General features: G+C 69.8%; 55 protein-coding genes (1 of these 55 only partly in view). 29 read left to right on the top strand and 26 right to left on the bottom strand.

The window, feature by feature from the left end; all coding sequences use genetic code 11:
* Nucleotides 1–1,067 carry the 3' portion of a DUF5682 family protein gene (locus HKK74_RS12135; RefSeq protein WP_187243254.1) on the top strand. Its footprint begins 1,747 nt before the window's first position, so the window shows 1,067 of its 2,814 coding nt (coding positions 1,748–2,814); its start codon lies beyond the left edge, outside the window; it ends in the stop codon at nt 1,065–1,067.
* A gap of 12 nt (nt 1,068–1,079) precedes the next feature.
* Here the strand turns inward: HKK74_RS12135 and HKK74_RS12130 are convergent, their stop codons facing one another.
* On the bottom strand, nt 1,080–3,311 hold the full coding sequence (locus tag HKK74_RS12130) for a xanthine dehydrogenase family protein molybdopterin-binding subunit (protein ID WP_187243253.1): 2,232 nt from the start codon (nt 3,309–3,311) through the stop codon (nt 1,080–1,082).
* A 195-nt stretch (nt 3,312–3,506) separates the two neighbouring features.
* Between HKK74_RS12130 and HKK74_RS12125 the strand changes: the two genes are divergently transcribed.
* Both HKK74_RS12125 and HKK74_RS12120 read left to right on the top strand, forming a co-directional pair.
* Nucleotides 3,507–5,714 carry an MMPL family transporter gene (locus HKK74_RS12125; RefSeq protein WP_187243252.1) on the top strand — a complete coding sequence of 736 codons (2,208 nt, stop codon included), beginning with the start codon at nt 3,507–3,509 and terminating at the stop codon, nt 5,712–5,714.
* A gap of 69 nt (nt 5,715–5,783) precedes the next feature.
* The gene (locus tag HKK74_RS12120; protein ID WP_187243251.1) at nt 5,784–6,422 is read left to right on the top strand and encodes a TetR/AcrR family transcriptional regulator; all 639 of its coding nucleotides are present in this window, start codon (nt 5,784–5,786) and stop codon (nt 6,420–6,422) included.
* Between the two features lie 22 nt (nt 6,423–6,444).
* On the opposite strand, the gene HKK74_RS41360 is transcribed toward HKK74_RS12120, so the two are convergent.
* The gene (locus tag HKK74_RS41360) at nt 6,445–6,981 is read right to left on the bottom strand and encodes a CGNR zinc finger domain-containing protein (protein ID WP_187243250.1); all 537 of its coding nucleotides are present in this window, start codon (nt 6,979–6,981) and stop codon (nt 6,445–6,447) included.
* 25 nt (nt 6,982–7,006) lie between these two features.
* Between HKK74_RS41360 and HKK74_RS12110 the strand changes: the two genes are divergently transcribed.
* Nucleotides 7,007–7,213, top strand: a complete 207-nt coding sequence (locus HKK74_RS12110) for a hypothetical protein (protein WP_187243249.1) — start codon at nt 7,007–7,009, stop codon at nt 7,211–7,213.
* A gap of 123 nt (nt 7,214–7,336) precedes the next feature.
* On the opposite strand, the gene HKK74_RS12105 is transcribed toward HKK74_RS12110, so the two are convergent.
* Both HKK74_RS12105 and HKK74_RS12100 read right to left on the bottom strand, forming a co-directional pair.
* Entirely contained in the window at nt 7,337–8,257 is a 921-nt protein-coding gene (locus HKK74_RS12105) for a 5'-methylthioadenosine/S-adenosylhomocysteine nucleosidase family protein (RefSeq protein WP_187243248.1), read from the bottom strand.
* Nucleotides 8,254–9,603 (bottom strand): AbeC-like domain-containing protein, encoded by a 1,350-nt coding sequence (locus tag HKK74_RS12100; RefSeq protein ID WP_187243247.1) that lies wholly within the window; start codon nt 9,601–9,603, stop codon nt 8,254–8,256. Before HKK74_RS12100 ends, HKK74_RS12105 begins: the two co-directional genes overlap by 4 nt.
* 481 nt (nt 9,604–10,084) lie before the next feature.
* Here HKK74_RS12100 and HKK74_RS12095 point away from each other — a divergent pair, with 481 nt between their 5' ends.
* Nucleotides 10,085–10,834: an NUDIX hydrolase gene (locus tag HKK74_RS12095; RefSeq protein ID WP_187243246.1), complete on the top strand. Its 750-nt coding sequence runs from the start codon at nt 10,085–10,087 to the stop codon at nt 10,832–10,834.
* A 128-nt stretch (nt 10,835–10,962) separates the two neighbouring features.
* Here HKK74_RS12095 and HKK74_RS12090 read toward each other — a convergent pair whose 3' ends face one another.
* Nucleotides 10,963–12,759 (bottom strand): MFS transporter, encoded by a 1,797-nt coding sequence (locus tag HKK74_RS12090; RefSeq protein ID WP_187243245.1) that lies wholly within the window; start codon nt 12,757–12,759, stop codon nt 10,963–10,965.
* A 22-nt stretch (nt 12,760–12,781) separates the two neighbouring features.
* Entirely contained in the window at nt 12,782–13,240 is a 459-nt protein-coding gene (locus HKK74_RS12085; RefSeq protein ID WP_187243244.1) for a MarR family winged helix-turn-helix transcriptional regulator, read from the bottom strand.
* 333 nt (nt 13,241–13,573) lie between these two features.
* On the opposite strand from HKK74_RS12085, the gene HKK74_RS12080 reads away from it, so the two are divergent.
* Both HKK74_RS12080 and HKK74_RS12075 read left to right on the top strand, forming a co-directional pair.
* Nucleotides 13,574–14,503 carry an ABC transporter ATP-binding protein gene (locus HKK74_RS12080; protein WP_187243350.1) on the top strand — a complete coding sequence of 310 codons (930 nt, stop codon included), beginning with the start codon at nt 13,574–13,576 and terminating at the stop codon, nt 14,501–14,503.
* Nucleotides 14,500–15,354 carry an ABC transporter permease gene (locus tag HKK74_RS12075; protein ID WP_187243243.1) on the top strand — a complete coding sequence of 285 codons (855 nt, stop codon included), beginning with the start codon at nt 14,500–14,502 and terminating at the stop codon, nt 15,352–15,354. Before HKK74_RS12080 ends, HKK74_RS12075 begins: the two co-directional genes overlap by 4 nt.
* A gap of 283 nt (nt 15,355–15,637) precedes the next feature.
* On the opposite strand, the gene HKK74_RS12070 is transcribed toward HKK74_RS12075, so the two are convergent.
* Complete coding sequence (locus HKK74_RS12070) at nt 15,638–16,861, bottom strand: hypothetical protein (RefSeq protein ID WP_187243242.1); 1,224 nt, start codon at nt 16,859–16,861, stop codon at nt 15,638–15,640.
* A 566-nt stretch (nt 16,862–17,427) separates the two neighbouring features.
* On the opposite strand from HKK74_RS12070, the gene HKK74_RS12065 reads away from it, so the two are divergent.
* The 5 genes from HKK74_RS12065 to HKK74_RS12045 all read left to right on the top strand — a co-directional run bounded on the left by HKK74_RS12065 (nt 17,428) and on the right by HKK74_RS12045 (nt 22,807).
* Nucleotides 17,428–17,922, top strand: a complete 495-nt coding sequence (locus HKK74_RS12065) for a (2Fe-2S)-binding protein (protein WP_222722197.1) — start codon at nt 17,428–17,430, stop codon at nt 17,920–17,922.
* An 11-nt stretch (nt 17,923–17,933) separates the two neighbouring features.
* Nucleotides 17,934–18,905, top strand: a complete 972-nt coding sequence (locus HKK74_RS12060; protein WP_187243241.1) for an FAD binding domain-containing protein — start codon at nt 17,934–17,936, stop codon at nt 18,903–18,905.
* A 2-nt stretch (nt 18,906–18,907) separates the two neighbouring features.
* Nucleotides 18,908–21,142, top strand: a complete 2,235-nt coding sequence (locus tag HKK74_RS12055) for a xanthine dehydrogenase family protein molybdopterin-binding subunit (RefSeq protein ID WP_187243240.1) — start codon at nt 18,908–18,910, stop codon at nt 21,140–21,142.
* Between the two features lie 76 nt (nt 21,143–21,218).
* A complete protein-coding gene (locus HKK74_RS12050; protein ID WP_187243239.1) occupies nt 21,219–21,791 on the top strand; it encodes a TetR/AcrR family transcriptional regulator in 573 nt (190 codons plus the stop codon).
* A gap of 377 nt (nt 21,792–22,168) precedes the next feature.
* The gene (locus HKK74_RS12045; RefSeq protein WP_222722168.1) at nt 22,169–22,807 is read left to right on the top strand and encodes a hypothetical protein; all 639 of its coding nucleotides are present in this window, start codon (nt 22,169–22,171) and stop codon (nt 22,805–22,807) included.
* Between the two features lie 141 nt (nt 22,808–22,948).
* Here the strand turns inward: HKK74_RS12045 and HKK74_RS12040 are convergent, their stop codons facing one another.
* Nucleotides 22,949–23,338, bottom strand: coding sequence for a VOC family protein (locus HKK74_RS12040; protein ID WP_187243238.1), 390 nt, complete (start codon nt 23,336–23,338; stop codon nt 22,949–22,951).
* A 455-nt stretch (nt 23,339–23,793) separates the two neighbouring features.
* Here HKK74_RS12040 and HKK74_RS12035 point away from each other — a divergent pair, with 455 nt between their 5' ends.
* On the top strand, nt 23,794–25,155 hold the full coding sequence (locus HKK74_RS12035) for an MptA/MptB family glycosyltransferase (protein WP_187243237.1): 1,362 nt from the start codon (nt 23,794–23,796) through the stop codon (nt 25,153–25,155).
* A 158-nt stretch (nt 25,156–25,313) separates the two neighbouring features.
* The gene (locus HKK74_RS12030; protein ID WP_187243236.1) at nt 25,314–26,465 is read left to right on the top strand and encodes a glycosyltransferase; all 1,152 of its coding nucleotides are present in this window, start codon (nt 25,314–25,316) and stop codon (nt 26,463–26,465) included.
* On the opposite strand, the gene HKK74_RS12025 is transcribed toward HKK74_RS12030, so the two are convergent.
* The 6 genes from HKK74_RS12025 to HKK74_RS12000 form a co-directional block, all read right to left on the bottom strand.
* Nucleotides 26,462–27,085 (bottom strand): TetR/AcrR family transcriptional regulator, encoded by a 624-nt coding sequence (locus HKK74_RS12025; protein WP_187243235.1) that lies wholly within the window; start codon nt 27,083–27,085, stop codon nt 26,462–26,464. The two genes, HKK74_RS12030 and HKK74_RS12025, sit on opposite strands and share 4 nt — an antisense overlap.
* Nucleotides 27,085–28,080, bottom strand: coding sequence for a saccharopine dehydrogenase family protein (locus tag HKK74_RS12020; RefSeq protein WP_187243234.1), 996 nt, complete (start codon nt 28,078–28,080; stop codon nt 27,085–27,087). The genes HKK74_RS12025 and HKK74_RS12020 overlap by 1 nt, the downstream gene beginning before the upstream one ends.
* Complete coding sequence (locus tag HKK74_RS12015) at nt 28,080–28,925, bottom strand: class I SAM-dependent methyltransferase (protein WP_187243233.1); 846 nt, start codon at nt 28,923–28,925, stop codon at nt 28,080–28,082. The genes HKK74_RS12020 and HKK74_RS12015 overlap by 1 nt, the downstream gene beginning before the upstream one ends.
* Before the next feature lie 241 nt (nt 28,926–29,166).
* Nucleotides 29,167–30,780, bottom strand: a complete 1,614-nt coding sequence (locus tag HKK74_RS12010; RefSeq protein WP_187243232.1) for an alpha/beta fold hydrolase — start codon at nt 30,778–30,780, stop codon at nt 29,167–29,169.
* 256 nt (nt 30,781–31,036) lie between these two features.
* Nucleotides 31,037–32,137 carry a sensor histidine kinase gene (locus tag HKK74_RS12005; RefSeq protein WP_187243231.1) on the bottom strand — a complete coding sequence of 367 codons (1,101 nt, stop codon included), beginning with the start codon at nt 32,135–32,137 and terminating at the stop codon, nt 31,037–31,039.
* A complete protein-coding gene (locus HKK74_RS12000) occupies nt 32,134–32,790 on the bottom strand; it encodes a response regulator transcription factor (protein WP_187243230.1) in 657 nt (218 codons plus the stop codon). Before HKK74_RS12000 ends, HKK74_RS12005 begins: the two co-directional genes overlap by 4 nt.
* Before the next feature lie 191 nt (nt 32,791–32,981).
* Here HKK74_RS12000 and HKK74_RS11995 point away from each other — a divergent pair, with 191 nt between their 5' ends.
* Complete coding sequence (locus HKK74_RS11995; RefSeq protein WP_187243229.1) at nt 32,982–34,556, top strand: hypothetical protein; 1,575 nt, start codon at nt 32,982–32,984, stop codon at nt 34,554–34,556.
* Here HKK74_RS11995 and HKK74_RS11990 read toward each other — a convergent pair.
* Nucleotides 34,507–35,088: a TetR/AcrR family transcriptional regulator gene (locus HKK74_RS11990; protein WP_187243228.1), complete on the bottom strand. Its 582-nt coding sequence runs from the start codon at nt 35,086–35,088 to the stop codon at nt 34,507–34,509. The two genes, HKK74_RS11995 and HKK74_RS11990, sit on opposite strands and share 50 nt — an antisense overlap.
* Nucleotides 35,089–35,149: 61 nt before the next feature.
* Entirely contained in the window at nt 35,150–35,752 is a 603-nt protein-coding gene (locus tag HKK74_RS11985) for a DUF1349 domain-containing protein (protein ID WP_187243227.1), read from the bottom strand.
* Between the two features lie 216 nt (nt 35,753–35,968).
* Between HKK74_RS11985 and HKK74_RS11980 the strand changes: the two genes are divergently transcribed.
* Together HKK74_RS11980 and HKK74_RS11975 are read left to right on the top strand one after the other, a co-directional pair.
* The gene (locus tag HKK74_RS11980) at nt 35,969–36,838 is read left to right on the top strand and encodes an SDR family NAD(P)-dependent oxidoreductase (RefSeq protein WP_187243226.1); all 870 of its coding nucleotides are present in this window, start codon (nt 35,969–35,971) and stop codon (nt 36,836–36,838) included.
* A 122-nt stretch (nt 36,839–36,960) separates the two neighbouring features.
* Nucleotides 36,961–37,209: a hypothetical protein gene (locus tag HKK74_RS11975; protein ID WP_187243225.1), complete on the top strand. Its 249-nt coding sequence runs from the start codon at nt 36,961–36,963 to the stop codon at nt 37,207–37,209.
* Nucleotides 37,210–37,249: 40 nt separating this feature from the next.
* Here HKK74_RS11975 and HKK74_RS11970 read toward each other — a convergent pair whose 3' ends face one another.
* Nucleotides 37,250–38,191, bottom strand: a complete 942-nt coding sequence (locus HKK74_RS11970) for a DUF6454 family protein (protein ID WP_187243224.1) — start codon at nt 38,189–38,191, stop codon at nt 37,250–37,252.
* A 199-nt stretch (nt 38,192–38,390) separates the two neighbouring features.
* Here HKK74_RS11970 and HKK74_RS11965 point away from each other — a divergent pair, with 199 nt between their 5' ends.
* The 4 genes from HKK74_RS11965 to HKK74_RS11950 all read left to right on the top strand — a co-directional run bounded on the left by HKK74_RS11965 (nt 38,391) and on the right by HKK74_RS11950 (nt 42,906).
* Nucleotides 38,391–38,993 (top strand): ArsR/SmtB family transcription factor, encoded by a 603-nt coding sequence (locus HKK74_RS11965; RefSeq protein WP_222722167.1) that lies wholly within the window; start codon nt 38,391–38,393, stop codon nt 38,991–38,993.
* 110 nt (nt 38,994–39,103) lie between these two features.
* A complete protein-coding gene (locus tag HKK74_RS11960) occupies nt 39,104–39,877 on the top strand; it encodes an ABC transporter ATP-binding protein (protein ID WP_187243223.1) in 774 nt (257 codons plus the stop codon).
* Complete coding sequence (locus HKK74_RS11955; RefSeq protein ID WP_187243222.1) at nt 39,877–42,333, top strand: FtsX-like permease family protein; 2,457 nt, start codon at nt 39,877–39,879, stop codon at nt 42,331–42,333. Before HKK74_RS11960 ends, HKK74_RS11955 begins: the two co-directional genes overlap by 1 nt.
* Nucleotides 42,334–42,483: 150 nt before the next feature.
* Nucleotides 42,484–42,906 (top strand): DUF4259 domain-containing protein, encoded by a 423-nt coding sequence (locus HKK74_RS11950; RefSeq protein ID WP_187243221.1) that lies wholly within the window; start codon nt 42,484–42,486, stop codon nt 42,904–42,906.
* A 47-nt stretch (nt 42,907–42,953) separates the two neighbouring features.
* Here HKK74_RS11950 and HKK74_RS11945 read toward each other — a convergent pair whose 3' ends face one another.
* Nucleotides 42,954–43,571, bottom strand: a complete 618-nt coding sequence (locus HKK74_RS11945; RefSeq protein WP_187243220.1) for a dihydrofolate reductase family protein — start codon at nt 43,569–43,571, stop codon at nt 42,954–42,956.
* A 422-nt stretch (nt 43,572–43,993) separates the two neighbouring features.
* Between HKK74_RS11945 and HKK74_RS11940 the strand changes: the two genes are divergently transcribed.
* Together HKK74_RS11940 and HKK74_RS11935 are read left to right on the top strand one after the other, a co-directional pair.
* The gene (locus HKK74_RS11940; RefSeq protein ID WP_187243219.1) at nt 43,994–45,217 is read left to right on the top strand and encodes a lysylphosphatidylglycerol synthase transmembrane domain-containing protein; all 1,224 of its coding nucleotides are present in this window, start codon (nt 43,994–43,996) and stop codon (nt 45,215–45,217) included.
* 79 nt (nt 45,218–45,296) lie between these two features.
* Nucleotides 45,297–45,683: a RidA family protein gene (locus HKK74_RS11935; RefSeq protein ID WP_187243218.1), complete on the top strand. Its 387-nt coding sequence runs from the start codon at nt 45,297–45,299 to the stop codon at nt 45,681–45,683.
* A gap of 324 nt (nt 45,684–46,007) precedes the next feature.
* Here the strand turns inward: HKK74_RS11935 and HKK74_RS41830 are convergent, their stop codons facing one another.
* Nucleotides 46,008–46,229, bottom strand: coding sequence for a hypothetical protein (locus tag HKK74_RS41830; RefSeq protein WP_344398167.1), 222 nt, complete (start codon nt 46,227–46,229; stop codon nt 46,008–46,010).
* Between HKK74_RS41830 and HKK74_RS11930 the strand changes: the two genes are divergently transcribed.
* Together HKK74_RS11930 and HKK74_RS11925 are read left to right on the top strand one after the other, a co-directional pair.
* Nucleotides 46,208–47,095: an LLM class flavin-dependent oxidoreductase gene (locus tag HKK74_RS11930; RefSeq protein ID WP_187243217.1), complete on the top strand. Its 888-nt coding sequence runs from the start codon at nt 46,208–46,210 to the stop codon at nt 47,093–47,095. The two genes, HKK74_RS41830 and HKK74_RS11930, sit on opposite strands and share 22 nt — an antisense overlap.
* 168 nt (nt 47,096–47,263) lie before the next feature.
* Nucleotides 47,264–47,785, top strand: coding sequence for a hypothetical protein (locus HKK74_RS11925; RefSeq protein ID WP_312881429.1), 522 nt, complete (start codon nt 47,264–47,266; stop codon nt 47,783–47,785).
* A gap of 54 nt (nt 47,786–47,839) precedes the next feature.
* On the opposite strand, the gene HKK74_RS11920 is transcribed toward HKK74_RS11925, so the two are convergent.
* Genes HKK74_RS11920 through HKK74_RS11910 form a run of 3 tightly spaced genes read right to left on the bottom strand, consistent with a single transcriptional unit; the run spans nt 47,840 to nt 50,146 of the window.
* Nucleotides 47,840–48,328: an NUDIX hydrolase gene (locus HKK74_RS11920; protein WP_187243216.1), complete on the bottom strand. Its 489-nt coding sequence runs from the start codon at nt 48,326–48,328 to the stop codon at nt 47,840–47,842.
* A 44-nt stretch (nt 48,329–48,372) separates the two neighbouring features.
* The gene (locus HKK74_RS11915; RefSeq protein WP_187243215.1) at nt 48,373–49,263 is read right to left on the bottom strand and encodes an alpha/beta hydrolase; all 891 of its coding nucleotides are present in this window, start codon (nt 49,261–49,263) and stop codon (nt 48,373–48,375) included.
* Between the two features lie 46 nt (nt 49,264–49,309).
* Nucleotides 49,310–50,146, bottom strand: a complete 837-nt coding sequence (locus tag HKK74_RS11910; RefSeq protein ID WP_187243214.1) for an MBL fold metallo-hydrolase — start codon at nt 50,144–50,146, stop codon at nt 49,310–49,312.
* A gap of 128 nt (nt 50,147–50,274) precedes the next feature.
* Between HKK74_RS11910 and HKK74_RS11905 the strand changes: the two genes are divergently transcribed.
* On the top strand, nt 50,275–50,604 hold the full coding sequence (locus HKK74_RS11905; protein WP_187243213.1) for a winged helix-turn-helix transcriptional regulator: 330 nt from the start codon (nt 50,275–50,277) through the stop codon (nt 50,602–50,604).
* 18 nt (nt 50,605–50,622) lie between these two features.
* On the opposite strand, the gene HKK74_RS11900 is transcribed toward HKK74_RS11905, so the two are convergent.
* Nucleotides 50,623–50,847, bottom strand: a complete 225-nt coding sequence (locus tag HKK74_RS11900; RefSeq protein WP_187243212.1) for a hypothetical protein — start codon at nt 50,845–50,847, stop codon at nt 50,623–50,625.
* Between the two features lie 124 nt (nt 50,848–50,971).
* Here HKK74_RS11900 and HKK74_RS11895 point away from each other — a divergent pair, with 124 nt between their 5' ends.
* The 3 genes from HKK74_RS11895 (at nt 50,972) to HKK74_RS11885 (ending at nt 52,407) form a co-directional block, all read left to right on the top strand.
* Complete coding sequence (locus HKK74_RS11895; protein ID WP_187243211.1) at nt 50,972–51,604, top strand: pentapeptide repeat-containing protein; 633 nt, start codon at nt 50,972–50,974, stop codon at nt 51,602–51,604.
* A 195-nt stretch (nt 51,605–51,799) separates the two neighbouring features.
* On the top strand, nt 51,800–51,946 hold the full coding sequence (locus HKK74_RS11890) for a DegT/DnrJ/EryC1/StrS family aminotransferase (protein WP_187243345.1): 147 nt from the start codon (nt 51,800–51,802) through the stop codon (nt 51,944–51,946).
* Nucleotides 51,946–52,407, top strand: coding sequence for an arsenate reductase/protein-tyrosine-phosphatase family protein (locus tag HKK74_RS11885; protein ID WP_187243210.1), 462 nt, complete (start codon nt 51,946–51,948; stop codon nt 52,405–52,407). Before HKK74_RS11890 ends, HKK74_RS11885 begins: the two co-directional genes overlap by 1 nt.
* A gap of 11 nt (nt 52,408–52,418) precedes the next feature.
* Here HKK74_RS11885 and HKK74_RS11880 read toward each other — a convergent pair whose 3' ends face one another.
* The 3 genes from HKK74_RS11880 to HKK74_RS11870 form a co-directional block, all read right to left on the bottom strand.
* Nucleotides 52,419–53,618 carry a UDP-N-acetylglucosamine--N-acetylmuramyl-(pentapeptide) pyrophosphoryl-undecaprenol N-acetylglucosamine transferase gene (locus HKK74_RS11880; RefSeq protein ID WP_187243209.1) on the bottom strand — a complete coding sequence of 400 codons (1,200 nt, stop codon included), beginning with the start codon at nt 53,616–53,618 and terminating at the stop codon, nt 52,419–52,421.
* Nucleotides 53,619–54,001: 383 nt separating this feature from the next.
* Complete coding sequence (locus HKK74_RS11875; protein WP_187243208.1) at nt 54,002–54,802, bottom strand: inositol monophosphatase family protein; 801 nt, start codon at nt 54,800–54,802, stop codon at nt 54,002–54,004.
* On the bottom strand, nt 54,799–55,074 hold the full coding sequence (locus HKK74_RS11870) for a DUF5919 domain-containing protein (RefSeq protein WP_187243207.1): 276 nt from the start codon (nt 55,072–55,074) through the stop codon (nt 54,799–54,801). The genes HKK74_RS11875 and HKK74_RS11870 overlap by 4 nt, the downstream gene beginning before the upstream one ends.
* Between the last annotated feature and the right edge of the window lie 448 nt (nt 55,075–55,522).

Raw genomic sequence — 55,522 nt, 5'->3', positions numbered from 1 at the left:
TCACCGTCGAGCAGGTACTGGAACGGCGGCTGCGCCGTACCGTGTGGGGGTCGCAGGCCACGGCCGCCATCGCGCTGGAGGCCGTCGAGGACTCCATCCTCTACCTGGGCGGCCGGCGGTTCACCGACGAGCTCGGGGCACGGGCGGTGGAGCTACTGGCCGCCGAGCGCACCGTCGACGGCGCGCCCGAGGTGCTGCGCCGGATCCGCCGGCTGCTCAGCCACTACCGCGCCACGGAGCCGGAGCTGCCGAAGTGGTGCGGGGCGTTCGTCACCGAGGGCTACTCGCACTACTGCACGCTGCTGCCGACCGCCTTCGTGGACGAGGACTCCGGTGTCCGGCAGGTCGCCGCGATGCTCGGATTCCTCTTCGGCATGGAGAGCCTCGCGCTGTCCCTCGGCTGCGACCACGCCCAGCTCGAACTGGCCGTACGGCAGTCGCATCCCGAGTCGCCCGCCAAGGTGGCGCTCCTGTGGGCCGCCCAGACCCAGCTCGGCATGCTGCCGATCGCCGAGCTGCGGTCGAAATGCGACGAGTTGCTGGCCAACCCGCTCGTCGTCCCGGCGTTCCCGCAGTACATGAGCGGGTTCGTCCAGGCGCTCGAACCGGCGCCGACGCTGGCGCCGCTCGTGGTCGAGGTGATGTCGAAGGCGTTCGGGCGGCTGCCCGACGCCGTCCTGCTCCCCTGGCTGCCGAAGCTGATCACGACGCTGCGCGACCACGCGAACGAGATGGTGCCCGTGCTCATCCGTGAGGCGGGCCGTACGTTCCCGGCCGGCCTGGCCGCCGTCGACACGTGGACACCGCCCTGGAAGGCCCAGCCGGTGCGGCCGGAAACCTCGCGACCGGCGCTCGCACCGGCCGGGCCGGTGGCGGATCTGCTGGCCGCCCACCCGCGATCGTGCGACGCCGTGGCCGCTCTGCTCGGATACGAGATCGAGTGGCGGCCGGTCGGTCACGTCACCGGCGGACCCGATCACCACGAGGTCGGCGAACTGCTGGCCCGGCACGCCGAGACGGCCGACGCCGTCGCCGGGCTGCTCGCCCGCGGGCCTGCCCGGACGTGAGGCGGCGACGGTTCAGCCGAGGAGCTTGTCGCAGGTGATCGGGAGGTCGCGGATCCGCTTGCCGGTGGCGTTGTAGATCGCGTTGGCGACGGCGGCCGCCGCTCCGATCGTGCCGAGTTCACCGAGGCCCCGCGCGCCGATGGAGCTGATCTTGGTGTCGGGGTGGTCGAGGAAGTGCACGTCCATTGCGGGGACGTCGGCGTTGACGGGCAGCAGGTAGTCGGCGAGGTTGGCGTTGGCCATGCGGCCGGTCGCGGGCTCGAACGTCGTGTCTTCGAGCAGGGCCTGCCCGAGGCCGAAGATGACACCTCCGGTGATCTGGCTCGCGGCGGTCTTGGCGTTGATGATGGTGCCCGCGTCGACGACGGTCGTAAACCGGGACACGCGCGGTTCGCGGGTCCATCTGTTGACCCTGACCTCGCAGAAGTGCGCGGCGAACGAGGCGAACGCGTACTGCTGCTGCTCCGGTCCGGGCGCGGTGACCTCGGTGACGCCCTCATGAGGTGTACGGGTGAGAGTCAGCAGCCTGCCGAAGGGCACTGTGAGGTTGCGGGCGCGCAGGACACCGCCTTCGTACCGCACCTCACCGGGGTCCATGCCGTGGAAAGGGGACCGCTGCTCCTCTGTCGCATGCCGGATCAGTGCCCGTTGGGCGGCCCGCGCCGCGTCCTGCACCGCCGGGGCGTTGTTGAAGGTCGAGCCGGACCCGACCGCGCCGTAGCCGGAGTAGGGGCCGGGAACGACGGGGAGGGTGGAGTCGCCGACGGCGACCCGGATCCGTTCGACCGGTAGCCCGAGACCATCGGCGGCGACGGCGGCCAGCACCGTGCGCATTCCGGTGCCGAGATCGGCGGTGGCGGCGGCCACGGACGCGGTGCCGTTGGCGTGGAACCGCACCCGCATCGCGGTGGGGCCTGCCCCGGAGGCGGCCTGGAGAACTCCCATCGACATGCCCATCCCGACGAGCCACTCGCCGTCACGGACCGCGCCGGGGTTCGCCTTGCGCCGGGACCAGCCGAATCGGGCCGCTCCGACTCGATAGCACTCGTCGAGATGCTTGCTCGAGAACGGTTTGCCGTTCTCGAGCGAAACGCTGAGGTCGTTCCTTCTCCGCAGGTCGATCGGGTCCATGCCGAGCCGGTACGCCAGCTCGTCCATGGCGGACTCCAGCGCGAACGATCCCGGTTCGTCGGCCGGAGCCCGCATGATCGTCGCGGTCGGGATGTCGAGCGGAACGGCCCGGTGACTCACGTGGATGTTGAGGGACTGGTAGAACTTCAGCGTCACCCGGCCGGGGAGCTCCAGGCCGGTTCCCGAGTTCGACCGGCTCGAGACGGCCTCGTGCTTGACGGCCGTCAAGGCGCCGTCCCGGCCGGCTCCGAGGACGACCTTCTGCGACACCGCCGGGCGGTGCCCGGTCACCGTGTAGAGCTGCTCACGGGTGACCACGAGCTTCACCGGGCGCTTGCACGCCCGCGCCGCGGCGGCGGCCAGCATCGTGGGCGCCCAGGTCGTCGCCTTGCCGCCGAAGCCGCCGCCGACATGCGGGTTGACCACGTGAACATCGGTCTCGTCCACACCCAACGCGGTCGCCATCTCCAAGGCGTGGGCGGCCGGCCCCTGTGTGCCGCTGTAGAGCGTCAGCTTGCCGCGTTGCCAGACGGCGACGGCGGCGTGGGGTTCCATGGCATTGGGGTGCTTGGGCGGCTGGCTGTATGTGCCGCCCGCCGTGACCGGGCTGTTCTCGATCGCCTCGTCGATGGACCGCACCCCGTCGGCCAGGATGTCCACCGGCGGAAATTCCGGTACGGGCCGCGCGTCGGCGATGCCGTCCGCGAAGGAGGCGTCCGGCCGGCGTGCGTCGTAGCCGACGTCAATCAGTGTCGCCGCATGGCGGGCCTGCTCGAACGTCCGGGCGATGACCAGGCCGATGATCTGGCCGTGGTAGCGCACCTCGCGGTCCTGGAGCGGCAGGCGGTTCTCGCCGAGTACGGGGGCCAGCCCCGGCAGCGGGCCGTGCAGCGCCGGCCTGTCGAAGGGCGTGAAGACCGCGATCGTGCCCGGTGCCCGGCGGGCGGCGGCGACGTCCATCGAGCGGATCGTTCCCGCGCCGATCGTGCTGAGCACCAGATGGCCGTACGCGAGGTCGGTGAAGTCGTGGTCGGCCGCGTAACGGGCGGCGCCGGTCACCTTCACCGGGCCGTCGACCCGGCTGATCGAGCGGTGGGGCTGCTGGCGGGTCATGGCCGGCGTGCTCCTCACGAGTGTTGATGTAAGTGCATTTTACAATGTGAAAATCTTTATCATGAGATCGCGCTCTGTCAATAGACGGCAGGTCGGAACAGGCGGCAGAGCGCGCTTGACAGGACGTCCCCAGCGCATCAATGCTGTGGGCGTCCAGATGTAAAAAGCTTTTACATACTCTCAGGGAGCCCGAACATGCGTGCCGTCGCCACCTGGTGCGTCCGACATCGACTTCTCGTCGTGGCCGGATGGCTGGTCACCCTCGCACTCTGCACCGGGGCCGCACGCGCCGCGGGCAGCGACTACGTCAGCTCGTTCACCCTCCCGGGCACCGACTCGGCCCGTGCCGGCGAGCTGCTCGAGACCGCGGCGTCCAACGCGTCCGGCGACACCGAGCAGATCGTGGTGGAGAGCCGGGCGGCGGGCCAGATCACCGACCCCGCCGCGAGGGCCCGCGTCGAGGCGTTGCTCGCCAGGGTCGCCGAGCTCCCGCGGGTGACCCGGGTCGTCTCTCCGTACGCACCGGAAGGCGCAGCGCAGATCAGCCGGGATCGGCGCGTCGCGTTCGCCACCGTCACCTTCGACGGCGGCGCCGAGGAACTTCCCGCCACGCTGGGCAAGCGGTTCGTCGAAACCGTCAAGTCCGGCGCCGGCCCCGAGCTGAAGACCGCGGTGACGGGGCAGCTCGCCGAGGCGGCCGGCCGTCCGGCGCCCGTCGGAGCGGCGTTCGGCATACTCGCGGCCGCGCTGGTGCTGCTGCTCGTCTTCGGCTCGGTCACGGCCATGCTGCTGCCCGTCATCTCGGCGGTCGCCTCGCTCGGAACCGCCATGGCGCTCGTCGAGCTGCTCACCCACGTGATGAACATCGCCGACAACTCGGCCGAGCTCATCCTGCTCGTCGGGCTCGGCGTCGGCATCGACTACGCGCTGTTCATCGTCACGCGCCACCGGCAGGGACTCGCCGCGGGACGCGACGTCGAATCGTCGATCGTGGACGCCGTGCGGACGTCCGGACGCGCCGTCCTGTTCGCCGGATGCATCGTCTGCATCTCCATCCTGGGCATGTTCGCCCTGGGCGTCGACTTCTTCTACGGGATGGCCGTCGCCACGTCGATCGGCGTGGCACTGACCATGATCGCGGCACTCACGCTGCTGCCCGCGCTGCTCGGCCTGCTCGGCCCACGGGTGCTGTCGCGCCGCCAACGCGCCCGAGCCGCGGCGGCGTCCACCGAGGGGGCCGAGACCGGCTCGGGCTTCTGGGACCGCTGGTCAGGGTGGATCGCCCGCCGGCCGATCGTGCCGGCGGTCGTCGCGCTGGGCATGATCGTCGTCATCTCCCTGCCGCTGCTCTCGCTGCGGCTCGGCTCCTCCGACCAGGGGAACCATCCACCGCAGGCCACCACCCGGCAGGCGTACGACATGCTCTCCCGCGGCTTCGGCCCGGGTTTCAACGGCCCCTTCTACCTGACCGCCGCGGTGAACGGCCCGGATCAACGCGCGGCGCTGGACCAGGTGGCCGGCGCCGTCAGCCGCGAGGCGGGGGTCGCCCGGATCGCACCGCCGCAATTCATGCCCGCCGTCGGGGGCGGGGTCGCGCTGATCACCGTCTACCCCGCCACCGCACCCCAGGACGCCGCCACCACGGCGCTCCTAGACCGCCTGCGCGAAACCGTCATTCCGCGGGCGCACGACGGATCCGATCTACGCGTCCACGTCGGCGGCACCACGGCCGTGTTCGCCGACTTCGCCGACGTGCTCTCGGCCAAGCTGCCGCTGTTCCTCGGGGCCATCGTGGGCCTGTCGTTCCTGGTGCTCCTCGTCGTCTTCCGCAGCCTGGTCGTGCCCCTCACCGCCGCCGTGATGAACCTGCTCTCCATCGGTGCCGCGTTCGGCGTGCTCGTCGCCGTCTTCCAGTGGGGCCGGCTGGCGGAGGTCATCGGTGTGACCCGCGCCGGGCCGATCGAGTCGTACATGCCGGCCATGATGTTCGCCATCGTCTTCGGCCTGTCGATGGACTACCAGGTGTTCCTGCTCACCCGCGTCCACGAGGAGTGGGTCCGTACCGGCGACAACAGGATCGCGGTCCGCCGGGGGATCGCCGCCACCGGGCGTACCATCACCGCCGCCGCCCTGATCATGATCTTGGTGTTCGCGGCGTTCATGCTGGGCGACGACCGCATCATCAAGGAGTTCGGCCTCGGCCTGGCCGTGGCGGTCTTCATCGACGCCGTCGTCATCCGCAGCGCCCTCGTCCCCGCGGTGATGCAGCTGCTCGGACGGGCCAACTGGTGGCTGCCCGGGTGGCTGAGCCGCGTCCTTCCCCGGATCACCCTCGAAGAGGAGGTCGACGCGTCCCAGGCCACGCCGCCCTCCCGCACGCTGTCGGCGAGCGAGATCAGGTGAGCCGCCGGGCGACCGTGAGCACCGCCTGGGAGGCGGCGGCGTCGTACCACTACGACTACTGTCATGGCCGTGCCCAAGACTTCTGACCGAGGCCGCTACCACCACGGCGACCTCAAAGAGGCCGTGCTCGACACCGCCGTCGAGGTGATCGCCGAGCACGGCCTGTCCGGCTTCTCGCTGGCCGAGGCGAGCCGGCGGCTGGGCGTGACCGTCGCCGCGCCCTACCGCCACTTCGCCGACCGCGACGAGGTCCTGGTGGCACTCGCCCTGCGCGCGGTCGATCGACTGTCCGCCGCCCTCGAAGCCGAGACCGGCGAGGCGGGCGAGCCGGCCGGGGCCGGCAAGACGTCTGCCGAACGGCTCGCCGACTGTGCCCGAGGCTACGTACGTTTCGCCGCCGCCAACCGGTCCCTCTACCTGGTGCTGCTGAACTCCACCCTGGACAAATCCCGATACGCCGAACTGCAGGCCGCGGGCCGCCGAATCGGCGGCGTCTTCCTCGAACCGGCCCTCGAACTCTGCGACAAGGACCCGGCGGCGGCCCAGCGACTGGTCATCGCCGTGATCGCCACCACGCAGGGTTATGCGGCGATGGTTCTGGACGGGACCTTCGGACAGGGCTCGGACGCCGTCGACGCCGCCACCACCCAGGCGGCCGACGCCATCTTCGCTCTCGTACGGGGCCGCGCCGCTCTCGGCCGGCCATGAGCCGCGCGGCGATCTCCCGCTCTCAGAACCCATCGGCACCGCCCTTCCGCCGGTTCCGGTGGTCGGCGACGTGCGTACGGTTCGCGCAGCGCGCGGAGCAGAAGCGCCTGCGGCCGTTGCGCGAGGTGTCGATGTACACGACGTCGCAATGTGATCGGGCGCAGAGACCGATCCGGTGGGTGTCTTCGCACAGCGCGTGAGCGAGGCCGGCCGCCGTAGAGGCCTTGATCCGGTCGACCAGTGGCGCATCGTCGTCGGCATAGTGAAAGTGCGGCGCTCGACCGTCGTGCTGGGAGATGCGGGGCGGGGCGGCGACGGTCGCGAGTAGTTCGTTGACCAGCAGTACGCGGCGCTCAACGGCCGGCTCGGAGAAGACCTCGCGAAGGCGGCCGGCCCACCGGGTGAGCTCGCGCGCCTCGACCGGGTCGACCTCGCAGGACGGCCGGTAGTCATAGGCCCTGATGATGTTCTCGAAGCTCTCGGGACCCGCGTCGGGTCCGGCGTTCACGATGGCGACGGCGAGTTGGGCGGCCACCCCACCGTAAGGGTTGAACTGCACCGAACCATTACATCAGGCTTGTTCCATGACCACCGGCTCATTGTGCGCATCCTGCGGATTCGACCTCGCCGAGGTGCCCTTCACCTCGATCCGGCACAGCTCCGAGGGGCCGGTCGCTTACCTGCGATGCGTGTGCGGCCAGTGGGTGATCGCCCTTGCCGGACAGGTGATCGGCGTGGCCGGCGACTCGGACTTCTCCGAACGCGCGGTGCCGAACGCCGCCGAGCGGTGACGCGCCGCCCGCCGACGCCGGACCCGGCTGAACCACGACAAGTCCGCACGCCGCCTCGGCGTCTGCGGCGCCCGTGGTGTCCTCAGGACACGACCTGGGCGTTGAACGTGAGCGTGAACTTCCTTAACGCGTGCTCGAGTGGACGCGCAGGTAGGGCAGCAGCTTGCGGAGAGCCGTCGCCGCATGCCATGACGCGACCCGATGATGGCCGTCGTTCTTGTCCGAACCGGCGTTGTCGGAGATGCCGCGGATGACGGCCCAGCCCTGCGGCCGCCCGGACCCGGCCGACTGTTCGTGGCATGCCTGGCTGAGGCCGCCGGCTTCCATGTCGACAGCGAGGATCTTGTCGTTGAACCCCGCCAGGTACTCGAGGATCTCGGCATCGCGGTCGGCGATCACCGCATCGCCCGATCCGATGGGACCGTTCCTCATCCGCATGAGACGCGTGGTTCCACCGGGGTCCTCGACAGAGAACTCGGCGGAATCGTGGTCGGTGAAGAAGGAGTTCACGGCGTGGCCCACCTCGGCTGGCGACTCACGCTCCTCTCCCCGGTGCCGCGTACCACTGGGCGTCTCCTTACGGAGGTCGTAATAGACCACGCGGGTGGCCACGACGACGTCGCCGACCTGGACGTCGTGGTGAATGCCGCCGCCGATCCCGGTCAGCACGATCACCTTCGGGTCATAGTGCCGGCGCAGGTTGTCGTACGCCGCCATCGTCGAACGTTGCCCCTGCCCGAGGGCTCGGATCGCGGCCACCTTGATGGGCGTGCCGTCCGCGTCGACATCGCCTTCGTAGAAGTGGAGCCCCCCAACCTGCTTCTTCGCCAAGCCCAGGGCGAGAAGAACTGCCCGGGTTTCCACACTGAGGATCGTGATGACTCCCACGTCCCAAAGCTCGCCGCTCTCCTCACCGGCTTCGGGCCGGTGCTCAGTGCTTGGCGCCGTCAGGTTCAGCACCGGATTGTGGCCGACGGCCGACGAGTCGACGTTCGTAGTGCCGCCGTAGTTGAGGATGCCGCTGACGTTCGGGTGCTCATTCACCGCTGAGCTCCTTCAGTGGAGGTTCCGGGAGCAGTGCCGTGTGCGGCACCGTGATTGACCTGCGCGTTGGGCCCTACCGCGGAGTTGTTGATATCGACCCGCCCGCCCATATTGAGCACGCTCGCATTAATGATCGTCTCGGCGCGTTTACTGAAGGCCGAGGTGTCCACTCCTCTGGACCTGAGGAACTCCTCGGTGGCCTTGAGCAGGCGTAGTTCGACGATCTTCATCTGGTCAAAGATCGTCGGATGGTCGAACTCTGAGTCGTGCCAGGAAACCGACTTCTCTTCACGGACGCTCAGCCGGGTCCCGACCAGAGCCCGTCGATACGGAAACAACGATCGGCCTTTTCGTGCCCTCACCGCACCGGCGAGCATCAGAGGGGTCCCGCTCAGTCGCCACATCTGTGCGACCTCAGCGGGCAGGTCACGTACTGCGCGTAGGGCGGAATACAGGAGCGCGCGTGGCCCACCCCGCGCGAACGTGTCGTACAGCTGGTAGTCCATCGGCGTACGGGTCAGCGCGCATGCGGCGAAGTCGAGGCTCAGTGACCGACCTTTGACCGTCACCCGTAGGAATACGGTGGTCACGAGTTCTCCCGAGCTGGTGACGCTCACTTCCAGGAAATGATGGGCGACGCAATGCGGGTCGTTGATGATCCTCTTCAGATCCTTGAGACCGGCTTTGACCTGGGATTCATCTCGCCCAGCGGCCATATCGGTTTCGGCGACGTAGACGCGGTCGCACACCCCCGGCCCCGGCAACCTGATCGGGTCGGTGGTACGGCGGATCATCTTCATCGCGTTTCTGAGGTGATCAACAAGTTCGTGCGCCTTGAACGGCGACTCGGCGAATTCCCGCGGTGCGTCGTCGTCACCGTCGCCATCGCGAGATCGCCGCAACTGAACCACCAGAGGTGGGCGCCAGCGGTGGACGAGCCGGCCGCTTCCCACGAAGAAGCCTGACACGTCATCAAGGTCGGGCAGCCTCAGGGCTTCGTCCGACTCGCCCTTCGGCTCGGGCCTGCGGTACACGACGAGCGGATCGCATTGCTGTCGGGCGATGGACTCTCCCCGCCTGGTGAGCTTCGTGGACCTGAAGGTCGTGGCTTTGCTCAGGACGGACAGTTCCAGTTGCCGGACGATGCCCACGGCCGCGATGACGCCGGCCACCAACACCAGAAGAGACATCGCGACGATCGTTGTGTCACGCAACGGAACGTTCGCCGCACCCGCCGCGCTGACCGGTAAGACCAGCAGCAGTACGCAGCCCACCGCGCTGACCCGGAGCATCCGGGTCTGCGCCGGCAGTTGAAGGTCTTCACGGGACACGTCGTAGCGCCGCATCCATCGATCGATGAGCTTCTTCGTCCTGAGCCGCAACACCGTCGGAGCCGTCCGCAGCATCGTGAGGACCAGGTACCAGATGCCGATGGCGCTGAGCGCGGTCACCGTGGCTGGCGGGTGCGACGCGTAGCCGATGAGGAACACCGAGAGGACGCATACGTGCTGTGTGGTCTCGAGCGCCCATGCTCGCCATGCGTGCTGGAGCACCGCGACGAGGTCGAATCCATAGGAGGGCGCGACCGTACGGTGAGCGTCGTTATGGACCTGCCGGATCACCTTGTTCCGGAACCCGCGGTCCAGGTACATCCCCGTGCACAGATGTCGAGTGGCCTCACCGCTTCGGTCAGTCCAGGGCGGAGGTTCTTTGACTAAGGAGACACGGGGGTGGCTCATGTCGCTCCCATGGCATGGTTTAGGTAGGCGTGACCTTAATTCGTCCCACTAGTTAAAGTCAAGGAGACCTTTAGTAAGGTGAGACGTGATGATCGACAATGACGGCGACCCTGGCCAGGTCCGCCCTGCGGCAGTAACCGTGGACCTGGTGATCCTGACAGTCCGCCATGACGAGCTTCATGTACTGCTCGTCGAACGAGGCAAGGAACCTCACCTGGGTCGGCTGGCCCTGCCCGGCGGTCACGTCCGCGAGAACGAGACCCTGGACCAGGCCGCGCTGCGTGAGCTGGAGGAAGAGACCGGTGTCAACGGACACCTTCTGCACTTGGAACAGGTGCATACCTACGGCGACCCTGGACGAGACCCACGGGGCCGGGTGATCACAGTCGCCTATCTCGCGCTCGGCCCGGATCTGCCGGTTCCGGTGGCAGGGTCGGATGCACAGGGCGCGCGGTGGGCACCGGTCGAGTCGGTGCTCGATGGCCAGATGGAGCTGGCGTTCGACCACTCCACCATCTTGCGGGAGTCCCTCGAGAGGGCAAGATCGCAGCTTGAGTACACGACGGTAGCGGCGGCGTTCTGCCCGGAACCCTTCACCGTCAGCGACCTGCGCAAGGTATACGAGGTCGTCTGGGGCTTCCCTCTCGACCCGAGCAACTTCCGGCGCAAGGTCACTCGCGCGGAACGCTTTCTCGAACCCACCGGTGAGTTCAGAGCACCGCAGATCGGGCGACCCGCGGCCCTCTACCGCCGGGGGGAGGCACGGCTGCTCTTTCCTCCCCTACTGCGCTCAGGAGACGTCGCCGACGCCCAGTTCACGGCGACGACCCTCCGCTGAGCACCGAGAGCCGAGCTGCATCTGGAGGCGTTCCTGCCCGCCGACGAGGCCACCACCCGAGATCCTGCGCGCCCGCGCCGCCCCGGGCTGGTTGAAAGCCTTCGGGTGTCTCCCGGGGTCTGGTCGGGTCAGGCCGCGGTGCCGCTGAGATCGGTCGCCAGGCTTGGGTTGACGATGAAGATGTGGCAGCGGGCGTGCCGTGCCAGCTCGCGGGCGGCACTCGCGTCCATCAGCGCGGCAATGCCGCCGTGAGTCGGAGCACCGACCACGATGAGCCGCGCGCCGATCTGGTCGGCGTGCTCGGCCACCATTCGCCCGGCCGCGCCGTGGTCGACCGGTCCGAGCAGTACCTCCCCCACAGCGGGTACGTCGCTCGCGGCGAACCGCTCCAAGTGCTGCGACACGATGGCGCGGGCCTCGTGGCTTTCGCCCTCGACGGCCGCCTCGCCGGTCACCGCGCTCTCCCGTACGTGCACCAGGTGTACGGCGCTTCCGCTCAGCGAGGCGATCCTGACGGCCTCGGCGACCACCAGCGCGGCGGCCGGTGAGGCGTCGATGGCCGCCACGATCGGTGCCGCTCCCGCGTCGGCTGCGGCCCACCCGTCGGCCAGGGGAGCGGCGTCGCCTGCGGCGGACAGCTCGTCACCGCCGACGATCACGCGAATCCGCCGGGCCGGAGCGGCCACCGCGTCGTCCACCGGCTCCTCGGCCCCGGCCACCACCTCGCCCGCACCTGCGGCCGCCTGGACGCGCTCGGCATGGGCCAGGTGACCGTGGGCGGTGGACAGGATCACGATCCCGAGGACGAGCGTCGCCGCGCCGATGTAGAAGGGCACGTGCACGTTGGTGTGCTCGACGAGCTTGCCCGCGGCGAAGGGCGCCAGGCCGCCGCCGATGAAGCGGACGAACCCGTACGCGGCCGAGGCGACCGAGCGCTCGACCGGCGAGACGGTCATCACGGCCTGCGTGGTGACGGTGTTGTTCACCCCGATGAAGACCCCCGCCACGATGACGGCCGTGATGAGCACGGGCGGGTGGGTCGTCCAGACGGCGATGACGAGCACCGTGACGGCGAACAGCGCCAGGTTGGCGTACAGCGTGCGGGCGATGCCGAAGCGGCGCTGCAACCAGGGGGCGCCGAAGACGGCGAACACCGCGACGAGAACGCCCCAGCCGGTGAAGACGAACCCGAGCGGGACGGCGCCGAGGCCCATCGGGAAGGGCGCGTAACCGAGGACGGTGAAGAACGCCCAGTTGTAGCAGAGCGCGGTCAGCGACATCGTCAGCAGACCGCGGTGGCGCAGGGCACGCAGTGGCTCCGTCAGGCCGGTCCTGCGTTCCGGTAGCGGCATCGGCCGTACCAGTACGGCGGTAGCGATCATGGCGATCGCCATCAGCGCCGCGACCCCGAAGAACGGCCCCCGCCAGCTGATGTCGCCGAGCAGGCCACCGAGCAGCGGACCGAACGCGATGCCCAGCCCGAGCGCGGTCTCGTACAGAATGATCGCGCCCACGAAGCCGCCGCTGGCCGAAGCGATGATCACGGCGAGAGAGGTGGCGATGAACAGCGCATTGCCGACCCCCCATCCGGCGCGGAAGCCGACGATCCCGCCGATGCCGGAGGAGGCGCCGGCGAGCGCGCTGAAGACGACGATCAGCGCCAGGCCCGTGAGCAGAGTGCGCTTGGCCCCGATGCGGCTGGAGACCCAGCCGGTGATCAGCATGGCGACCGCGGTCACCACCAGATAGCTGGTGAACAGCAGCGTGACCTGACTGGGCGTCGCGTTCAGCTCATCGGAGATCGCGGGGAGGATGGGGTCGACCAGCCCGATCCCCATGAACGAGACCACGCAGGCGAAGGCGACGGCGAACACCGCCTTCGGCTGCTTGAAGGGGCTCACGCTCGCACCGGCCACGTCACTCATCGGCACGCTCCATCTCGAGAACTCATGACGTCACGGCCCGGGCGGCCGCCGGTTCCTCGGGCAGCAGGCCGGCCAGGCTGTCGATGGCGGGAAGGGCCACGAAGAGGCCGGCGCGCTCGGCCTCGTCCAGGTGGGCCAGCGCCTCCGCGATGAGCACGGCCCGCACCCGCCTGCGCTGCGCCACGGCGGCACGCCCGGCGTCGGTGATGTGCACCTGTACGACCCGCCCGTCCTCCCGGTCACCCGCGCGTACGACGAGGCCCGCCTCCTGCAGGCGCGAGACGAGCTGCGTCATGGCGGGCTGGGTCACGCCGCCCTGTGTCGCGAGTTCGGTCAGCCTCAGGGGACCCGAGCGGTCCAAGGCCGACAACGTCAGCGCAGCGGTGAGCGAGAGGTCGCCGCGCGCGCTCATGCGCACGACGGCGCGGGTGAGCCGCTCGAGCGACGCCGCCACGACCTCACCGGTGGGGACGTCGCGCATGGTGGCCTCCGTCGAAGATCCTGGATCCATAAGGAGCTTATATTAACGCATTATGTACATGTCCGGTCGTCCAGGCAGTGGCTCTACCAGCCGGAGTGCACCGTGAAATCGGCCCCGAGCCGGCAAACCGAGCAACTCGGTTGATATGTCCGGGGTGGGCAACTTAGGTTGCTTGAGCCGGCCGATCGTCTGGAGAACGCTGGAACATCTGTTGCCGGGCCTCCAGGGCGCGATTGACGAAGGGCGTGTGGTGACGTGGTTCAGACCGACGAGACCGACCAGCGGAGCACCACGGCGAATGACGGCCCCGCCGTCGCGGTGCGGGATCTGCGCATGCGGTACGGCACGAAGGACGTGCTGCGGGGCGTCGAGTTCGAGATCCGGCCGAACGAGATCGTGTGCCTGCTCGGCCCGAACGGCGCCGGCAAGACCACCACGATCGAGATCCTCGAAGGCTTCCGTACGCGCTCGGCCGGAGAGGTCGAGGTACTCGGGGTCGACCCGGCCACCGGGGACGAAGACTGGCGCGCGCGTACCGGCGTCGTACTCCAGTCATGGCGCGACCACGCCAGGTGGACGCCGCGCATACTGCTGAGGCATCTCGGCCAGTACTACACGCCCTACTCCACCCCCGAACGCACACGTCCATACGATGTGGACGAGCTGATCAAGATGGTCGGCCTCGGCGAGCAGGCGGACCAGAAGGTCCTGACCCTGTCCGGTGGGCAACGCCGCCGCCTCGACGTCGCCATCGGCATCATCGGCCGACCGGAGCTGCTGTTCCTCGACGAGCCGACCGCCGGCTTCGACCCGCACGCCCGGCGGGAGTTCCACGAACTCGTCCAGCGGCTCTCCGAGCTGGAAGAAACGACGATCCTGCTCACGACGCACGACCTCGACGAAGCCGAGAAGCTCGCCGACCGCATCCTGATCCTCGCGGCGGGCCGGATCGTCGCCGACGGCACCGCCGACGAACTCGCCCGGCAGATCGCCGGCAAGGGTCAGGTGCGGTGGAGCCGGGGTGGTGAGCAGTTCGTCGACGCGCCGGCCGACGCCACCCGCTTCGTCCGCGAATTGTTCGCCGAGTACGGCGAGGAGATCGCCGACCTCGAGGTGCGCCGCGCCAGCCTGGAGGACACCTACATCACGCTGGTGCAGCAGCACGAGGGCGGCAATGCCGAAGAGGCGGCCGACACCATCGAAGCGCGCTCCAGCACCGAAACGCACTCGAACACCGACGAGGCCAGGGAGGGCGGGCGATGAACCGCACAGCGCACGCGGTCCGCATCGGCATCGCACGCGGCATGACGGAGTTCAAGCTCAGCCTCAAGAGCCCGCAGGACCAGAGCTTCTACCTGTTCACGGCCGTCGCCGCCATGATCTATCTCTTCTGGAACCGCAACGACAAGGTCGAGGGCACTTCGCTGCTCGCGCCGACAGTCGCGTTGCCGAGCATCCTCGGTCTAATGATCGCCTTCGGCACGGTCGTCGGCCCGGCGTACACACTCGCCATGGAGCGTGAGGACGGCACGGTGCTGCGCGCCAGGGCCGTGCCGCGCGGCATCCTCGGCTACGTCAGCGGCCAGGTCGTCTACCAGTCCATATCGATCGTCCCCATGTTCGCGGTGATCCTCGTACCGAGCTTCCTGCTCTTCGACGACCTGGCGCACCGGGGAGCGGCCGGCTGGCTCACGGTGCTGTGGGTCACCGTGCTCGGGCTGCTGGCGGTGCTGCCCATCGGCATCATCATCGGGTCACTGGCGCCCAACGCGCAGAAGGTCGGCACCTGGGGGATGCTTCCCGTCATGGTGCTCTCCGGGATCTCTGGGATCTTCTTCCCGCTCGACCAGTTGTGGGGCTGGGTCCAGGTGGTCGCGCAGATCTTCCCGATGTACTGGCTCGGGCTCGGGATGCGCTCGGCGTTCCTGCCCGATTCCGCGGCCGTGATCGAGATCAGCGAGTCATGGCGGACCTTGCCGACGGTCGGCGTACTGACCGCGTGGGCGGTCGTGGGCGCCGTCATCGCGCCCATCGTCCTCCGCCGCATGTCGCAGCGCGCGTCGGGCTCGGCGGTCGAGGCGGCGAAGGAGGCGGCTGCCCAGTGGGTCCGCTGATGGAGCGCGGCCCGGTGTGCGGACGGCCGAGGGTGTCGTCACCCTCCGCCTGACCTGCCCTCGGGGCCCGGTCGGCGTTTCCGCGGAAACGTCTCCGCGGAATGCTTCTGCGGAGACGTTCTGCCGGAGCTGACCACCCGCTCGGTCCGGCCCGGCCGCGCGAACCCGCCGCGACGGGTGCGACGCGCTCGTGCGGCGCGGTCGAACCGCCGGCGCGTACGCCACCGGCCGGCCGGACTCATCGAGCGTTCGGGCCGGGGCATCACCACACGGATCGGTGCGGTCAGCCGGCCGGGCGGGTGCGGGACGCGACCCTCTCGACACCGGCCTGCGTGTAGCCGACGTCGATGGTCCCGCCGGTCGGCGGGATGTCGGCACAGGTGAGCCGATTGATCTCCCTGGCGCCCACCCGGGTGATCAACTTGCCCTTCAGTCCCTGGCCAGGTCCAACCCGGTCGGCGTCCACCTTGAACTTGTACGTTCCGGTACGGACCTCGACCTGGCAGGTCACCTGCAGGCCGAGCAGACCCAGCGCCTTCACCACCTCGTCCTGGTCGACCTTCCGGGGCTCGATGGGCAACGACAGGACTCCCTGCACGCACAGCGAGCCCATACGAGCGTTCAGGGTGCCGTAGACGGCCGCCGGATTGCGGAGCTTGTACACGTCGACGCGCAAATCGAGAGCGTTGTAGGCACCCTTTCTCGCCAGCGCCGCGTTGTCTCCGGGCATGAACGGCAATTGCCTCCATACGCTCTTCCCGGACTTGGTCGCCTGCGTGTCCTGTACAAGCAGAGCCAGGAGATCGAGTAGCTCATCGTACCTGTCCGAGATGTTGTCTCCGCCGCCCCAGTCGGTTCGCCACTGGTCGATATCGCTCTTGTTCGCCTCCCTCTCCACGGGATCGTACGGTGTATTGCTCGACCACCAGATCGCGGAATATCCGCCCTGATAACCTTGCACGAGGTACCGCGTACCATCGTGGTGAACTTCCACGAGGAAATTATGCAGGCCGCCCAGATCGCAGTCGAGGATATAGATCTCATCCGGACCGGCCGGCTTCTCCTTCAGCTTGGTGACCGCCAAACCGACGGTGTCCTTGGTGAAATCGTTCCTTTCCGTGTGCGAGATCGTGGCGCCGTAGTTCTCCCGCAGCCGGCTCAGGATGTTCACGGTCGTCATGCCACAGTTGGCCCATAGCACCGAGAGCCGGCCCAGAACGTCCTTGTAGTCGGCACCGGTCAGCGCGCTTTCATGCCAGCCGGCCATGACGAGTTCTTCTTCGGGGAGCACGGGGCGGAAGACCGATACCGTGAGCAACCTACGAGCGGAATCGATGAATTCATCCCAGGTGCGGTACCGCTGGGCGCTCGTGTCCTTGCCATCGGAGACCAACCGATCAATAAAGCCGACCAGCGCTTCGGGGGCGACCTTCTCGACCTGCCTGATTCTCTCTTTGCCCACCTCAGGAAGGGTCGAGAGGGCCGAGGCCGAGTACTCCTCTACCACGATCATCATGAGCTCCCGTCTGGTCGCCACCTTGGGCAGGTGGGGCGATCACCGATCGTAAATGGCCGCACATTGGCTGTCCATGAGAAGACGATTCCCGCGCGAGCCGAATCCGCAATTTCATCGCGTCAGCAATTGGCAGGGTCGAGACGGCACGATGATCCGCGTCGACGACGCTTGTATCCGTTTCCGTCAACCGACGGTGCGGTGGGCGACCGTGCGCCGCCCTCTCGGCCCGGGGCGGCACGGTGTCGCGCGAGAAGACCCATCCCGCCCCGGCTCTGCCGGCACAGCCGGCAGAGGTCCCCATTGACGCAGATTCTCCATGATGAGACGGTATGTCTCATACAAGAGAGTGCTTGTCCGATGGCCGGCGGCGCTGCGCCCGCCATGACGAACGGGAGCCCATGGATCACTCAAGTGGACCGAATCCGCCCGATCCCGAGCCGCAGGACGCCACCGCCGACGGGATGTCCCGTCGCGGCTTCCTCGTGCGCTCGTCGGCCACGTCGGGCGCGGCCCTGCTGATCGGAGCTCAGGCGGCGAAGCCTGCGGCCGCCGAGGCGATGCCGAGCCGCACTGCGCCGCCCGGCCAGGCGGTGGTCGACGTGACCCTGCACGTCAACGGGCGGGCGGAACGCCTCCGCCTCGACGCGAGGGTCACCCTTCTGGACGCACTGCGCGAACGGCTGCATCTGACCGGGACGAAGAAGGGCTGCGACCGCGGCCAGTGCGGTGCCTGCACCGTCCACGTCGGCGGCCGGCGGGTGCTGTCCTGCCTCACGCTGGCCGCCGGCGTGAACGGTGAGCAGGTCACGACGATCGAAGGCCTGGCGGACGGCGACCGGCTCCATCCCATGCAGCAGGCGTTCATCGACTGCGACGCGTTCCAGTGCGGATTCTGCACCCCCGGTCAGATCATGTCGGCCACGGCCCTGATCCGGGAGGGGCACACCCGGTCGGACGAGGAGATCCGGGACTTCATGTCCGGGAACATCTGCCGCTGTGGCGCCTACCCGAACATCGTCGAGGCGGTCCGGGCCCGCCGGATCCCGAGATGAGGGGCCGGTAGATGCGACCCATCACCTTCACCGCGCTCTCGACCGTACGCGAGGCACTGGAGCGGCCGGCCGGCGGATCGGCGTATCTCGCGGGGGGCACCACGCTCATCGATCTGATGAAGCTCGAGGTCATGACGCCCTCCCACGTACTCGACATTCGCAGGCTGCCGCTACGCGGCATCCGCCGCCAGAGCGACACGCTCGTCATCGGCGCCATGGAGCACATGAGCGACGTCGCCGACCACGAACTCGTCACCGGCGCGTATCCGGTGCTCGCCGAAGCCCTGGTGCAGAGCGCCTCGCCGCAGATCCGGAACATGGCCACGATCGGCGGCAACCTGCTGCAGCGCACCCGCTGCGGTTACTTCCGCGACACGACCACACCCTGTAACAAGCGCGCACCCGGCAGCGGCTGTCCAGCGATCGACGGCGAGAACCGCATGCACGCGATCTTCGGTACGAGCGACGCGTGCGTCGCCACGCATCCGAGCGATCTCGCCGTGGCACTGGTGGCGCTGGAGGCCTCCGTACTTCTGCGGAGCCGGAGCGGCGAGCGGAGCGTACGCCTCGACGACTTCTATCGCCTGCCCGGAAGCACCCCGCACCAGGAGAATCAGCTGCTCCCGGGCGAGCTGGTCATGGGCGTGTCCGTCCCCGCGCTCTCCTGGGCGCGTCGCTCCACCTATGTGAAGGTCCGCGACCGGCGGTCGTACGAGTTCGCACTGACCTCGGCGGCCGTCGCCGTCGACGTGAAGCACGGCCTCATCGCCGACGCGCGGGTCGCCGTCGGCGGCGTGGGCACCAAGCCCTGGCGGCTCTCCGGCGTCGAGAGGGCCCTGAAGGGCAGGCCGATGCGGCAGGACACGTTCGAGTCGGCCGTCGCCCGCGCGGCAGACGGCGCCCGGCCGCTCTCGCACAACGGCTTCAAGCCGGCTCTCCTCCGGCGAACCATCGTCCGTGCTCTCGTGAAACTGGCAGGTTGACCATGGTCACATCTTCACCGGGCAGATCCGTCGACCGGGTCGACGGCGCCGCGAAGGTCACGGGTGCCGCCAAGTACGCCGCCGACAACCGGCTGCCCGGGATCGTCCACGGCCACCTCGTGACCAGCACGATCGCCCGCGGCACCATCCGCTCCATGGACGTCCGCGCAGCCCGCGCCGCGGCGGGCGTGATCGCCGTTTACACGCCCGCCGACCCGCTCAGGCTGCTCCCACCGCAGAACCCGATCATCCAGATCGCCGGGGAGGCGCGGCGTCCCCTGCAGGACCGTGAGGTGCGTTACCACGGTCAGATCATCGGCCTGGTCGTCGCCGAGACCTTCGAGCAGGCGCGCGACGCGGCCGCGCTGGTCAGGGTGACCTACCGTCCCCACGGCGATCCCCTCCGGGCCTCTTTCGCGGAGGCCGCCCGCGATGCCGTCATCCCGGATCCGCCCTGGAGCCAGCCGGTCTACTTCCGCGCCGACGGGGTCACCCCCATCGACCAGGCGCTGGCGAACAGTCAGGTCACCGTCTCGGCCACGTACGACCAACCGCCCAAACAGCACAACGCCATGGAGCCGCACTCGGCCGTCGCGATGTGGGAAGGCGGCCGGCTGACCGTCTACAGCGGCACCCAGGGTCCGGCACTGCACGCTCTGGAGATCGCCGAAGCCCTCGGCGTCGACAAGCGGAACGTCCACGTCATCAGCCCGTACGTGGGTGGCGGCTTCGGCGGCAAGGTCGTCACCTGGGCACCCACCCTGCTCGCGGCGGCCGCCGCACGTGCCCTCGGCCGGCCGGTCAAGGTCGTGACGACGCGTGAGCAGCTCTTCACCGTCACCGGGCATCGTACGGAATTCACCCAGCAGGTCACGCTCGGCGCGAGCAGGGACGGCAGGCTGAACGCGGTGAAACACGAGGGCGTCTCGAACATGCTGATCGAGAACCCGACCCGTGTCGTGGGCGAGCTCTACGACTCACCCAACCTGCACCTCGTCACGCGCATCGCGACGATGGACGTGCCGAAGACGACCATCATGCGGGCACCGGGTTATGAGGCGGGCTCCTTCGCCCTGGAGTGTGCCATGGACGAGATGGCGGGCGAGCTCGGCATGGATCCGGTCGAGCTGCGCACGAAGAACGATCTGACGACCAGTTACCCCCTGCCGGAGGCGTCCGAGCGACTGCCCTTCTCCAGCAGGCATCTGAAGGAGTGCTACCAGGTCGGGGCCAGGCGATTCGGATGGTCGCGCCGCCGCGCCGAGCCGCGTGCGGTCACCGACGGCGACCGGCTCGTCGGCATGGGCATGGCCAGTGGCGTCCTGCCCGCCTCGCAGTTCGTGGCGGCGGCCCGCGTACGGTTCCGAGCCAACGGCACAGTCAACGTGGCGAGCGCCAACGCCGATCTGGGCACCGGAGCGCTGACCGCCCTGGCCATCCTCGGAGCCGACAGCCTGGGCATTCCGGTCGACCGGGTCAAGCCGGCGCTCGGCACCTCCCTCCTGCCCGTCAACTGGGAAGGGGACGCCATGATGGGCGCGGCCGGGTCGGCGGGCACGACGACGCTCGCCTCGGCCGTGCACACCGCCGCACGCGACGCGATCAAGGCATTGATCGCACACGCGGTGGCGCACGAGGCCTCGCCCTTCCACGGCATGGACACCGAGGACGTGCACTACGAGAGGGGCGTCCTGACGGCGGGCGCCAAGAGCACGCCCTTCGGCCGATTGCTGACCACCACCCGGACCGGCGGTATCGAGGCGACCACGGTGGCCGAACTCAAGGAGGAGGCCGATCGCTACGCCTTCGCGTCCTACGCCGCCTACTTCTGCGAGGTCAGGGTCGATCGCTGGACCGGCGAGGCACGCCTGTCCCGCATGACCACCGTGGTCGACGCGGGAGCCATCGTCAACGCCAAGACCGCCCGTAGCCAGATCGTCGGCGGCATCATCATGAGCCTCGGCCAGGCGCTCCTCGAAGACGCGCGCCTGGAGGCGGACACCGGCAGGATCGCCAACGCCAACCTCGCCGACTACCTCCTGCCCGTCAACGCCGACGTCCCGCCCCTGGACGTGCACTTCCTCGACCATCCCGACACCAATTACAACCACGCCGGGGTCCGCGGTCTCGGTGAACTCAGCAGCGTCGGAGCCGCCGCGGCCATCGCCAACGCGGTCTACAACGCCACGGGGGTGCGAGTACGCCAGCTTCCCATCACACCCGACAAACTCATCTGAGCGCTTAGAGGAACACCATGCGTTGCAGAGGTACATACCATCAGTTATCACACCCCGTGCTGTACCCTCGCTGCTGATGACCAGGAGCGCAGCGCTACGCGACCGGGTGGCCGCCGGAATTCTCGACATCGCGGCCTCGGTCTTGGCCGAGCGCGGCGAGCAGGCGAACATGACCGAGATCGCCGAGGCGGCCGGCGTATCGCGGGCCACCCTGTACCGCTACTTCCCGAACCGCGAGGCGCTGCTGCGGGCGCTCCAGGAGACCGCGATCACAGACCTCACTGCACGCATCGCCGACGCCCGGCTCGACACGGTGCCGGTGGACGAGGCGATCGCCCGGTTGACCCGCGCGTTCATCACGGCGACCAGCAAATATCGGGCGCTGACCATGCTGAAGAAGACTCCGGAAGTGTCCGCGCAGGCCAACCGCCTGTTCGCCGATCCGTTGCACGACCTGTTCCGCCGGGGCGAGGCCGAGAACAGGTTCCGTACAGATCTGCCGATCGAGACCCTGATGGAGCTTTACATCAGTCTTCTGGAAGGCGCCGTCTCGCGGGTCATCCAGGGACGACTCGGCGTCGAGCAGACGAGCGCCGCCATCACGACCCTCTTTCTCAACGGCGTGCTGCGAGACCCCGCCCGCGGCTGAAGCACCGCCCACCTGGGTTTCCCGTCTTCTTCAACACGCCTCATGTTTGGACAAGGTGCCTCACATATGGGCAGCCTTGTCTTTGTCTGAGCAAGTCGCCATCCCGATTCGCTCAGCGGAATATCTCTCGTGGCCATGAATTTCCGCGAGCTCGGCCGGTTCAGTTCTCCGGCGTCGAAACGCCGGCAACCCCAAGCAGGCTGCGGAAACAACGACGGAAGCTCTGATCGCCTTGCCAGGCCGCTTCCCACGCGGCGCGGTCCACCGCTCATGAACCGCTGAAAACCCATGGCGCGGGCGAGGTACCCGCGCACGGTCTGACACGAACCGCTGAAAACCCATGGGCGCGGGTGAGGTGCTCGCGCACGGTCAGAAAGGTGAGAACAATCAATCGCACGCACATCGCGCTGCTGAGCGCTCTGGGAGTGGCCGCGATCGCGGTCTCCGGGTGTGGCAGTGACGAACCTGATGTCATTGCGGGGTTGGAGTCGTCGGCGCCCGCGCCGGCGGCCCCCGGCACCACGGACCAAGGTGCACCGGACGCGGGCGGCGGTGGCGGGCCGGTGACCTCGCCGGGCACGGCGCTGAGGATCGGACAGCGTGCCGTCGTCCCGTTCAAGTACGGCAGTAAGACCGGCACGATCGCGATCACTGTGACCGCCATCGAGCAAGGCGACCAGGCGGCGTTCAGCGCCAGATTCGGGGCCAGGGCCAACGGGATGGTCCCCTACTACATCCGCTACTCGATCGAGAACGTCGGTGGCACCGATCTTTCGTCCAGTTCGGCTCCGCTCCTGAGGGCCATCGGTCCTGACGGCCGGAGTACGGGTGTCGGCGTGATCGGCGATCTCCCTGCCTGTGAGCGTGGGCGCGCGACCGACCAGTTCACCAGCGCCGGCGCGAAGTACGAAGCCTGCAGACTCCAGGCGGCACGTCAGGGCGGCGAAGTGGCCGGAGCGGAGTACGACGAGTCAGAGGGCGGGTACCGGGACAGTCCCATCGTGTGGAAGAAGTAAATCCCTCACCCGCACATGAGGATGTGCAAGCACGCCCGGCGAGGGGACCCGCACGATCCAGGACAGGTCGTGCGGGTCACTCTGCACCGGCGCCACCATGGATCGGCAACACCCGAGGTCCCGGATCCGCAGGGCCTCCGATCAGGGGCGGCGGCCCGCAAGGACGCAGAACTCGTTCCCCTCTGGGTCGGCAAGACAGACCCAGCTCTCATCGCCGGTTTGGCCGACGTCGGCATGTCGAGCACCTAGGTCGAGCAGGCGACGGACCTCTTCGTCTTGCTCCCTGTCGGTTGGGTTGACGTCGAGGTGGAGCCTGTTCTTGACGGTCTTGCCCTCGGGCACGTGCGCGAATGTCAACGTCGGTGGCACTGGGCCAAGGCGGTTCTTGCCTTCAGGCACCATAGGGGGGCCAATTGTGACAATTCCTTCGTCTTCGTCTTGCACCTCGTAGTCAAGGACCGAGCACCAGAACCGGGCGAGACCGTTGGGATCGGCACAGTCGATCGCAAGCTCGGTGAACTTACTGGTCATGTCAGGACCTCCCAGTCAAGTAGCGGTCCGCCAAAGGCCACCCGCTAATCGCAGTGTTCGACGGCGAGGTAAGCCATGCGTGGTGTGCGTTCATCGAGGGCTTGGTGGGGTCGCAGAGCATTGTAGGTGTGGCGGAACAGGTTGACTTCGACGGCGAGGAGTACTTGGTGGCGTAGTCGATGACTGCGCAGATCCGCCAGATCCCACCGTGAGCGCGCCGCTCGCGGCGACCACAAGGGTTTTCCACACCTCTGTGGATGACGCGCTGACACCGCGAACTAACGCTCGGCCGAACCATTCATCCGATCTTCGACTGTTCATCGCCGGGCCGCCACACCCACTCCCGACGACGTACGTGAGGGTGCGTGGGGGGCATCGGCGCCGCAGGGTCGTCCACGGGGAGCCGGCGCCACGCCCCGGTCGGTCCACCCGCACATCCTGGGAGCCGCGGCACCATGAACGTGGAGACATACCGCGACGCCGGTTCCGCTCCCGTCGCATGGCGTGCCGCCGCACGCCGCCGAAGGTCGCGCGCGGCGGCCGTCCGGACCCGGATGGCCTGGACGGCGGCGGCGCGGATCGGCATGGCCGCCTCCACGACGGCCCTGCTCATGACCGTTCTGCTGGGCACCGCAGCGCCGAACGCCAACACGGCCGCGGTACGAGGGCCGCTCTCGGTGCTGGCACCGCTGCCGCCGGTGCTGTCCTATCCGGCCGCCTGGCTGTCGACGGTGCTGGCCGGGCTCGGGCTGGGTGCGTTGCTGCTCGCGTACGCCCGGGGCTGGCGTCCCGATCCCGGGCGGCTGCTGATGCTGAGCGCCGGCGCCGTGGCCCTGCTGGTCAACCTCACCCCGGTCGGATCGTCCGACACCGCGAGCTACGCCGCGTACGGCCGGCTGTTCGCGACCGGGACGGACCCCTACGAGCATTCGCCGGCGTCACTCGGCGGGCCGTACGCGTCGGTCGTCGCCTCCGACTGGCTGCACACACCGTCGGTGTACGGGCCGTTCGCCACGTTCGCGCAGGCGGCGGCCGCCCGGCTCGGTGCCGACGACCCCGCGACGACGATCTGGCTGCTCATGGTCGCGGGCGGCGCCATGTTCCTGCTGGTGGGCGGTCTGCTCGTCCGCATCGCCGCCGAACCCTCCCGGGCCGCCCTGCTGTGGGCGGCCAACCCGCTGCTCATCCAGCAGCTCGTCGGCGGCGGCCATATCGACGTCTTCGTCGTCGCGGCGGCCGTCGCAGCGGTGTTCCTGGCGCGGCGCTGCCTGCCGTCCGGCATGCTCGTCGGCGTCGGCTGCGGATTCAAGGCCAACGCCGCGCTGGTCGGAGCCGGTCTGGTGTGGGAGCGGTTGCGCCGGAGGGACCACGCCGGTCTCGTACGGCTCACCGCCGGGGCCGGTGCCGTGGTCGCGGCGGCGTACCTCACCGTCGGCCGGGAGGCGTTGGGGCCGCTCTTCGAGGCGACGAGCCTGGCCGGCGCCGACTCACCGTGGTCGCTGGTCACGTCGGCGCTCGGCGTGATGGACCGCGAACTTGCGGCGGCGGTGACCCGGTTCGGCTGGCCGTTCGCCCTGGTCGTCGTGGCCGTGCTGCTGCTCCGCAAGCTCCCCGAGGACGCGCCGCACGTGGTCCGCACGCAGTTCGCCCTCGCGCTTGCGTGGGTGCTGGTCGCCCCCTGGATCATGCCCTGGTACACGGCGCTCGCCTGGGGATTCCACGCCCAGTTGCCGGCGACCCGGCTGACCCGGTGGCTCATCGCCTACACCGTCGTCATGGGCTGCCTGCACAACTCCGGTGGCCATACCGCCGGCTGAGCGCCGCCGGGCACCTGATCACGACCGCTTCGGCCAAGGTTCGCGGTTCTGTCATGTCAGGTTGCCGGTCCCGGTGACCGGCCACGCCATCATCGCGTGCGTCGCGCCGTCACCAGTCTCGGGCGCGGGGCGGGAGCGGGCATGAGGCGGGAGCGGGCATGAGGATCGTGCGGCTGGCCAATTTCGTGACGCCGTCCTCGGGCGGGATGCGCACCGCGCTGCGCGAACTGGGCACCGGATACGCGGCGGCCGGGCACGAGCCGGTGCTCATCGTTCCCGGGCCCGAGCACCGCGACGAGGACACCGGCCAGGGACGGGTCATCACCCTGCCGGGACCGGTGGTGCCCGGCACCGGCGGCTACCGCGTCATCACCGCGCGCCGGTCGCTGCGGCGGCTGCTCGACGAGCTCACGCCGGACCGGATCGAGGTCTCCGACCGTACGACCTTGAAGTGGACCGGGGCGTGGGCGCGGGCCCGCGGGGTCCCGTCCATGATGGTGTCCCACGACAGCCTCGCCGGGCTGGTAGGGCTGCTCGGACCGCGGCGGCTGCCGCTGCAGTGGCTGGCCGACCGGTACAACGGCGTGGTCGCGTCATCGTTCGACGTCGTGCTCTGCACGACCGAGTGGGCCGCCGCCGAGTACCGCCGGGTCGGGGCGGCCAACCTCGTCCGGGCGCCGCTCGGCGTCGACCTCGCCCTGTTCGGGCCGGAGCGGCGGAGCGAGTGGCTGCGTTCCACGCTGGCGGCACCGGACGAGGTCCTGCTCGTGCACTGCAGCCGGCTGTCCCCGGAGAAGCGCCCGGAGCGGGCCGTCGACACGCTGGCCGAGCTGCGGCGCAGAGGCGTGCCGGCCGTCCTCGCCGTCATCGGGGCGGGACCACGGCACGGGGCGCTGGTGGCGCTCGCGGACGGGCTGCCGATCCGCTTTCTCGGTCATGTCGCCGACCGGGACCTGCTGGCCGGCCTGCTCGCCACGGCCGACGTCGCGATCGCTCCCGGCCCGGTGGAGACCTTCGGGCTGGCCGCGCTGGAGGCGCTCGCCAGCGGCACACCGGTCGTCGTCAATCGCCTGAGCGCTCTGCCCGAGGTCATCGGCTCGGCCGGGGTGGCCGCCGACGACCATGCCGCGGCCTACGCCGACGCGGTCGAAGGACTGCTCGACCGGCCGGAACACCACCGCAGAGCCGCGGCCCGCGCCCAGGCCGAGCGGTTCGACTGGCAGACGGCCGTGGACGGCTTCTTGCACGCTCACCGGCTGTCGCCCCTGACCGTGAGCACCGGCTCCTCATCCCTGCCCGGAGTCGTCTAGTTACGGGGACCGATGCCGTCGAGTACGGCGGCGACCAGGTCGTCGATCGGTGCCGGCGGCGGGGCCGAGTGAGTCGCGGCGTCGTGGAAGAGCAGCGAGATGACCGCCTCGTGACAGACGCCCACGATCATCGCCGTGGCGGCGTCGATCTGCGCGTCCGGGGCGAGCCGGCCCAGATCGCGTTCCGCGCGCAAGTGGCCGGCCAGGCGATCGCGCCAGTCGGTGCCGCGCTCGGCGAGCTCGGCGAATCGGGCGAGGACCTTCGGCTGGGCGATCATCCCCGCGATGGCGGGCAGGATCGCCCGGTGCAGTGCCATGCCATAGGCGATGTGGGCGCGTAGACCGGCTTCGACGGTGCCCGCGCCCGGCTCCGGGAGCTCGCCCAGTTCGCTCTCGATGCGCCGGACATGGGCGCGCAGAGCCAGCGCCAGCAGCTCTTCCTTGTCGGCGAGATGGTTGTAGAGCACGCCGTCGGCCACGCCCGCCTCGCGGGCGATCGCGCGCACGGTGAGCCCGACCGTTCCCCGCTCGGAGATCATGCGTTCGGCGGTGGCGATGAGATGCTCGCGCAGACTCCGCTCGCCGCCGTCGCGCAGCACCGCCGCTCTTCTCGGTGACATCACTCCGCCTCGTGGTGAACCGCGCCGAGGTCGAGGTCGAAACCGTGCCCGGCGAGCTCCGTCAGGAACCCGACCGGTTCTATCACCTCGTCGATGTGCCGGACACCCGCCGGCAGCGCGTCGAGCTGCCGGACGACCAGCGCGGCGGCGAGCCCGGTCGCCCGGCTCTGCCGCCGCCCGGTGAACGACGCCGTGTGCGCGCCCGAGGTGACGGTCACGGCGAACCCGTCGCCGCCGACGTGCGCCCTCGTGAGCAGGGCCGACGCCGCAGCGCGTACGCGGGGTGCGCTCAGCAGCCGCGTGACGACGGGCCGGCGCGCCGCGGCCAGCACGGTCGTGAGAGCGCGCGAGTCGAGGCACATCCCCGTCGTGACGCGCTCGACGCCGAGCGTGCCCGGCAGCGTTTGCTGGTCGGAGAACGGGAAGCGATGGACCGTACGAGTGCCGTACGGCTGCGGGAAGTCCATCTGCGACGACGGCCCGACCCGGGCGAACCCGTCCAGCGTCCACTCGATCGACGCCGGGCCGTGCCGCTCGCCCATGCCGACGAGCACGCCGATCCGCACGTCCGCGCCGCCGGACCGCTCGGCGCAGTGGCGGGCCAGCAGGTTCGTGACACCGGGCGCCAGGCCCACGCTGAGCACGGCCGTGGCGGAGTGCTCAGCAGCGAGCTCGTCGAGTGTCTCGATGGCGACGAGCACGTCGTATGACGCCGAGACGTCGACGTAGTGGACGCCCCGCTCCACACAGGCCCGGGCGATCCGTACGTTGTCCCGCTCCACGCACATGAGCACGGCGTCGGCACCGTCCAGTGCGCGTTCGAGGTCGGCGTCGTCGCTCAGGTCGACCCGCAGCGAGGCGGCCCCGGCGACCGTTCGAGCCTTCGCCGGATCGCGGCCGGCGACCACCACCGCGCCGGGACACCACTCCGCCAGCGCGGTGGCGGCCTCACGGCCGACGGCGCCGTACCCGCCGAGCACGACGATCCGCTCCATCAGCCCACGCCGGGGCGCAGCGCGGTGACCAGCCACGCCGTACCCCGCAGCCGGACGCCCTCGGGCGTCTCGAACGGCCGCAGCGCGGGGATGAGCGCCTCCCGCGCCTTGGCCGCGGCCTCGGGGCCGGCCTGTTCCATGTGAAACCTGACCGGCCCCCAAGCGCTGATGAACTCCGCCGCGTCGGCGACGTCACGGCCCCACCTCCCGTCCGCCTCTACGTGTGTCGCGGTGACGTCCTGGAACCCGGCGCCCGTCAGCACCTCCTGAATGCGCGCAGGGTCGGCGAACGACGTGGGCCCGGTCCCGTCCGGTCCGGTCGGACGCGGGAGGTACGCGGCCATCGCGCCGAACACGCTCGCCATGTCGGTGCCCTCGAGCCCGGTCATGCAAAGGAAGGCGAGCCGTCCGCCCGGGCGTAGAGCACGGCCTACGTTGCCGAACGCACCCACCGGATCGCCGAAGAACATGATCCCGAACCGGCTGATCGCTACGTCGTGACCGTCGGCCGGGAACGTGTGCACCTGAGCGTCACCCTGCTCGAAGGTCACGTTCGAGACGCCCTCCTCGTCCGCCCGGGCGCGCGCCCTGGCCAGCATGGGGGCGGACAGGTCGATCCCGTGCGCCCGCCCGAGCCGCGCCCGACCGGCGGCCAGCCTGGTCAGCTGACCGTTGCCGCAGCCGATGTCGAGCACCCGATCTCGCTCACCGACCCGCGCCGCGTCGAGCAGGTACGCGTTGAATCCACCGTTCACCGCGTCGTAGCGGTCGTCGTGAGCGGCCCAGTGCTCGCCCTCGTAGCCGTTCCACGCCTCAGCCTGCTCGGTGTTGACGATGCCCGCCATCGGACCTCCCGCGCCTGATATGAACGTATGTTCATGAACTTACGTTCATACTGTCGCGCGATCGAGGCCACGTCAACATCACTGGAGTTCCACGGCGAAGAGGCGGCGTTCGCGAACCGTCTGAGGGGGGACCGACCTGCCGTTACGAACTCAGCTCGGCGACGATCGGTCACGCCAGCAGCGGGATTGCGGAAAGGGGCCTCCGCCGTTCAGAGGCCCCTTTCCACCCGGGAACCCGCCCCTAGGAGACTGGCGGGGTCGGGTCACCGAGCTGGGAAATGTGGACGGTGTCCTGCTCGGGCAGGGTGCCCTTCAGGAAGTAGGCGTCGTAGTAGGAGTCCACACCGCCCGGGCGGAGGTCGCCGCGGTGCACGATGCAGTGCGTGCGGTCGCCGTCCTGGACGACCAGGTGTGAGCCCCTGAGGATCTTGTGCAGCTCGAGCGCGCCGGCGTAGGGCGTGGCCGCGTCCTCGGTGGACTGGAACATCAGGATGTTCTTCGGCAGGTCCCTCGTCTGGCCGACCTCGACCGGCGTACCGGCCTTGGCGTGCCAGAACAGGCAGGGGGCGTTGAACCAGACGTTGCCCCACGTCTCGAACGGCGCCTCCTCGTTGACCCGGACCGCATCGCGGTGCCATTTCCGCCAGCTCTGCGGCCACCGTACGTCGGTGCACTGGACGGCGTTGTAGACGGCGAACCCGTTGTCGTCGCTGCCGCCGGTGGTCTGCGCGCCGAAGGTCGCGGCGAAGGTCGCGTCGTCACCGGACTCATGCGCCGACAGCGCACTCGCATACGAGTCCCACACGCTCTGGCTGCGCCGGTAGGCGGCGTTCTGGACGGCGTCGACGAGCTCGTCCGGGCCGACCGCGGTCTTCGCCCCGCTCTGCGGGTCCTCGTAGGTCACCGGCTGATGGGCCAGCTTGGCCTGGAGGCCGTAGTAGAAGTCGCGGACCTTCGCCTGGGTGTCGCCGAGGTGGTACCGGCTGTCGTACTTGGCGATCCAGCCGAAGTAGTACTCGATGTTCTTGTCGAACGCACGGTCCTGGGCGAGCTGGGCGTCGTACCAGACGTTCCCCGGGCCGACATTGCCGTCGAGAACCATGCGGCCGACGTTCTTCGGGAAGACGGTGGCATAGGTCTGGCCGAGGTAGGTGCCGTAGGACGCGCCGTAGTAGTCCAGTTTCCGGTCACCGAGCGCCGCCCGGATCGTGTCCATGTCACGAACGGAGTCGATGGTCTTGATGTGGTCGAGCAGGTTCACCTCGGCGCCCGCGCCGAACCGCTCGGCGCAAGCGTCGGCGTAGGCCTTGGCCCTCTTCAGCCAGACCACGCCGGTCTCCCTGTCCCCGGTGCCGTACGCCGGCCGGGGGGCGTTGCTGTAGTTCGCGTCACAGGTCAGCTTGGGCGTGCTGAACCCGATGCCACGCGGGTCGAACCCGATGACGTTGTAGGCGGCCTGCATCGGGGCGGAGTTCTGGGCGAAGACGCCCGGGCCGAACAGCGCCCCCTCACCGCCCGGCCCTCCGGGGTTGACCAGGATGTTGCCCTTCGCCTTGCCCGAGCCGGTGTGCGGCGTCCGGGTCAGCTCCAGAGTGATCTTCTGGCCGTACGGGCGGGCGTGGTCCAGCGGCACGCGCAGCTCGGCGCACTGGATCCTCGTCGACACCGGGGTCGCGCCGAGGCCGTCGTAGGCCTTCGCTCCCGTGACGATGTCCGCCTGACAGGGATGCCAGGCGAGCTTCGCCGGCTGGAAGGCACCGGGCCGAACCGTGGTGGCCGACGCGCTCGTAGCGCCGTGGAGACCGAACCCGGTGAGCAGACCGGCTGTCGCGGCGGCGGCGACAAGCTTCTTCACGAACCCCCCAAACAGGCTGAACAGCCTTAATACGAACAAAAAGCAAATCAGAGGAGATTTTGTCCGTTAGGCGACGCCGGGTGGAAGGTTGTCCACATGAACTTTGCCGAAGCTTGACGCGCCGCCCTGGAGCCGCGGCTGTGCGTGGTCCGCCCGGGTGCCGCACGATCAGCCGCTGCCGTGCGGCTGATCGTCGCCGCCTGGCCGGCCCGGCCCGGACGCCCCTGACTCCGCGACCGGGGCGGGAGGCGTCGGATCACTCGGCCGGCAGCTCGACGGTGATGGTGAGACCGCCCTCGCCGCGGGGGTGTGCGGTCACGCCGCCTCCGTGGGCGTCGGCGATGGCCCGGACGATGGAGAGCCCCAGCCCGCTGCCGCGCTCGGACCGCAGCCGGTCGCCGTGCAGGCGGCGGAACGGCTCGAAGATGTTCTCGACCTCGTAGGGCGGAACCACGAGCCCGGTGTTGGCCACCACCAACTCGACCCGGTCGGCCCGCCACCGGGTGGTCACCCAGACCTCGCCCTCCTTCTCGTTGTGCCGGATCGCGTTCTCGACCAGGTTCTGTACGAGCCGCTCCAAGAGCACCGCGTCGCCGGCGGTCGGTGCTGCGTCCAGCAAGCGGTGCACGGTCACATCCCGTTCCTCGGTCTCGGCGACGACCTGGTCGAGGACGTGCTCTACCACGTCGGTGAGGTCGAGGGGACGGCGGTCGAGCACCGTCTGCTCGCCTTCGGCCAAGGCCAGGAGCCCGTCGATCAGGCGCTCGTGCCGGGTGTTGACCACCAGGAGTGACTCACCGAGCCGCTTGACGTCCTCGGTGGCATCGGGCCGCCGCACCGCCACATCCACCAGGGTCCGATTGATGGTGAGCGGGGTGCGCAACTCGTGGGAGGCGTTGGCGACGAATCGCCGCTGACCGTCGAACGCGCGAGCCAGCCGGCCGAGCATGGTGTCGAAGATGTCGGCCAGCTCTTTGCCATCCCCAGGCGGGCCCGCGTGCCCGATGCGCTCGGTGAGGTCATGGCTCTGGGCGACCCGCCGGGCGGTCTCAGTCACTCGCCGAAGGGGACGCAGCGCCCAGCCGGCGGTCCACCAGCCCAGTCCGACGGCCACGGCGGCCGCCGCGCCGACCGTGATCGCGCCCCAGAAGACCAGCAGGTCGAGCGTCTCCCGCTGGAGAACCGCTATCGGATGGGGCGGGACGTAACCGCAGCACAGCTGCCGCATCGCCTCGTCGAACTGCGCGCGCTGGCGGCCTTTGATCAGCAAGTACAGGGCGGCTACCAGCGCGGCACCGACGCAGAGCACGACCGCTCCGCACAACAGGCCGAACCGCAGCCGGATGGTGAGCCTCATGGGATCCGGTACCCCGCTCCAGGAACGGTTTCGATGATCGGCGGCTCGCCGAGCTTACGACGCAGTTTCATCACCGCGATCCGTACGGCGTTGGTGAACGGGTCGGTGTGCTCGTCCCACACCTTCTCCAGCAGCAACTCGGCGGACACGACCGCTCCGCCGGCGCGCAGCAGCTCGGCGAGGACGCCGAACTCCTTGCGGGCCAGCGGCACGTAATACCCGTCGCGGTAAGCCTGCCGGCGGGCTCGGTCGAGCAGTACCCCCGCACGCTCCAGCACCGGCGGCTCGGCGGGTCGTGCCCGGCGCGCGAGCGCGTGCACCCGGGCGAGGAGTTCCGCGAAGGCGAACGGCTTGGCCAGGTAGTCGTCGGCACCGAGGTACAGACCCTCCACACGGGAGCGCACGTCACTGGCGGCGGTCAGCATGAGCACCCGTACCAGCCCACCGGATGCGATCACCGCCCGGCACACGTCGTCGCCGTGCACGGCCGGCAGGTCGCGATCCAGGACGAGCACGTCGTAGTCATTGACGGCCAGCCGCTCCAGCGCCCCGCCTCCGTCATACGCGACGTCGACGGCGAGCGCCTCCGCGCGCAGCCCCTCGGCGATCGAGTCCGCGAGCGTGCGCTCGTCCTCGACGATCAATACACGCAACGTGCCCTCCCAGACCATGACGTACGGGTGTGCGTCACGCGGTACGGGCGCGCGGGCACATTCCGGTCCAGCCTGCCCCGACAGGTGTATCGGGAGCGTATCCGGATTCGGATATCTCCGGGATAGCGACCGATCGCTGTACTCCAGCACGAACGCCGGGAAGGGCTCGGCGACGGAGCTGGAGATTGCCGATGCGACGACATGACCTCGGGTCGGTGACGGTCGAGCCGCCGCCCGCCGCCGGTCCAGCACCCGATCCCGCCGCCGGTCCCGCCGGGACGCGGCGGGAGTCCTCGGTCCCGGCCGTCCGGCCGGCGGCACGCCGCCGGCTCGGAGGCATAGGCCGTCATCGGCTGATCACTCTGCTACTCGCACTCGCCGCGGTGCTGCGGGTCGTGACGATGCTCGGCCATCGCCCCGCGTTCCTCTACTACGGCGACTCCTACTCCTATCTCAGGTTGGGCACCTCGCCCGAGCCGCTGTGGGGGTTCCAGCCGAGCGGGTACGGCATGTTCCTCTGGCTGCTCTCGCCGCTCCACAGCCTCGTCCTGGTCACGGCCGTGCAGCACATCCTCGGCCTGTGCACCGGCCTGCTGGTCTACGCGTTGCTCCGGCGGCACGGGCTGCCTGCCTGGGGGGCCACGCTCGCCGCGGTCCCGGTGCTGTTCGACGGACGGGCACTGGTGATCGAGCACGCGATCCTGAGCGACACGCTGTTCATCTTCCTGACGGTGGCGGTCGTCACCGTGCTGTCATGGTCGGCACGGCTGTCCGCCGTGGCGGCGGCCTCGGCCGGCCTGCTGCTCGCGCTGGCCGCACTCACCCGTACGATCGCGCTGCCGCTGCTGGTCCTGGCGCTCGTGGCCGTGGCCGTGCGCCGCGTGGGCCTACGGCCGCTGCTGGCGATGACGGTCGCGGGCGGGCTGCCGATCATCCTCTACGCCGCCTGGTACGCCGGTGTCCACGGCCGGTTCACGCTCGCGGGCGGCGACGGGGTCGCACTGTGGGCACGGACCATGACGTTCGCGGACTGCCAGGTGATCCGGCCGCCCGCGTCGGAGGCTTGGCTCTGCCCGAACGGCTCGCACCAGGACGCCGCGTCGGAGTACGTGTGGGCCGACGATTCGGCGATCAACCGGCCACCCGACCGCCGGCGCGAGTCCGACCCGCGACCCGAACGCTGGGACAACGAGCGGGCGCGGTCGTTCGCCTTCCGAGCCATCACCGCGCAGCCGCTCGACTACGTCGGCGCGGTCGCACGCGACGTGTCACTGGCCTTCCACTGGACGCCCGCCCCTCATCCGCGGCGGGTCGCCGGCGCGTACCGTTTCAGCGAGGGACGCTCGCACCCGCCGGCTGACAAGCCCACCGCGATCGCGAGCCTGCGGGCGTACGATCCGAGCGTTCACGGGTGGCACTCCGTGTCGCCGTACGCCGGCTTCTTGGTGTCCTACCAGGAGATCGCGCAGCTGCGCGGCCCGGTGCTGGGCGGCGTTCTGCTCCTCGGCGTGCTCGGGATACGCCGCAGGACGTGGGGCGCGACGGTGCCGTGGGGCGCGGCGATGGCGTTGCTCGTGCTGCCGGTGGCCGCGCTGGACTTCGACCACCGCTACGTGCTGCCGGTGACCCCGGTCGCCTGCGTCGCCGCCGCCCTCGGCGTCGCGTCACGCGGTCGCGGCCGGCGCGCTACGAACATGATCGCTGCGAACCTGGCCGCTACGAACCTGCCGGGCGGTCTGCGAGGAGGGCGGTCACCGCGTCGGTGACGACCCGGCGCCGGTGATCCCTGCCGTGCCCGCTCACCAGCGCGGCGAACTCCGGCGTCAGCGCCGTCCACATCAAGGAGATCGCGAGGACGAGCGCGAGGAGGTCTTCGGGGGCGAAGTGGGCGGGAATGTGCCCCGCCCTCTGGGCCGCCGCGATGGCGTCGACCTTGTCGCGGTTGCCGACGATGATCGTCTCGAGCGGCTCCCGGGTACCGGCCCGCTCGAGGCGGTACCAGGTCGCGAGCCGCGCCACGTGGGGATGCTCCTCGTACCCGTCGAACAGGCGTCCGGCGTAGCCGGGCAGATCGGTGGCGTCGATCGGCACCTCGCGCACGGTTCGTACGACGAGTTCGTTGAACACCGCGTCGAACAAGGCGTCCTTGCTGCCGAAGTAGTGGTAGATCTGCGCCTTGTTCGACTTCGCGGCGGCGGCGAGCCGGTCGACCCGTGCCCCGGCGATCCCGAAGGCGGCGAACTCCTCTGCCGCCGCGTCGAGAAGACGCCGCTTGGTCATCTCCGCGTCCCCGGCCATGGCGCCAAGCGTATCGGGCTAACCGGTTAGTTGAGAGCGCGAGCGCCTTTGGTCTGCGTTGTCAGGCGTCGGGCGTGGCGTGAAGTGCGGCGTCGGCGGGCCCGGCGACGAACCGGGTGAAGCGGACGCGCAGCCCCTCCCGCTGCGGTGAGCAGCAGAACGGCCCGGCGAACGCCGTGACCTCGGGAGCGAGCGGAGCCAACCGCACCATCCGCCAGGGGCCGTTCTCGCAGCGGGCTCTGATCGTCACCGCGTCGCCGGAACGGCTGGCCCGCACGGTGACCTCACGCCCCGCGTACTCCGAGACGGGCGCCATCGACCAGTCCGAGTGACCGCGGGTGACCACGGCGCCGAGGTGCGGCGTCCCATCGGTCATCTCGACCCCGGCCTTGATCCAGGTCTGCTCGTCCACGCGGACCATGACCCCGGCCTGGTCGTACAGCTCATCCAGCACCGCCAGGAATGTCACCTCGACGGCCGAGCCGGCGGGGAGGCTCGTCAGCAGGGCGTGCCCATCATCGCGTACGAAGCCGTAGCTCGTCAGGCGCCAGAAGTCGCTCTTGTCCCGGGTGCTCACCACCAGATCCGCACCGTCCGGCTCGACGGTGAGGGGCGGGTTGAGCCAGGTCGCCTCGGTCCAGGCGACCGCGCGCTGCTCGTCCATGCGTACCGCTTCCCCTCCAGGTCGTCATCGCCCGGCCTCCCTGACGACCCACCGATCATCGCAGGCCCAGGGCATGGGCGCACCGGCCGACCGCCCTGGCTAACCGGTTAGTTGACAGCGGCGGGCGCGACGTGGTTGTCTCTAACTAACCGGTTAGTCGTACGATGGTGAGCCGGATGCTCGATCCCAGCCCCTCCAGTGGAAGGTCACCAGCACATGTCCAAGGTCTTTCTCCTCACCGGATCGTCGCGTGGTCTCGGCCGTCAGATCGCCGAGGCGGTACCGGCGGCCGGCCACCGGCTCCTCGCCACCGCCCGCGACCCGCGGTCATTGGCCGACCTGACGCGGCGGTACGGCGACCAGGTGCACACGGTGGCACTGGACGTCACCGACCCCGCCGCGGCCGAGGCGGCCGTGCGCGCCGCCGTGGAGACGTTCGGACGACTCGACGTGGTCGTCAACAACGCCGGTTACGCCGACCTCGCCGCCATCGAGGACGTCACCCACGACGACTTCCGCGCCCAGATCGACACCAACCTGCTCGGCGTCGTCAACGTGACCAAGGCGGCCTTGCCGGTGCTCCGCGAACAGGGCGGCGGGCACATCATCCAGGTCTCCTCCGTCGGCGACCGGGTGGCGGCCATGGGCCTGTCGGCCTATCAGGCCGCGAAATGGGGCGTCGCGGGGTTCTCCGAGGTCCTCGCCCAGGAGGTCGGCCCGCTCGGCATCAAGGTCACCGTGCTGGAGCCCGGCGGCATGCGCACCGACTGGGCCGGGTCGTCGATGTCGATACCGCCGATCAGCGAGCCGTACCGGCAGACCGTCGGGACCATGGCCCGGCTCCTGGGCGGCGGTGAAGGCAACGCCGCGGGCGACCCCGCCAAGGTCGCGCAGGTGGTGCTCAAGGTCACCGAGTTGGAAGAGCCGCCGGTACGGCTGCTACTGGGCAGCGACGCCGTCCGCTACGCCGCCGCCGTGGAAAGGGCCAGGGCCGAGGCCGACGCGCGATGGCGCGAGCTCAGCGTGTCGACCGACCACGACGCCGCCACCGCGGCCGAGATCGACCCGCTGGCCCGGCTCTCCTGACGGCCCGGGGTGGGGGTTAGCGTCCACCCAGTTTTGGGGGTGTGCCCCGATGCCGTCGGAGCGGCCGCCGGGCATCATGGATGGTGAACGGCGCGAAGCCTTCCGAGGGAAGAAGTCTTGCGATGTCGACCACGATGAGCGTCCCCGATCTCGCCGATGTCCTGTTCGCCTGCCGCCTGCAGCCGTCCGCCGATCCCACACCGGACGAGGTGCGCGTTGCCATCGACGAACTGCTCGGCGCCTGCGCCGGCGCCCAGGGACGGTGCGTGGCGTACGTGGCACAGGAGGCCGGCGATCATCCCGAGACGTACACGGACCGGATGCACTGGGCCCTGTGCACGGTGACCCGGGCCTACGCGCTGGCGGCCTGATCGTTCCCGGCCGCCTTCGTGCCGGGTGTGGCCTGACCGGCTACCCGACCGTTGTCTCGTAGACGAGGATCTCGGTGCCGTTCGGCTCCTCGCCGTCGTCGGGTGCGGCCCACATCCGCAGGGTGTCGCCCGCCGCCTCAAGGTGCACCGGGTTGCGGGTCGCGACGTGACCGGCGGCCGACCACTGCTGGACCGGCACCTCGTACTCCAGGCTCTGTGAGCGCGAATCGATCAGCGCGATGCCGCCGAGTTCGAACTTCGCACCCGTCGCCGTCGCGTACTCGGTGATTCCGGTGCACAACATCGCCCGGTCCCCGGCGTGGGCACAGTCCTGGTAGTCGACGAAGTGGCTGGTGTTGGGCCGGCGGCCGAGCTGACGGCCCCCGCGGTCCCAGGTGTAGAAGGTGCGAGACCCCCACGAGACGCCGTACAGCCGCCCGGAGGCGGGGTCGGGGACGATCCCGCCGATGTGGTCCCTGACGCCGAAGACCTTGTTCACCCGGAGCGTGCGCAGGTCGATGCGGTAGACGATCGAGGCGCTGTTCGGCCGGTACTCGGCGACCGGCACCCAGAGCGAGTCGCCGTCGACGTCGATCCCGCCCGGGTGGTAGATCGTCCCCTCACCCACGACGATGTCCTTGATCAGCCGACCGGACAGGTCGAGCACGAACACGTGCCCGCGCCCCTTGCCCGGGCTGCGGTCGTACCCGTCGATGGGCTGCGGGTACCGCACCGGCGCCTCGATGACCTCGACGCTGGACAGCAGCAACCGGTCGCCCGCCCGCGCGAAGCCCTGCGGGTGGTAGGTCGGGAAACCGAGCTTGATCCTCTTCGTCAGGCTCCACTGCGACGAGCGGCTCAGCTTCGACACCGCCTGCGCGACCGCCGCCTCGCGGGGCCGCTGGTCCGCCTGCGCGGTGGTCACCCCGCCCAGCACGATTCCGGCCACTCCGACCGCCAGCGCCCTTCTGACGAATCCCATGGTCACACCCTTCTTCGACTCTCGATCTGCCGGTTCAAGATCTACGGGGGAGGCCCGGCGCGGCCGTGAAGCATAGGGACTCGGCCGGTGGACGGCGGCTGAACACCGGCGGAGAACGCGGCGGTGACCCCGACAGCGGCCACGGAAGGATGCCCAGGAAGGGTTGCACAATAATTTGTGCACAGGTTAGTGTGCATGCATGAGCCCGCCCATGCCGCAAGAGATCAAGGACCTTGAGGTGCTGAAGTCGCTCGCGCATCCGCGGCGTCAGCGAATCGTCGAGGAGCTGGCCCTGCACGGCCCGGCGACCTCGGCCTCCCTCGCTCGCGCCCTGGGGCTCAACACCGGGGCGACCAGCTATCACCTGCGAGAGCTGGCCAAGCACGGCTTCGTCGAGGAGGTACCGGAGAAGGCGCACGGGCGGGAGCGATGGTGGCGAGCCGTGCGCGGCGACCGCCGGTTCCCCCCGTACAGCCGCCAGACCCCGGAGATGCGGGCCGCGCTCGACCGGCTGAACGGCATGTCGCTCGAAGCCGACTTCGAGCAGTTCGCCCGCTTCCAGCTCCAGCGCGAGGAGATGGGCGAGTGGGCCGACGCGGTGCCCTACTCCCGCTCGATCCTGCACCTCACGCTCGCCGAGGTCCGGGAGTTCTTCGAGGAGTACATCAAGCTCGTCAACCGCTTCAAACGGGACGGCACGGAGATCCCCGGCGACGCCCGCCCGGTGTTCGCCCGTTTCCTGGCCTTTCCCGCTCCAGACGACGCACCCGCTTCGCCGGAGGACGAGCCCGAGGACGAATGAGAAAGGCCTGGTCCGCCGAGTGGCCGCTCGGCGGACCAGCAGAGGAAGCACGCACGACGCCCGTACGGGCCTCTCACCGAACGCACTCCCCAGAGAAAGGAGAGCAGCTCATGCTGCTCCAGCACAAGGACGGCCAGGGCACACCGGCGCCTGGCACCGAGGCGGTGAGCCTGACCTCGGTGCGCAAAGTGTACGGCAAGGGAGCCGCCGCCGTCACCGCGCTCGACGACGTGACGGTCGGCATCCCGCGCGGAAGCTTCACCGCCGTGATGGGCCCGTCGGGCTCCGGCAAGTCGACGTTCCTGCACTGCGCGGCCGGTCTCGACACCCCGACCTCCGGCACCGTGCGGCTGGGGGGCACGGATCTGTCCGGGATGAACGAGGTGAAGCTCACCGAGCTGCGCCGCGCCCGCGTCGGCTTCGTCTTCCAAGCATTCAATCTGGTGTCGTCGCTCGACGTCGCGCAGAACGTCACGCTGCCGCTGCGCCTGTCGGGTACCCGTACCGACAAGCGGTGGCTGGAGGAGATTCTGGCCCGCGTCGGCCTGACCGAGCGCGCCCACCATCGACCGGCGCAGTTGTCCGGCGGGCAGCAGCAGCGGGTCGCGATCGCCCGCGCGCTCATCACCCGTCCCGAGGTGATCTTCGGTGACGAGCCGACCGGCGCCCTGGACACCGTCACCGGGCGGGACGTGCTCACGCTGCTGCGGCAGGCCGTGGACGAGACGGGACAGACCGTCGTGATGGTGACCCACGACCCGGTCGCCGCGGGTTACGCCGACACCGTGCTGTTCCTCGCCGACGGGCGGATCGCCGACTCGATGGCCAAGCCGTCCGCCGACCGCGTCGCCGAGCGCATGGCCGTTCTCGGAGGTCGAGCCTGATGCTGTCGCTCGCCTGGAGCACGCTCCGCGCTCGCAAGGGCGCCTTCGCCGGTGCGTTCGTCGCCCTCATGTGCGCGTCGGCGCTGGTCACCGCCTGTGGCGTTCTGCTGGAGACCGGCCTGCGCGGCGACATCGCGGCCGAACGGTACGCCGGCGCGCCGATCATCGTCGGTGCCGACCAGCAGGTCCACTGGACCGAGCACAAGAAGGACAAGGTCAAGACCAAGTCCAAGCCGCTCACCGAGCGCGCCTGGTTGCCGGCCGACACCGTGGACCGGCTCCAGAAGCTGCCCGGCGTCGAGAAGGTCACGCCCGAGGTGACCTTCCCGGCACGGACCGGGCGCGGGACGGCCCAGGGGCACGCCTGGGACTCCGCGGCGCTCACCCCCTTCACGCTCGCGGCCGGCCGGGCACCGCGCACCGACGGCGAGGTCGTCGTGGACGCCCGTGCCGGGCTGCGCCCGGGTGCGACCGTCATCGTGTCGGCCACCGCCGAGGCGAAGACGTACACGGTGGTCGGCGTCACCGCGCAGGCGCTGCCGAGCCAGGGCAGCCTGTTCTTCTCCGGCGCGGAGGCCCTGCGGCTGGCCGGGCGGCCCGGCCAGGTCTCGGCGATCGGCGTCTTCCCGGCCTCGGCCGAGAAGGCCGTCCGCGACGCCCTGCGCGGCACGCCCGCCAAGGTCTACACCGGGGACGCGCGCGGGCCGCTGGAGTTCATCGACGCGTCGAAGGCACGCGTGACGCTGATCAGCATGGGCGGCGCGCTGGGCGGCACCTCACTGCTCGTGGCGATCCTCGTCGTGGTCGGCACGTTCGCGCTGTCGATCGAGCAGCGCCGGCGCGAACTGGCGTTGCTGCGCGCGGTGGCCGCCACGCCCCGGCAGCTCCGGCGGATGATCGGCCGCGAGGCGCTGCTCGTCGGGCTGGCGGCCGGCCTGCTCGGCGCCGTCGCGGGCCTGGCCCTCGCGCGGGCGCTGCGCTCGCTCTTCCTGCACTACGGCGTGATGCCGCAGAACCTCGGCCTCGTGCTGAGCCCGTTCCCGATGGCCGCCGGGCTCGGGGCCACCCTGCTCGCCGGCTGGGCCGCCGCCCGCCTGTCCGCCCGGCGCACCGCGCGGATCCGGCCGGCCGAGGCCCTCGCCGAGGCGGCGATGGAGCGGCGCAGGCCGCCGTGGGCGCGCACGCTCATCGGTCTCGTGGTCCTCGCCGCGCACATCACGCTGCTCGCCGTTCTCCAGGGGCTGGACACCGAGGCCGCCGCCACCCCGGTGACCTTCCTCGCGGTCGTGCTCGCCGCCGTCGCGGTCGCGCTGCTCGGCCCGGTCATCGCCCGCGTCGCCATGACGCTGCTGGCCGTCCCGTTGCGGCTGTCCCGGGTCAGCGGGCACCTCGCCGCCGCCAACACCACCGCGAACACCCGCCGGCTCGCCTCGGTCATCACCCCGCTCACCCTCGCGGTCGGCATGGCGTGCACGATCCTGTTCGTGCCCGCCACGGTCGGCGACGCCGCGACCCGCCAGGCCCGCGAAGGGGCGAAGGCCGAGATCGTACTGGCGGGGCGGGTGCCGCACACCGCCACCGACGCCGCCCGCGCCCTGCCCGGAGTGCGCGCGGTCACCGAGATCGTGCCGTCGACGATCCGGGTCGGACGCGGCAAGTACGCCGCCCAGGGCGTCACGCCCGAAGGCCTGGGCCAGACGATCGACCCCGGCGTCCGCGCCGGGTCGCTGGACCGGCTGGCCGAGGGCACCATGGCGGTCAGCGCCACCGCCGCCGGGCACATGCACGCCCGCCTCGGCGACGAGATGCGCCTCACGCTCGGCGACGGCACCCCGGCCCGCGCCCGCGTCACCGCCATCTACGACCGCGGGCTGGGCTTCGGCGACGTGCTGCTGCCGTACGGCGTCGTCGCCGCGCACGTCGACGACCCGCTGCCCCGCCAGGTGCTCGTCGCCGGCGGCTCGGCTGACGCGCTGCGCGAAGCGGTGCGCGCCCACCCCGGCGTCCAGGTACTCACCTCCGAGCAGGCACAGACATTGCGAAAGGCGCAGCAGAGCCAGAACACCGAGGTCAACCTCGTCGTCATGGGCCTGATCATCGCCTTCACCGCGATCGCCATCGTCAACACCCTGGCCATGGCCACCGCCGAGCGGAACCGCGAGTTCGCGCTGCTGCGGCTCATCGGCACCACGCGACGGCAGATCCTGCGGATGCTGCGCCTGGAGACACTCGTCGTGGCGCTCGTCGGAATCCTCCTGGGCACCGGCATCGCCCTGGCCACACTCGCGGCGTACGGCGCCGGGATGACCGGGGCGGCGCGACCGGCGTTCCCGCCGCTCATCTACCTGGCCGTCATCGCGGCCGGCGCGCTGCTCGCCCTGGTCGCCACGGCCGTGCCCGCCCGTCTGGCACTGACCGCCGACCCGGCCGAGGCCATCGGGTCCCGGGAGGATTGACAGATGATCGAAAAGGGGGTCGGCGACGGCGCAGCGGAAGGGCCGCCGCTGCGAACCGCTCGATCAGGCGCGAGTAAGTCTCGGCCTCCTGTCGGTGCCCGCCGTTACGGTGATCACCGATCATTTGGACACGACGTGAGGAGACGGGACATGGGCGCCTGGGGAACCGGCCCGATGGAGAACGACGCCGCGCTCGACTTCGCCGGGGACCTGTCGGACGGGCCCGAGGACACCGTCACGGCCGGCCTGCGTACCGCGATGACCGGAGTCCTGGACACTGACGACTACATCGAGGGATCGGACCTGGACGCGGCCATCGCCGCGGCCGCCCTGGTCGCCGCCCGCATCGACCCGGCCGTCCCGATCGGGGTCAACGGGCGGGACCACCTCGGCAGGTCGCCCTTCACAGTCGACGCCGACCTCCGCGACCTCGCCGCCCGGGTCTTCACGCGGGCGTTCGAGCCGGAGAACAACGAGTGGCACGAACTCTGGTCCGACGGCGGAAGCCTCGACGAGGTCACGGCCGCCCTCGCGCCTTTCCGAGCGGCCGTAGACCTCCCGACCCAGAGCTGAGCGCCGTTCGTGCGCCCGGTGGTCTCAGGCCGACCGGGCCGCTCCGACTACTGGTCAAGGCCGAAAGTGCCGTATTCCGGCCTGCCCGCCGGCTGGTAAACGTGGACCACCACTCCGGTGCTGGTGGTCCTGGTCTCGACCAGGCGCAGAGCGCTCGGCGTGGCGCCGTCCTGGAAGAGACGCCTGCCGCTGCCCAGGACCACCGGGTAGATCCACAGGCGGTACTCGTCGATGAGGTCGTGTTCCATAAGCGTGCGGGCGAGCGCCCCGCTGCCGTGGATCTGGAGTTCGTTGCCGGGCTGCTCCTTCAGCTTGGCGACCTCCTCGGCGACATTCGACGAGATCAGCGTCGAGTTGTTCCAGTCGGCCCTGTCCAGGGTGGTCGAGGCGACGTACTTCGGCAGATTGTTGAGCCGGGACGCGACCGGGTCGTCCTCGTCGGTGACCTGGGGCCAGTAGGCCGCGAAGATCTCGTAGGTCCTGCGGCCGAGCACGAAGCCGTCCGCCGCTGAGAACCACTCGGTGACGAACGTCCCCATGTCCTCGTCGGCATAGGGGAACTGCCAGCCACCCCGATCGAAGCCGCCGCTCCGGTCCTCCTCGGGCCCTCCGGGTCCCTGCATGACTCCGTCCAGCGACAGGAAGGTGGTCATCGTCAGTTTCATGGCTCGCTCCATTCGGGTGTCCGCATGTCGGCCGTGATTGCTTGCTTCCCATTCAAGGTTCCACCGAATGTTTTTTCGTCAAGATTCCTAATCCTGTCGGTCCGCCGAGGAACGCGACCACTTCAGCCGCGTCCATGTCGCCGACCTGCGCGCACCCTCGCGCGCGAACATGGGTGACCCTGCCGACCGACGACGATCCCGAGGCGGCGGGCGCCGCTGAGCGCACTGCGGGGACAGGTCGCGCGACACAGGTCGACGACCCGCCGATCCCACGTCATCGCGCTCGGCTGGTGCTGACGGGCGCATCGAGGTGGGGGAAACCCCACCCTCAATTGAGGTGCTGGGGCCAGCGATTATGCATGCCCGCGTTGACACCCTTGTTTCACGGTTCCAGGCGATATGACCGCAGCTGAGGAGCGATTGTGACGACGACGGTGGGGCGTACGAGGACCGGCGCGGATCGACCCGGGGGTCCTCGCACCGCGCATCGCGAGGCGCACAAGCGACACCGGGCCGGCATCGCCCCTGGACGGCCGGGCCACGGCGGCGTCGCCCTCGAAAGGCGGTCGCATCCCGCTATCGGGCCGCGGGCGGCGGGCGCGGGCGCACAGGTTCGCGACGTTCCGCTCCACGACGGTGGCACAGCCGAGGCCGCCACCGCCGCCGCCACCGCCGCTCCGGCCGCGCGGTCCGCTCCGCCGCTACGTCGCCGGCTCCTGCGGCTGCTGCTGACCGTGGCCGCTCCGGGTGTTCTCGTGGTGTGGGCAATCATGAACGCCCAGACCTTGGGACATGGCATCGAGCTGCTGTTCGCCGGCAACCCGTACTGGCTCGCCGCGGCGGCGCTGGCGACCGCCATGAGCTGGGTCGCGGCGACCATCGCGCAGCAGGGTTCGGTGCCCGCGCGGCTCCCGTTCGTACCGTTGCTGGCCACCCAGCTCGCCGGGACGTTCGCCAACCAGTTCAGCCCGGCCGGGGTGGGTGCCGGCGCCGTCAACGCCCGTTTCCTCGTGCGGAAGGCCATCACGCTGCCCGCTGCGCTGGCGGCGATCGCGGTGAACACCGCCGCCGGCATGATCGTCCACGTCGTCGCCCTCGTGCTGGTGCTGGCCGCGTTCCCGGGCACACTGCCCCCGCTGACCCTTCCCAGCGTCGCCCGGTCGGGCGTCGCGCTCACGGTCGGCGCGGTCTTGCTGGTCACCGCGGTCACCGCCGCGCTGAGCCTGCGCGGCGTGCGCCGGCGCCTGCGCCACGCGTACGGCGTCGCGCTCAGCACCGGCCGGGAGGGGATGCGAGAGCTGGGACGCCGGCCCGAGCGGCTCGCCCAGCTGTTCCTCGGCTCACTGGCGGTGACGGCCTGCCACGTGCTGACCTTGTACGCGGTCCTGCACGCCCTCGGGGCCGGCATCGCGCTGCCCTCGGTCGCGAGCGCGTACCTGCTGGCCACCACCGCGGCGGCGTTCCTGCCCAGCCCCAACGGAGCCGGAGGGCTCGAGGCGGCCTTCGGCGTCACGCTCGCCGGCCTCGGCGTGCCGGTGGCCATCATCGTGGCAGCAGTCCTCGGCTACCGGCTGATGACGCTGTGGCTCCCGCTCGGCCCGGCCGCCCTGACCTTCGCGTTCCTCATCCGCCGCAACGTGCTGTGAGCAGCCGGAAATTCGGTGGAGACGCCCCGCCGTCCCGCAGTTGAATGGCAGGTCCGACCACGGCGGTGAGGAGCCTCCCATGCAGACCGTGCCACACGACCCGACCGAAGGCGTCTACGCCACCGGCGACGACTACGTGCACGCCCTGGAGGTACGAGGCGCCGGGCGGTTGCTGTTCGTCTCCGGCACGATGGGGCTGGATGCCGACGGCGTGCCCGGGAGCACGCTCGACCGGCAGCTCGACCTCATCTGGTCCAACCTGCGGGCCATCCTCGGCTCCGCCGGCCTCACCGTGAACGACATCGTGCGGGTCACCAGCTACCTGCGCGACGCCGCCTACGCCGAGGCGAACGCGAAGGCCAGGGTGGCGGCCCTCGGCGGCCGAACGGTGCCGACCACGGCCATCGTCGCCGAGACCCTGGTCAGCGACTGGCTGGTCGAGATCGAAGTGATCGCCGCGGCGTGACGGCATCCGCCCTCGTGACGACATCGAGCCTGGGGGAGCGAACATGATCGACGCGGAGTTGACCGGAAAGGTCGTGCTGGTCGTGGGCGGCCACGCCCTGTGAACACCGGACGCCGGATCACTGATCAGGGCAGGAATCGGCGCAGGTTTTCCACAGCCCTGTGGATGGTCTAGGCGGACCTTCCGCACGGACTCTCCCTATTGATGATCAATGCTCAGCCCATGTGCCGACTGCGGAGCGTCGGCCTGCGGTAACGCCGGAGTCGCTCGCTGTACGGCAAGTTGTCCACAGGTCTGTGGACAACGTGCCGCCGCAAGATGAGGTCAGCGGAGCAGGGCGAACCGCCTCGACTGCGCCACCAGCGCTCCACCAGAGTCCCAGATCTCGAAGTCCTCTTCGTGATGACCGCCGATCACATGTCGAGTGGCGGCCCGGCCGGCGAGCCGACCGGGTGCGTGCCGGCGGCGGAACAACGACCGGGCCGCGGAGGTTCTGAGCAGCGGAGCCCAAGGAGGCGATCGAGATGGGTGACTACGGAAGGCCACTGGAGTTCGGGTATTTCCTGGTGCCGAACGCGAGCGATCCGCTCCTCGACACGGCGCGCACCGCCGACCGGCTGGGCCTGGACCTGATCGGTGTCCAGGACCATCCGTACCAGCGGCGCTACGTCGACACCTGGACCCTGCTCAGCATGATCGCGGCGGTCACCGAACGGGTCCGGGTCTTCCCCGACGTCGTGAGCCTGCCGCTGCGACCGCCCGCCGTGCTGGCCAAGGCCGCGGCGAGTCTCGATGTGCTCAGCGGCGGGCGGGCCGAGCTCGGGCTGGGCGCGGGGGCGTTCTGGGACGCGATCGAGGCGTACGGCGGGCCGCGGCGCAGCCCCAAGGACGCCATCGGCGCGCTCGAGGAGGCCGTCACGGTCATCCGCAAGGTGTGGAGCGGCGAGCGCGGCCTGCGGTTCGACGGCGAGCACTACCAGCTCAAGGGCGCCCACGGCGGCCCGGTGCCCGCGCACCGGATGGAGATCTGGCTCGGTGTCGCCGGGCCGCGCGCACTCGGCGTGGCCGGGCGGGCGGCGGACGGATGGCTGCCCTCGTCGACCTGGGCGACCCCGGACCGGCTGCCGGAGCTCCATGCCCGCATCGACGCCGCCGCCGCGGACGCCGGGCGCGAACCGTCCGACATCCGCCGGCTCTACAACGTCGGCGGCGTGATCACCACCGGGTCGTCCGAGGGCTTCCTGCGCGGACCGGTCGAGCAGTGGACCGACGAGCTCACCGACCTGGCCGTGGGCTCCGGCATGGACACTTTCATCCTGTGTGCCGACGGCGAGCAGGACACTCAGTTGCGGCGCTTCGCCGAGGAGATCGTCCCGGCGGTACGGGAACGCGTCGCGGAGGAGCGTGGCTGATGGCACTGGTTTTCCACAGGCCTGTGGACGACGAACGCCCCTAGCGGGTTCCGCAGAGTGCGCATGGAGAGGAGCATCGGCGCGCCGGCTCTCATTCTTACCGAGCCGGGCGCAGCTCGCCGGGCAAGGTGATGCGATCATCTGGGCGTACGAAGGAGGGGGCGGTACGTGTCGGCGGTGTCGGAGAACGGGATACGCCGTCGGCTGAGGTCTCTCGCCCTGATGGAAGTCGCCAATATCCCGCTGCAGGCGTGGATATGGTTCGGCCTCATCGGGCTCCCGGCGTCGGCTCCGAACCTCGTCGGGTTCACCCTGTTCGCGGTCCTGCTCGTGCAGGGCGCCGGTTTCTGGGCCGCCAAGCTCTCCCAGGTCGGCGCGCCGGGGAGGCGGTTTCCGCCCGGCCTCCGGATCCTCTCCATCACTCGCGTGACCAACCCCCTGCTGCTGGCGACCGGGGTCGCGTACACCGTGGTCGCGGCGGCCATCGACCCGGGAACCGCCACCCTTCCGGGAGTGGTCTTCACAGTGGTCGCGGTGCTGGAGCACGTGGACTACTTCCATGTTCAGCTCATGCACGACACCCGCGCGGATCTGCGGCGCCTCCGCGCCGGCGGACTCCACCGGTCACACCTCGCCCGTGATCTGGCCCGGTACAGCAGGCTCCGCACGGCACGGGGATCAGTTCGATGATCAGTTACCCACCGTGTTTTCCACAGGCTGTGGACGGCGACCGCGGCTGAGCGGTCACGCTCGGGGCGGCCGCCCGTGGCGGCGCCGCACCGGCGGACGCCGCGACCGTACGTCGGGCAGCTCCCGTGGATCGTGCCCGTGGTGGCAGTGCCCCGCGAGGAAGTAGGTCAGCTCGTGGGGCACCAGGCCGGCGGCATGGATCGCGGACTTGTCGTAGACGACGTGGTCCCACACGAACGCTCCGGGAGCCGGTTCGGCGCCATCGGGATCGGGCTCCGGCAGCCGCCCGTCCTCGGTCCAGGCGCAGAACACGTACTCGTCCTGTGCTCCCGTCCGCGCCACGTGAACCAGCGCGCCGACCACGAGTTCGCCCGTCAACCGCCCGCGAAGGACGCGCCGCAGCGCGTCCTCGTGCGTCGGATCGCTCTCCCGCATCATGCCGCCGGGCAGGGTCCGGTACTCGGTCCCGTCCGAACGTCGATGGCGCACCGTCAGCACTTGCCGGTCGGACGTCGTGAGGATGGCGGCCACCCGGTCAGGCACGATCGGCTCCTCGCTCCTGGCCACCGCCCGTCCCCGGCTCCGCCCTAGAGATGGCGGTGCAGGAAGTCGGTGGTCGCCTCCACCGCCTCGGTGACGTACGGCTCCACATCGTAGAGGTCGATGTGCTCGCCGGCGTCGAGCCAGAGGATCTCTTTGCGTCCCTGAACCCGTTCGTGCAGTTCGGCCGCGAGCTCTGGCGCGCAGTAAGCATCGACCTTGCCATGGACGAGAAGCAGCGGCGTGGCGCCCAGCAACGCGGCGGCGCCGAGCGCGTCGAAGGTCATCAGCGAGTGCAGCGACCCCCTCGTCACCCGGTTGTCCCAGTACGGCGATGCGGAGCGTTCGGTGCCGTAGTACGCGTAGGGCTCGTCGCCGCCCATCGCCGCCTCGCCGCCGTCGGGCGCGACCGCCGGCAGGTACTCGTCGTAGCGGTCGATGAACGTGCGAAGCGCGGACCGGTAGGCGTCGACTCCCATCCGCTCGGCGAACCACCCCGGGCTGTTGTACGCGCCGGCGATGCCCACCACGGCCTTCACCCGCGGGTCGGAGGCCGCCGCGCGAACCGCGTATCCGCCCCCAAGGCAGACCCCGACCACCCCGATCCGGTGCGGATCTATCTCGGGTCGATGCGCGAGGAGAGTGACCGCCGACCTCAGGTCGGCCAGCTTGCCCTGGCCGTCCTCATGCCCTCGCCGGCCCCCGCTCTCCCCGAACCCGCGATGGTCGAAGGCCAGGGTCGCGATGCCCGCCCGGGCGAGCCGCTCCGCGTACAGCCCCGTGACCTGTTCCTTGACCCCCGTGAACGGCCCGGTGAGGACGACGGCGGGCGCCGTACCGGCGAGATCCGGCAACCTCAGATCGCCGACCAGGCCCACGCCATCGGCGGTGAAGGCGACCCGCTCGGCCGTGACGGCAGTGGATTGATCGGTGTCCATGGCTGCTCCTCTGTACGGGGGGGAGGGGATGGGGGCGTAGCGGGCTTCAAGAGGAGCCGGATTCGGTGGCGAGCTCGGCTGCGACCGCGTCGGCACCGAGCCCGACCAACCAGGCCAGCGGAGCGCCCGGCACGAAGAGCTCCATGGTCTCGGTCAACTCCCGCTTCTGCGCCTCGGTCAGACTCGGTGCGCCGGCGGCGAGGCGGCGCACGGTCTCGCGATACATGAGGAGATAGCGCCGCTGGTCGGCGAACAGCCTGGTGTCACCCGGCTGCCCATGACCAGGGTAGAGAGGCATGCCGTCCAGCTCGGCTGTCAGCCGGTCCAGAGTGCCGAGCCACGCTCCGGAGTGACCGTCGGCGGTGTAGGAATGGAGATCCCCGAACGCCAGGTCGCCGATGAAGGCGCAGCGCCGCCCTCCGGTCTCGACCAGCACGTACGAGTCCGCGTCGCTCTCACCGGCGCCCAGATCGTGCACCCGCACCTGAAGACCGCCCACCTCGACCGTGCCGCCATCGGCCAGCGGGTGGTCGGGGACGCGGTAGCGGTCCGGCCACTCCTCGCCGTAGACGGGCTGCCATTGCTCCCGCTTGGGCTGGGCGACCTTCGCGATCGTCTCGGCGACCGCCACGGTGGCGTAGACCGGAACGTCGTCACCCACCACGTACGGCAGGCCGTTGAAATGGTCGGGGTGGGGATGGGTCACGAAGGCCGCGAGCAACGGTTTGCGCAACGCGGCGAGCCGGGCGGCCAGCGCCATGGCGTCGGACACCAGCAGGTTCGCGTCGACCAGCACCACGCCGTCGGCTGTCTCCAGCAGATGGCTGTTCACGAGGATGCCGGACTCCGCGGCGGTGTAGGTGTGAATCCTCAGTGAGCTCATGAATACGGGTCCTTCCGATTACCGTTGATCGAAACTGATCGAAACGCTAGAACGGTCCGCGGCCACCGGACAGAAGGCACTTTGCGGTGCCCATGCCCCCGCAGCGGCCGACCGACAGGGAGGTCTGGATGGCGCTGGTGATTCCCGACGTGCTCGAGGAGAGCTGCGCGACCCGGCAGGCGCTGGAGCGGTTCGCCGCCAAGTGGCGGATCCTGGTGATCTACGCGCTGCTCGCCGGTCCACAGCGGCATGCCCAGTTGCGCCGCAGGCTCCCCGGCGTCACCCAGAAGGTGCTGACCGAGACGCTGCGCGGCATGGAGGCCGATGGCCTGGTCGAACGCCGGGTCATCAAGGACACCGCACCCCAGCACGTGGAGTACGCGCTGACCTCGCTCGGCAAGACACTGCAGGAGCCTCTCGCCGCGATCTGCGACTGGGCCCTGACACAGGGAACATGAAGACCGGTCGCCCACGGTTCAGTCGGCCGTCGACGGCGCCGTGAGCCGGACCTCCTCCGCGTCGAGCCGGGCCTGGACCCGGAGCAGCACCGCGTCACAGATCAGCCGCTCGTCACGTAGCCGGATCACGGCCGCCCGCTTGATCGACACCAGCTCGGCGCGCAGCGCCGTGTGCGGCTCGGGCTCCAGCGAACCCGAGAGGTGGTCGCGCTCATCCCCGGCGCGGGACGGGTTAAGCGGCACTTCGTCGCAGTTCGCCGGGCTTGACCGCCCTTCCGGTCGGCACCGCGCGCGAAGAGTACGTAGAGTCCTCTCATGACCAGCGCCTCGGCGACGGCTGACCTCGTGAACGGCCTCGGAGGACCCCTTGGCTGACCGCAAGCACGGCGTGCCCACGCCGGAGACCCACTCGACCGTCCGGTCCGAGGACTGGGACGGTCGGGACCTGTCCGGTGAGGCCCACGAGCGGGTGGCCTTCATCGACGTGGACATGACCGAGACCTCGAATCATGGCGCGGTCTTCACGGAGTGCACCTTTCGCGGCGTCAAGTTCAACGCGTCCGCGCATACCGACGCGGCATTCCTGAACTGCACGTTCACGCGGTGCGCGTTCTTCGACGCCACGTTCACCCGGTGCAAGCTGGTCGGCAGCATGTTCGACGGCTGTACCTTCGATCTCCTGAAGGTCGTCGGCGGGGACTGGTCGTTCGTCGGGCTTCCCGGCGCGAACCTGCGCGGCACGTCCTTCGCCAATGTGCGCATGCGCGAGGCCGACCTCACCGGCGCGCAGTGCGAAGGAGCCTCGCTGCGCGGGGTCGACCTGTCCGGCGCCTGGTTGCACAGAGCCGACCTGTCCCGCTGTGACCTGCGCGGAAGCGACCTGGCCTCACTCGACCCGCTGACCGTAGAGCTCAAGGGCGCGATGATCGACCCGTACCAGGCCGTAGTGGTCGCCACCGCGCTCGGTCTCGACGTGCGGTCCGGGGATCAGGAGCCCTAGAGCCACCCCGGAGCCGACGCCACACCGGAGTCGGCATCACGCCGGCCGGCCACCGACGAGGTCAGTCGCCGGACGACTCCGTCTCGGCCCGCTGTTGCGGTACCTTCGCCGAGGCTCCCGGCCGGTCGACGCCCTCGACGGCGAGGCAGATCCCGAAGACGCGCGCAGCCCGGCTTCGCCCAGTGGCACCGGAGTCTGCCCGTGACCGAGGCCGTCGGGCGGGAGATCCTGAGCCTGCCGTTCCACCCGTACATGACCACCGACGACGTGGATCACGTGGTGTCGGCGCTGGGGCGGGCCCTGGCCGGCGTGCGCGAGACCGCGACAACGGAGACGCCCTGATGGCCGGCCAGACTCCGCAGGGCCAGGAGGTGCCCCCGGGCCTGCGGCGGATCTTGGTGGTGTGCTTGGGGAACCACTGCCGGTCCCCGTTCGCCGCTGCGGTTCTCGCCCGGCACGGCGGCGCCGCCGTCGAGGTCCGCTCGGCAGGCACGCGAGACAAATGGGTGGGCAAGCCCGCTCATCCAACCATGATCGCTGCCGCAGCCCGGTGCGGCTACGACCTCACCGGCCATCGCGGGGTCCAGGCCGACTCCGCCCTGATGGAGTGGGCCGACGTGATCCTCACGATGGACCGCGCGATCCTGGCGACGCTGCGGGAGCTGGCCGACGCCCGCACCGTACCGAAGCTGACGCTGTACCTCGACGGCCAAGACGTGCCCGATCCGTGGGGGCAGGACGATGCGGCGTTCGCCGCGTGCGCGGCCGGCATCGAGTCCGGCGCCACGCGGCACCTTCGATAGACCGCCCGCTTCTAATGGCCGTCGGCAACGACGGACAGCAGAACGTCCACCAGCCGGTCGGCCGCGTCGGGCCGGCCAGCAGCGCGGGCCCGCTGGGCCATGGTCGTGCGCCTGTCGGAGTCGACGAGCAGGGGTTCCACGGCGGCACGCAGGATGTCCGGCGTCGCCTCGCCGAGCAGGGCGACGGCGGCGCCGGCGTCGTGCAGGTGGCGCGCGTTGTGAGCCTGCTCATTGCCCGCAGAGGTGGCGAGGGGGATGAACACGGCGGCCTTGCCCAGGGCGGTCAGCTCCGCGATCGTGCCCGCGCCACTGCGGGAGATCACCACGTCGGCCAGCGCGAGGACGTCGGGCAGCTCCGGCCCGACGTAGCCGGTCAGTAGGTAGCGAGCCGCCAGCTCGCCGGGCAGGGCCGCGGTGTGCTGCCGGAGATCAGCGAGGTTGTCCGGCCCGCACTGGTGGATGACGTTGGCGTGGGAAAGCAGCCACGGCAGGACGTCGCGAACGAGGATGTTGATCTGCTGCGATCCCTGGGCGCCACCGGTGACATACACGGTCGGGCGGCGCTGGTCGAAGCCGTGCAAGCCCAGGGCCTCGATCGCCTTGTCCGGCCGGCCGGACAGCACCTCGGGCCGCACCGGGTTACCGGTGACCACTGCGGTCGCACGGACCGTCTCGGGCAGCAGCGGCAAAGTCGACTCTGAGGACACGGCAATACACGTCGCCCTGCGGGCTAGGGACCGGTTGGCCAGACCGAGGCGAACCGTCTGCTCGTGGACCACCAGCGGGCGGCGGCATATCCTGGCGGCCAGACCCACCGGTACGGCGACGTAGCCGCCCGTAGCCAGCACCACATCGGGGCGGAAGTCGGAGACGACCCTGCGGGCCTGGGCGACGCCGAGCGGCACGCGGCCCATGTCCTTCACATTCGCGGGCGAGACAAGCTTCAACGGATTGCTGGAGCGGCGGATCTTGCCGGTAGCGACTGAGGCGAATCGGATTCCCTCGCCGGCCGCGACGCGGGCCTCCAAGCTGCCAGCCGTTCCCACCCACAGGACCTCCAGCGTCCGGCCGGCGACCCCAAGCCTGGTCTGCAGAGCGCGTACTGCGGTGAGGGCAGGGTAGGTGTGGCCGCCTGTCCCACCACCCGTGACGATCAGGCGAAAGGCCCGATCCGGGTCGAGGGGGAGGCGGTTAACGGTGTCACTGTTCACAGAGAAGCTACCAATCTGGCTACGCCGGGACTCCGGCTCGTGGGCTGCCGGCGGTGGCGTAGATGTGGGCCTGGAGCCAATACAGCGGATGCGCGAGCTTGACGACCTCGGCGGAGTACCTGCACCGGGCAAGGGAGTCAGCCAGTACTCCGGCGACGGTTGACTCCCGAACCCGACACCCGTACAAGGCCAGTTTCATGGCGTGAGGTTCCCCGTCTGATCAGCCGGTACGGCCCCTACGGTGGCGAGTCGGCGCCCGTCGGGCGCAGCCAGCTTAGCTTCGACAGATGGTCTTCACGGCGGATCACGCCATGCTGGTGGAGGGCTTGCCGTGTAAGGCTGTGAGCTCGGGCGACAGCTAGCGCTGTGTTCGCCGCATCGCTCTACGTCGCTTGTGCCTCGTGGACCAGGGTGGCGATCTCGTCGGCAAGTTTCGGAGCGACGGCGATCGTTGCAGTGGAGTGGGCGGTGTGCTCGGTGCCGTCCTTGTCCATGATGATCGCTCCGGCCTCGCGGGCGATGATGACGCCTGCGGCGGTGTCCCATGGTTTGTTGGACATGGTGAGGCTGGCGTCGAGTTTGCCTTCGGCGATCCAGGTGAGGTCAACGGCGGCGGATCCCAGCATGCGGACTCGTTGGGTTTGGGCGGCGAGTCGTTCCGTGAGCGCGAAGCGGAGGCGGTTCTTGGCTGCGGCGTCCTGTCCGACCGCGTAGTCGCCTATGGCGACGATTGCGTCATTGAGGTTGCTGGTGCTGCTGGCCTGGAGTCGGCGGCCGTCGAGAAAGGCACCTGCGTGCTGGACGGCGGAGTAGCGCGTGCCGAGGAACGGCAGATCGATGACGCCGAGAACCGAGCGGCCCCTGTGGATCAGTCCGAGGGAGATGCCGCACAGCGGGAGGCCGCGCACGAAGTTGGCGGTGCCGTCCACGGGATCGAGTGCCCAGAGCAGCTCACCGTTCGTGTCTCCGGTCGTGCCTTCCTCTTCGCCGAGGACGGCGATGGAAGGGGTTTGCTGCTGGAGGTACTCGCGGACTGCGCGTTCGACGGCGTAGTCGACTTCGGAGGCCATGTCACGGTCGCCTTTGGCCGTCAGGAGGCCGGGCATCCGGGTCCGCATGAGGTCGCTGGCGATCGAGACCGCTTGGATCGCAGCGGGTAGCAGCGATCCGGGCGCGGTGGTCATACAGGGGTGCTCCGTTCCCACAGTGAGGTGAAGGTCTGCTCGAAGGTGCCGAAGAGGCCGTTGCCGGGTGTCTCTCGTTTGATGACGAACGTTGGTGAGTCCACTCCTCGGGCCTGTGGGAGGTAGGGCTGCATGACGCACGTCTCACCGTCGATCAACGTGATGTTGAATCGGATGGTCTCGTCATAGACCGCGATGCGCAGGCGATCGCGTGCTTGCGTCGACAGTCGCTTGCGCAGTCGCGTGAGTACCTCAATGTTCAGCCTGGTCAACGTGGTGAGGTGTGGGTCGGTGTACCCCTCCTCCTGCTGCGAGGCAGCGACCGGAAACCCGCCGTGTCCTTCGTGTCCTGGGCTGTCAACGACGCTCGAATCCTGACCCTCTGTGGACGCGTGGGCTCTAGCAGTCGTCGCAACACCCCTGCCCAGGGGATGCGATGGACTTCGAGATTCACAAGGACCGTTGGCCGCAAGGGCCGAAGAAGCTGACGCGTGAGCGAGCGGCATACTTCCAGCTCATGCAGCAGGGCTACAGCAGCCGGGAGGCAAGTAGTAACGCAGCCCCTGAACATCCGTGAGCCGGTGTGCAGGGGCTCAGCCGCCCACCTGGCAGAGTTGTGAGCCTCAACGCTGATCACTGTTCCAGCCCAACCGAGCACTGGAAGCCAGCCAAACCGGATCCCCCGGACGCTGACGTGAGGGCTGCGGTCGAGCCACCCCG

This window comes from Actinomadura alba, from assembly GCF_014323705.1.
In the GTDB taxonomy this organism is placed as follows: domain Bacteria; phylum Actinomycetota; class Actinomycetes; order Streptosporangiales; family Streptosporangiaceae; genus Actinomadura_C; species Actinomadura_C alba.
Note: the sequence above shows the minus strand (reverse complement) of the source record. Positions and strands in the feature narration are given on the sequence as shown.

Bases quoted from the DNA above. Each gene is read 5' to 3' on its own strand.
- HKK74_RS11910 (WP_187243214.1), bottom strand. From the start codon at position 50,146: ATGAGCTCACTGAGGATTCACACCTACACCGCCGCGGAGTCCGGCATC.
- HKK74_RS11990 (WP_187243228.1), bottom strand. From the start codon at position 35,088: ATGGCCGGGGACGCGGAGATGACCAAGCGGCGTCTTCTCGACGCGGCG.
- HKK74_RS12075 (WP_187243243.1), top strand. From the start codon at position 14,500: ATGAACCGCACAGCGCACGCGGTCCGCATCGGCATCGCACGCGGCATG.
- HKK74_RS12055 (WP_187243240.1), top strand. From the start codon at position 18,908: ATGGTCACATCTTCACCGGGCAGATCCGTCGACCGGGTCGACGGCGCC.
- HKK74_RS11955 (WP_187243222.1), top strand. From the start codon at position 39,877: ATGCTGTCGCTCGCCTGGAGCACGCTCCGCGCTCGCAAGGGCGCCTTC.
- HKK74_RS11945 (WP_187243220.1), bottom strand. From the start codon at position 43,571: ATGAAACTGACGATGACCACCTTCCTGTCGCTGGACGGAGTCATGCAG.
- HKK74_RS12090 (WP_187243245.1), bottom strand. From the start codon at position 12,759: ATGAGTGACGTGGCCGGTGCGAGCGTGAGCCCCTTCAAGCAGCCGAAG.
- HKK74_RS12100 (WP_187243247.1), bottom strand. From the start codon at position 9,603: ATGCGGCGCTACGACGTGTCCCGTGAAGACCTTCAACTGCCGGCGCAG.
- HKK74_RS11995 (WP_187243229.1), top strand. From the start codon at position 32,982: ATGCGACGACATGACCTCGGGTCGGTGACGGTCGAGCCGCCGCCCGCC.
- HKK74_RS12020 (WP_187243234.1), bottom strand. From the start codon at position 28,080: ATGGAGCGGATCGTCGTGCTCGGCGGGTACGGCGCCGTCGGCCGTGAG.
- HKK74_RS12065 (WP_222722197.1), top strand. From the start codon at position 17,428: ATGCCGAGCCGCACTGCGCCGCCCGGCCAGGCGGTGGTCGACGTGACC.
- HKK74_RS11930 (WP_187243217.1), top strand. From the start codon at position 46,208: ATGGGTGACTACGGAAGGCCACTGGAGTTCGGGTATTTCCTGGTGCCG.
- HKK74_RS11905 (WP_187243213.1), top strand. From the start codon at position 50,275: ATGGCGCTGGTGATTCCCGACGTGCTCGAGGAGAGCTGCGCGACCCGG.
- HKK74_RS11960 (WP_187243223.1), top strand. From the start codon at position 39,104: ATGCTGCTCCAGCACAAGGACGGCCAGGGCACACCGGCGCCTGGCACC.
- HKK74_RS12085 (WP_187243244.1), bottom strand. From the start codon at position 13,240: ATGCGCGACGTCCCCACCGGTGAGGTCGTGGCGGCGTCGCTCGAGCGG.
- HKK74_RS12025 (WP_187243235.1), bottom strand. From the start codon at position 27,085: ATGTCACCGAGAAGAGCGGCGGTGCTGCGCGACGGCGGCGAGCGGAGT.
- HKK74_RS11965 (WP_222722167.1), top strand. From the start codon at position 38,391: ATGAGCCCGCCCATGCCGCAAGAGATCAAGGACCTTGAGGTGCTGAAG.
- HKK74_RS12125 (WP_187243252.1), top strand. From the start codon at position 3,507: ATGCGTGCCGTCGCCACCTGGTGCGTCCGACATCGACTTCTCGTCGTG.
- HKK74_RS11970 (WP_187243224.1), bottom strand. From the start codon at position 38,191: ATGGGATTCGTCAGAAGGGCGCTGGCGGTCGGAGTGGCCGGAATCGTG.
- HKK74_RS11950 (WP_187243221.1), top strand. From the start codon at position 42,484: ATGGGCGCCTGGGGAACCGGCCCGATGGAGAACGACGCCGCGCTCGAC.
- HKK74_RS12060 (WP_187243241.1), top strand. From the start codon at position 17,934: ATGCGACCCATCACCTTCACCGCGCTCTCGACCGTACGCGAGGCACTG.
- HKK74_RS12095 (WP_187243246.1), top strand. From the start codon at position 10,085: ATGATCGACAATGACGGCGACCCTGGCCAGGTCCGCCCTGCGGCAGTA.
- HKK74_RS12040 (WP_187243238.1), bottom strand. From the start codon at position 23,338: ATGACCAGTAAGTTCACCGAGCTTGCGATCGACTGTGCCGATCCCAAC.
- HKK74_RS12050 (WP_187243239.1), top strand. From the start codon at position 21,219: ATGACCAGGAGCGCAGCGCTACGCGACCGGGTGGCCGCCGGAATTCTC.
- HKK74_RS12130 (WP_187243253.1), bottom strand. From the start codon at position 3,311: ATGACCCGCCAGCAGCCCCACCGCTCGATCAGCCGGGTCGACGGCCCG.
- HKK74_RS12080 (WP_187243350.1), top strand. From the start codon at position 13,574: ATGCGGTACGGCACGAAGGACGTGCTGCGGGGCGTCGAGTTCGAGATC.
- HKK74_RS12110 (WP_187243249.1), top strand. From the start codon at position 7,007: ATGACCACCGGCTCATTGTGCGCATCCTGCGGATTCGACCTCGCCGAG.
- HKK74_RS11980 (WP_187243226.1), top strand. From the start codon at position 35,969: ATGTCCAAGGTCTTTCTCCTCACCGGATCGTCGCGTGGTCTCGGCCGT.
- HKK74_RS11885 (WP_187243210.1), top strand. From the start codon at position 51,946: ATGGCCGGCCAGACTCCGCAGGGCCAGGAGGTGCCCCCGGGCCTGCGG.
- HKK74_RS11875 (WP_187243208.1), bottom strand. From the start codon at position 54,802: ATGACCACCGCGCCCGGATCGCTGCTACCCGCTGCGATCCAAGCGGTC.
- HKK74_RS12005 (WP_187243231.1), bottom strand. From the start codon at position 32,137: ATGAGGCTCACCATCCGGCTGCGGTTCGGCCTGTTGTGCGGAGCGGTC.
- HKK74_RS11985 (WP_187243227.1), bottom strand. From the start codon at position 35,752: ATGGACGAGCAGCGCGCGGTCGCCTGGACCGAGGCGACCTGGCTCAAC.
- HKK74_RS12015 (WP_187243233.1), bottom strand. From the start codon at position 28,925: ATGGCGGGCATCGTCAACACCGAGCAGGCTGAGGCGTGGAACGGCTAC.
- HKK74_RS11975 (WP_187243225.1), top strand. From the start codon at position 36,961: ATGTCGACCACGATGAGCGTCCCCGATCTCGCCGATGTCCTGTTCGCC.
- HKK74_RS12035 (WP_187243237.1), top strand. From the start codon at position 23,794: ATGAACGTGGAGACATACCGCGACGCCGGTTCCGCTCCCGTCGCATGG.
- HKK74_RS12030 (WP_187243236.1), top strand. From the start codon at position 25,314: ATGAGGATCGTGCGGCTGGCCAATTTCGTGACGCCGTCCTCGGGCGGG.
- HKK74_RS11935 (WP_187243218.1), top strand. From the start codon at position 45,297: ATGCAGACCGTGCCACACGACCCGACCGAAGGCGTCTACGCCACCGGC.
- HKK74_RS11915 (WP_187243215.1), bottom strand. From the start codon at position 49,263: ATGGACACCGATCAATCCACTGCCGTCACGGCCGAGCGGGTCGCCTTC.